Genomic DNA, 57,671 nt, shown 5'->3' with positions numbered 1-57,671 from the left:
CGCCATAAAATAGCGCAGGACTTAGAAGCTGAAATCAAGCAAGAATTGCAAGACCTTTACATGGAAAAAGCTGAATTTCAAGTTCGTTTTAGTCAAGGAAAATTCAGTCGTGAAGGTAATGAGAGTGTTGAATTTTACATTTCAACCAACCCTGGAGAAGATTTTAAACCATTAGTAAAAGTAGCTTCTGGAGGAGAATTGTCTCGTTTGATGTTAGCTATCAAGTCCGCTTTTTCTCGAAAGGAAGGCAAGACCAGTATCGTCTTTGATGAGGTGGATACGGGAGTTTCAGGTCGTGTAGCTCAAGCCATCGCGCAAAAAATTCATAAAATTGGGCAGCATGGTCAAGTATTAGCTATTTCTCACCTTCCTCAAGTCATTGCGATTGCAGATTATCAGTTCTTCATCGAAAAGATTAGCAATGAACATTCAACCGTTTCAACAGTTCGCTTGTTAACAGTTGAAGAAAGGATTGAAGAAGTCGCTAAGATGTTGGCTGGGGAGAATGTGACAGAAGCAGCATTGACTCAAGCGAGAGAATTATTACAAAGTAAGGAGAAATAAATGACAGACTATTATGTAATTGGTGATGTCCACGGAAAAGCTGGAATGTTAGAAGATTTACTTAAAACATGGGATGGCAAGACTCAATTACTTTTTCTTGGAGATCTGATTGATAGAGGAGAAGATAGCCGCCGTGTTCTTGAAATGGTCAAGGATTTGGTAGATAACCAAGGAGCTATCTGCTTATCAGGGAACCACGAGTATATGTTTTTAACTTGGTTAGATAATCCTGAAGAAAGTTATGACCACTATCGTCGTAATGGTGGGGATACAACCATTAATTCCATTTTAGGCCGTCCATTAGATGCACCAGTAGATGGAGTAGCAGATGCTAAGCGTGTTGAGACAGAAGCAGCCGACTTAGTGGAGTTTATCCGTCAGATGCCTTTTATCATTGAAACAGATAAGTATATTTTTGTTCATGCAGGTATTGATTTGACCTTGGAAGATTGGCATGATACCACAGATTATAAGAAAGTCTGGCTCAGAAAACCCTTCCATGAGGCAGAAAATCATACTGGGAAAACAATTGTCTTTGGGCATACTCCTGTTTATGGTTTGTTGGATCAAAAACCTGGCACATCTGAACTCTGGATAACAGAAGATGGTAAAGTTGGTATGGATGGGGGAGCTGTCTATGGCGGTGTTCTTCATGGTATTATCTTTACAGATCAAGGCATGACTGAACGTCATTATATTGAAAATGACGGTTTTATTGCTGAAGATTAGTACTCCTAACAGGGTATGGTCTTGTCAAAATGTTAAAAACAATTTATAATTAATAGATACCCTGAAAGGAAGAGAATGATGAACTTAGAAGAATTGAAAAAACGACAGGAGAAGATTCGTAACTTCTCTATCATTGCCCATATTGACCATGGAAAGTCAACACTAGCAGACCGTATTTTGGAGGCTACAGAGACGGTTTCTAGTCGTGAAATGCAAGCTCAGCTTCTTGATAGCATGGATTTGGAGCGTGAGCGTGGAATTACTATCAAACTCAATGCTATCGAGCTGAATTATACTGCTAAAGATGGTGAGACCTATATTTTCCACTTGATTGACACACCAGGGCACGTAGACTTTACTTATGAAGTATCGCGTTCGCTTGCTGCCTGTGAAGGAGCTATTTTAGTGGTCGATGCAGCCCAAGGGATTGAAGCTCAAACCCTGGCAAACGTCTACCTAGCTTTGGATAATGATTTGGAAATTATGCCAGTCATTAACAAGATTGACCTTCCAGCAGCAGATCCAGAGCGCGTGCGTACAGAAATAGAGGATGTTATCGGTTTGGATGCCAGCGAAGCAGTATTGGCTTCTGCCAAGGCGGGTATCGGTATCGAAGAAATTCTAGAGCAAATCGTTGAAAAAGTACCAGCCCCAACTGGTGATGTTACTGCACCACTTAAGGCTTTGATTTTTGACTCAGTTTACGATGCTTACCGTGGGGTTATACTCCAAGTTCGTGTCATGGATGGAGTTGTTAAGCCAGGTGATAAGATTCAGCTCATGAGCAATGGTAAAACCTTTGATGTGACTGAGGTCGGAATATTCACACCCAAAGCAGTAGGACGTGACTTCCTTGCGACAGGTGACGTTGGTTATATTGCAGCATCTATCAAGACAGTTCAAGACACTCGTGTCGGTGATACAGTTACCTTGGCGGCAAACCCTGCTTCAGAGCCACTAGATGGATACAAGCAGATGAATCCTATGGTTTTTGCTGGTCTTTATCCAATCGAGTCAAACAAGTACAACGATCTTCGTGAAGCCCTTGAAAAATTGCAGTTGAACGATGCTAGTCTTCAGTTTGAACCTGAAACATCGCAAGCTCTTGGATTCGGTTTCCGTTGTGGCTTCCTCGGCCTTCTTCATATGGATGTTATTCAGGAACGTTTGGAACGTGAGTTCAACATTGACTTGATCATGACTGCACCATCCGTTATATACAAGGTCAATCAGACTGATGGTGAGTCTATGGATGTGTCAAATCCATCAGAATTCCCAGACCCAACTAAGATTGCGACCATTGAAGAACCTTATGTCAAGGCTCAGATTATGGTACCACAGGAGTTTGTCGGAGCAGTAATGGAATTAGCTCAACGCAAGCGTGGGGACTTTGTGACTATGGATTATATTGATGACAATCGTGTTAACGTTATTTATCAAATTCCATTGGCTGAAATTGTCTTCGATTTCTTTGATAAGCTCAAATCTTCAACACGTGGCTATGCGAGCTTTGACTATGAGTTGTCAGAGTACCGCCCATCTAAGCTGGTGAAAATGGATATCCTTCTTAATGGTGATAAGGTGGATGCTCTTAGCTTTATTGTTCACAAAGACTTTGCTTATGAACGTGGGAAACTCATTGTTGATAAGCTCAAGAAAATCATTCCTCGTCAACAGTTTGAGGTACCGATTCAGGCAGCTATTGGACATAAGATTGTGGCTCGTACAGATATTAAAGCGCTTCGTAAGAATGTTCTTGCCAAGTGTTATGGTGGTGACGTTTCTCGTAAACGTAAACTTCTCGAAAAACAAAAAGCTGGTAAGAAACGTATGAAAGCCATCGGATCAGTAGAAGTCCCACAAGAAGCCTTCCTCAGCGTTTTGAGCATGGATGAAGAATAGTTGAGATCTCAAGAAAAAATAAGATAAATATAAAATAATGATTTTTTAAGAGGCTGGGTAAAAAGTCAATTTTCTCCGAAAATGAAAAAATATAACGCATAGTATCAAGGTTTTCAACATCTGATATTATGCGTTTTTCTGATTTTAAAGATTTTTTGCTCAGCCTCTTTTCTTAATGTTTGACAAACGCGCCAACCTCAAGTATAGCAGATTGAACTTAGAATAGTATACTACAGATTCTAAAATATTTTTAGAAATTGATTTGACTTTCCTAATCTCTTTGTTCATATCTTATTTCAATCAACTATACAAGTTTGGGAATCGACATTTCTGGGCGGAAGGTTATTATGTGAGTACAGTAGGGCTTAATGAAGCCACAATTAAGAAATATATTCAAGAGTGAATAAATTATCCAGTGGATGATTTCTAAACGAGTATGAAAATTTGAAAATAAGTAAAGCATGATCTATCACTAGATAAATTGAGTGTAAAAGAATATGAGGATCCCTTTAGGGGATAGTAGCAAGTAATACTCACGCCTTTTTAAGAGGTAAGTGACGAGTCAAGAGCGATGAGGCTTGAACAAGGTGAAAGCCAGCGTCTTTAGGCGCTGGCTGGTAATGTGGACTTATAGCCCTAGTGCAAACCACCCGTTAGATGGGTGGTTATGTTTTTTTGATTTTTTTCAACTTTTATTATACAATAAAACCAAATAAAAAGAAAGCGGTAACAATATGCTTAATGCGAAAATTTTTTATATATTTTTATGTTTGATCGTTGTCGAAACTACAGGCTTGTTGTTGTTGAAAAACGGTCTTGAAAGAGGTTATTTAGATACAGGAGCTATCATCCTTGCAGTTTTTTCATTTGCTTTCTACAACCTATGTTCATTCGGTTGGGTCTGCTCTACAATAAAAAACAATAAAAAATAAATAGACGTATTTTTAGTCAGAACTTCTCAAAAAACGCATTTTCTTGCACCTGCTCCGTAAATGTGTTATACGGATTCTGCGAAAAAGTGATAGTTTTCTAAGCCATGAGCAATGGAAAAGCACCAGCAGTGCGAATACTGAGGCTTTTTTTACGTGGTTGCAAATCACGTCCGGCCCAGTGGCACTTAATCATCGCCTTTCTTATCTAGCCAGACATAAGAAACTCAAATAGTAGGTTCAGATGATTATGGCTATGTGAAAATTCCTAAATCATGGGTTCGTTCCAAAGAAATTGAAGGTGGAGGTGACATTCAGTACTGTGATGGGACGGATGTCAATATTGTAACTCTCAATACCTTTAAACCTTAGCAGTTTGGTATTAGTGAAAGTGAGTACGCTGCACTTGAAACTGTTCAAATTTCAACTAGCATTTATGAATCTAAACAGAAAAGTCAAGAATTTTCCAAGGTATGGGGGTCAAAATCAACTATCGGTGGCTATGAGGCCTATGTAGTAAACTGTATTGCTAAGAATGGGAAATATTTAATTATCTGTTTTTTTAAATCCGATGATGGTAAGTTTAGATATGTTTCTCTTGAAGGTGTTCCATAGGTATTAAAAAATCTCCTTCCAATGGTGGAAGAAAGTTGGACCAATAAAAAGAGTTAATATCGTGAAAACAGGAGGCATTCCTGTTTTTTGTTTTACTTATTAAGAAATTTATAAAAAATATGTTTGAAATTAGCAAATGTTTAAAACGTAAACAAAAAAACAAAAACCAAACAAAATACAACAAAAAAACATTGACAACGGTTTCATATAGTGTTATACTTATACCATAAAAGTTAAATGTGAAGGGAGAAGGTCATGGGATTAGATCATTTCTTTGACAAAGACTTAGTCTTTTGCTTAGAAGCAGATAATCAAAAGCAACTATTCGATCAAGTTGCAACCCTATTGGAAGAAAAGAAAGTTGTTACAGAGACCTATCGATCGGCCTTGATTGAACGTGAAAAATCGTTCCCAACTGGTTTGGATATGGAGTTTTTAGGGAAGGATTTGCCTAACGTAGCTATTCCTCATACTGATACAATTCATAATCTAACTGAAAATGTTGTCGTGGTTCGTCTGGAAAAACCAGTAACGTTCCACAATATGATTGCCCCTGATAAGGAAGTAGAAGTATCATTACTCTTCTTTATCATCAACAATTCAAGCTCAAGTCAAACAAATATTCTTGCGCAGTTGATGGACTTCTTTACAGGCAATGGTCATCTTGAAGCGCTCTCTAAGATTACGGAACCTGAAGCTTTGTTCCAATACATCTCAGAAGCGACTGCTTAATTTGTTAATAATTTTTATATAAAAACGGAGGAAATCCAAATGATTAAAATTCTTGCTGCTTGTGGTGCAGGTGTTAACTCAAGCCACCAAATTAAAAGTGCTCTTGAAGAAGAACTTTCTAACCGTGGGTACGATGTTCAATGTGATGCTGTTATGGTAAAAGATGTCAATGAAGACTTGATTAAAGGTTATGATATCTTTACACCAATCGCTGCTACTGATTTAGGTTTTGAACCAGGTATCCCAGTTGTTGAAGCAGGACCAATCTTGTTCCGTATTCCAGCTATGAGCGCTCCAGTTTATGACAATATTGAAGCAGCTATCAAAGAACATGGTCTAAGCTAATTATTAATTTGTAAATATTCCATAAAAATAAAGGGAGGAAAATTATGGATATCATTATCGAACTAGCCAATAAGCTGTTCAAACCTATCTTGGAAATGGGTGGACCGATCATCATGCTGATCATTTTGACATTATTGGCTCTACTTTTTGGAGTGAAATTCTCCAAAGCGCTTGAAGGTGGTATCAAACTTGCCATCGCTCTTACTGGTATCGGTGCTATCATCGGTATGTTAAATGGTGCTTTCTCAGCGTCTCTTGCAAAATTCGTTGAAAACACTGGTATTCAATTGAATATTACCGACGTTGGTTGGGCACCACTTGCTACAATCACTTGGGGTTCAGCTTGGACACTTTACTTCTTGCTTGTGATGTTGATCGTCAACATTGTCATGCTTGCAATGAAGAAAACTGATACACTTGACGTCGATATCTTTGATATCTGGCACTTGTCTATCACAGGTCTTTTGATCAAATGGTATGCTGACAACAATGGAGTTAGCCAAGGAGTTTCACTCTTCATCGCGACTGCAGCAGTTGTTCTTGTTGGGGTTCTTAAAATCATCAACTCTGACTTGATGAAACCAACATTTGATGACCTTCTTAACGCACCAAGTTCATCACCAATGACTTCAACTCACATGAACTACATGATGAACCCAGTTATCATGGTTTTGGATAAGATTTTTGATAAACTCTTCCCAGGTCTTGATAAATACGACTTTGACGCTGCTAAATTGAATAAACGAATCGGTTTCTGGGGATCTAAATTCTTCATCGGTTTCATCCTTGGTATCGTTATCGGTTTGATGGGAACTCCACATCCAGTTCCTGGTGTTGAAGGTGCTGATAAATGGGAACTTGTTATTAAAGGTTGGTTGTCACTTGGTTTGACTGCCGGTGTCTGCTTGGAGCTCTTCTCATTGATCGGTTCATGGTTTATCGCAGCCGTAGAACCACTTTCACAAGGTATTACAAACGTTGCTACTAAACGTCTTCAAGGACGTAAATTCAACATTGGTCTTGACTGGCCATTTATCGCTGGTCGTGCTGAAATCTGGGCTTGTGCCAACGTACTTGCACCAATCATGTTGGTTGAAGCTGTGCTTCTTTCAAATGTCGGAAATGGTATCTTGCCACTTGCTGGTATCATCGCAATGGGTGTAACTCCAGCTCTCTTGGTAGTTACTCGTGGTAAATTGCTCCGTATGATTATCTTCGGAACACTCTTGTTGCCACTCTTCCTTCTTTCAGGTACACTTATCGCACCATTTGCAACAGAACTTGCTAAAGGTGTAGGTGCCTTCCCAGAAGGTGTAAGCCAAACTCAATTGATTACTCACTCAACTCTTGAAGGACCAATCGAAAAACTATTTGGTTGGGCAATTGGTAATGCTACAACTGGTGATATCAAAGCTATCCTTGGCGCATTAGTATTCCTAGTATTCTACGTTGGTATCTTTGCATGGTACAGAAAACAAATGATCAAACGTAATGAAGAATACGCAGCAAACGCAAAATAATTCGCTCCTAAAAATGTAAATTGTAAAAACTAGGTTGTCAGTTTCCAAATCTGGAGTCGACAGCCTAGTTTTTTTAGGCCTTAAATAAATGGAGGTAATTCTAATGATTGAATTAAAAACAGAACAGTTAAGTGTACAGTTTCAAACTTTTGGTGGTGCACTTTCTTCAATAAAAGACAAAGATGGAATTGAGTATTTGTGGCAGGGAGATCCAACTTACTGGAGTGGACAAGCACCTGTTTTATTTCCAATTTGTGGATCCGTTAGAAATGATACTGTCTTATATCATCAAGCAGATGGTAGTCAAGTAACAGGTAAAATTCCACGTCATGGATTGGTTCGAAAAAAAGAATTTGAATTAGTAGAACAAACAGAGAATGCTGTCACCTTTGCTATCGAAGATGACCAAGAAATGTATGAGAATTATCCCTATCATTTTCGTCTAGAAATAACTTATACTGTTACTGGAAAGACTATTCGAACACAGTATCAAGTTACCAATAAGGAAACAAATAAGAAAATGCCATATTTTATTGGTGGACATCCAGGCTTTAACTGTCCTTTATTTGATGATGAAGCCTATGAAGATTACTATCTTGAATTTGAAAAATCTGAAACTTGTACAGTTCCTAAAACATTTCCAGAAACAGGGATGTTAGATTTTCAAGATAGAAGTAGCTGGTTAAAAGACCAAAAAGAATTGGATCTAAATTATGATTTCTTTAGCTATGATGCAGTGACATTAGATGAATTAGCCTCTCGCTCTGTTTCCTTACGGTCACGCAAGCATGATAAGGGATTAAAACTAGATTTTAAAGAATTTCCAAACCTTATCGTCTGGTCAACTCTCAATAAAGGTCCTTTCCTTGCCTTGGAACCTTGGTCAGGTTTATCAACATCACTCGAAGAGGGCGATCATCTAGAAGATAAGAAAAATGTTCGAATCTTAAATCCAGGTCAAAGTGATCAAATTGGGTTTGATATCGAAATTTTATAAAAATAAACAAAAACAAACATAAAGTGTTGACTTTTTTAAACAATAGTAGTATATTATGTTTAGAAAGAACAATTTGTGTTTGTTTTAACAAGTTGTTCTTCCAATTTCTCTTAGGAGAAGTTTTTAAGAGTGATTAGATGAATCATTCTTAAACTAAAATAGTCAACAAAAACTACTAGTAACTACTTGGTGAATGAGATTTTCTAATCCAGATCCAAAATATTTTTACTGGTCTATTATAAAAAAGGAGTATACAATATGTCTATTGTTATTGGTGCAGATGCTGCAGGTTTGAGATTGAAAGAAGTCGTTAAAGATTTCTTGGAAAAAGAAAACTTCCACGTTGTGGATGTTACGGCTGAAGGTCAAGACTTCGTCGATGTAACTCTCGCAGTTGCTGAAGAAGTTAAAAAAGAAGAACAAAACCTTGGTATTGTCATTGATGCTTATGGTGCAGGTCCATTTATGGTTGCAACTAAAATCAAAGGAATGGTTGCTGCAGAAGTATCTGACGAACGTTCAGCCTATATGACTCGCGGTCATAACAACTCACGTATGATTACTATGGGTGCTCAACTTGTTGGTGATGAATTGGCTAAGAACATCGCTAAAGGCTTTGTAAATGGTAAGTATGATGGCGGTCGTCACCAAATCAGGGTCGACATGTTGAACAAAATGTGCTAATACTCTTCAAAAATCAAGATAATCTGTCGTTAGATCACTTTAGCTAACTTCAGTTATGCTCGTAGCTCGCTTCCTAATACTCTTTGAAAATCAAATTCAAACCACGTCAGCTTCGCCTTGCCGTACTCATGTACAGCCTGCGGCTCACTTCCTAGTTTGCTCTTTGATTTTGATTGAGTATAAGCTAATCTTGATTTTTATGGAGTAAGGATAAATGATATTAGATTTATATAATTAATCGGAGGGAATAACTAATGAGAATTGCAATTGGATGTGACCACATCGTAACAAATGAAAAAATGGCGGTTTCAGAATTTTTGAAATCAAAAGGACATGAAGTCATCGACTTTGGTACTTATGACCACGCTCGTACACACTACCCAATCTTTGGTAAAAAAGTTGGTGAAGCAGTAGTTAGTGGCCAAGCTGATCTTGGTGTATGTATTTGTGGTACTGGTGTAGGTATCAATAACGCTGTTAACAAGGTTCCAGGTGTTCGTTCTGCTTTGGTTCGTGATATGACAACAGCTCTTTATGCAAAAGAACAATTGAATGCCAACGTTATCGGATTTGGTGGTAAAATCACTGGTGAGTTGCTCATGTGTGATATCATTGAAGCTTTCATCAACGCTGAATACAAACCATCTGAAGAAAACAAAAAATTGATCGCTAAAATTCAACACGTTGAAACTCATAACGATCATCAAACGGATGCCAACTTCTTTACAGAGTTCCTTGAAAAATGGGATCGTGGTGAATACCACGACTAAGAGGTGACTTATGATTTTAACAGTCACAATGAACCCATCCATTGATATTTCCTATCCTTTGGATGAATTGAAAATTGACACTGTCAACCGTGTTGTAGATGTAACTAAAACGGCTGGTGGTAAAGGTCTTAACGTTACTCGTGTCCTATCAGAATTTGGTGACTCCGTAGTCGCAACAGGACTTGTCGGTGGTAAACTTGGTGATTTTTTAGTAGAAAATATTGATGATAAAGTAAGCAAACGTTTCTTCTCAATTCAAGGTGAAACCCGTAACTGTATCGCAATTCTACATGGAGAAAACCAAACAGAAATCCTAGAAAAAGGTCCTGAAGTTCAAGAAAAAGAAGGTCAAGATTTCTTGGCTCATTTCAAAGAACTTTTAGAGACTGTAGAGGTAGTGGCCATTTCAGGTAGTCTACCTGCAGGACTTCCAGTTGATTACTATGCTAGTTTAGTTGAACTTGCGAATCATGCTGGGAAACCTGTTGTATTGGACTGTTCAGGCGCTGCACTTCAGGCAGTTCTTGAGTCTCCACATAAACCAACAGTCATCAAACCAAATAATGAAGAATTATCTCAACTTTTAGGAAGAGAAATTTCTAAAGACTTGGATGAATTAAAAGAAGTTCTTCAAGAACCACTATTTGATGGAATCGAGTGGATTATCGTTTCCTTAGGTGCTAACGGAGCATTCGCTAAACACGGTAACACTTTCTACAAAGTAGATATTCCAAGAATTCAAGTAGTAAATCCAGTCGGTTCTGGCGATTCTACAGTGGCAGGTATTGCTTCAGGTCTTTTCCATAAAGAAACGGATCAAGAACTGTTGATCAAGGCAAATGTCCTTGGTATGCTTAATGCTCAAGAAAAAATGACCGGTCATGTCAATATGGCTAACTATCAAGGTCTATATGACCAATTAATTGTAAAAGAGGTATAAAATGGTTTTAACAGAAAATAAACGCGCTTGTATGCAAAAACTCTCTGATGAAAATGGTATCATCTCAGCTCTTGCTTTTGACCAACGTGGTGCTTTGAAACGCCTCATGGCTCAATACCAAACAGAAGAGCCAACAGTAGCTCAAATGGAAGAACTTAAAGTCTTGGTAGCGGATGAATTGACTAAATACGCTTCATCTATGCTTCTTGACCCTGAGTATGGACTTCCAGCTACAAAAGCTCTTGATCCAAAAGCTGGTCTTCTCCTTGCTTATGAGAAAACTGGATACGATACAACAAGCACAAAACGCTTGCCAGACTGCTTGGATGTTTGGTCTGCAAAACGTATCAAAGAACAAGGGGCAGATGCTGTTAAGTTCTTGCTTTACTATGATGTAGACAGCTCTGACGAACTCAACCAACAAAAACAAGCCTACATCGAACGTATCGGTTCTGAGTGTGTGGCTGAAGATATTCCATTCTTCCTTGAAATCTTGGCTTACGATGAAAAAATTGCTGACGCAGGTTCTGCCGAATACGCTAAAGTAAAACCACGCAAGGTTATCGGTGCTATGAAGGTCTTCTCAGACCCACGCTTTAACATTGATGTCTTAAAAGTGGAAGTTCCAGTTAACGTAAAATACGTTGAAGGATTTGGCGATGGCGAAATCGTTCATACACGCGAAGAAGCAGCTGCTTTCTTCAAAGCTCAAGACGAAGCTACTAACCTTCCTTACATCTATTTGAGTGCAGGTGTATCCGCTAAACTCTTCCAAGAAACTCTTGTCTTTGCCCATGAATCAGGCGCAAACTTCAACGGCGTTCTTTGTGGACGTGCAACATGGGCAGGCTCCGTTGAAGCTTACATCAAAGATGGTGAAGCAGCAGCTCGTGAGTGGTTGCGTACAACTGGATTTGAGAACATTGACGAACTCAACAAGGTTCTTAAAACAACAGCTACTTCATGGACCGAACGTGTCTAAATTTCCCCCCCTTTTATGTCCTAAAACCTAGCTAAAAAACTTTTAAAAAAAGTTGTATGTAAAGGTTTACAAAATAAAAATCTTGTGCTATACTTAAGTCACAAGTTAATACAAAGTGAGTGTTACTAAGTAATATTAGGCATGATCACAGATGACTCAGAGGTATATTTTCTGAATTCATTTGTGGTCATTTTTTATGCTCACAAAACTTAAATAATAGGGCAAGGAGGTTGCCATGTATCGGATATTAAATCCAATGAATAACAATGTTTCTCTCGTGCGGAATAGCAAAGGAGAGGAGTTGATCGTAATTGGTAAGGGTATTTCATTCGGTAAGAAGAAGGGAGATTTGATTTCTGAGGATCAGGTTGAAAAAGTTTTTCGGATGAAAACAGAAGAGTCGCGAGAAAATTTTATGGCTCTTCTCAAGGATGTACCACTTGATTTTATTACGGTCACTTATGAGATTATTGATAATCTTTCTAAAAAATATCAATATCCTGTCCAAGAGTATCTATACGTCACTCTGACAGACCATATCTATTGTTCTTATCAGGCTATTAGCCAAGGACGCTATAAGGATAGTAACTTGCCTGACATTTCAGCCAAATATCCTATCGCGTTTCAAATTGCACAAGAAGCTTTTGAAATTTATCGTCAAAAACTGACAGAAAATTTTCCTGAAGACGAAATCATTCGTATCGCTTATCATTTCATAAACGCCGAAGGTGAGAATGAAGTCGAAGTTGTTGAGTCAATTGATAAGAGAAAGGAAATTTTAAAGAGAATCGAAAGCGTTTTGAAGAGTTATAAAATCCAGCGAACACCTGAAAATAATAATTTCTACGACCGCTTTATGATTCATCTAAATTATTTTTTGGATTATCTGGATCGTAGTCGCGATGATAATCAATCCTTGCTCGATATGGAAGAACATATAAAGAATAGCTATCCAGAAGCATTCGAGATTGGTAGTAAAATTTATGAGGTCATTGCTCAGGAAACTGGTCTTGACCTCTACAAGAGTGAACGAGTTTATCTTGTTCTACACATCCAACGTTTATTGTCATAACGATTTACTAAAAAATATATAAGGAGAATTCTATCATGAATAGAGAAGAAGTAACATTGTTAGGTTTTGAAATCGTTGCCTATGCAGGTGATGCTCGTTCAAAATTATTGGAAGCTTTGAAGGCTGCTGAAACTGGTGATTTTGCGAAAGCGGATAGCTTAGTTGAGGAAGCTGGTAGCTGTATTGCTGAAGCCCACCACGCGCAAACTAGTCTTTTAACCAAGGAAGCTGCTGGTGATGATTTGGCTTATAGCGTGACCATGATGCATGGCCAAGATCACTTGATGACAACTATTTTGCTAAAAGATTTGATGCACCATTTAATCGAACTTTATAAAAGAGGAGCTAAATAATGAATAAATTAATTGCCTATATCGAGAAAGGGAAGCCTTTCTTTGAAAAACTATCTCGAAATATCTATCTTCGTGCTATTCGTGATGGATTTATCGCTGGAATGCCAGTCATTCTCTTCTCAAGTATTTTTATCTTGATTGCTTTTGTTCCAAACTCTTGGGGCTTTAAATGGTCTGATGAAGTAGTAGCACTTTTGATGAAACCTTACAGCTACTCTATGGGGATTCTAGCAGTCTTGGTAGCTGGTACCACTGCTAAATCTTTAACAGACTCCGTCAATCGTAGTATGGAGAAAACCAACCAGATCAACTATATGTCAACGCTCCTAGCAGCTATTGTTGGTTTGCTGATGTTGGCAGCTGACCCAATCGAGGGTGGCTTTGCAACTGGTTTCCTTGGAACAAAAGGGTTGCTTTCAGCCTTCCTGGCAGCTTTTGTAACTGTAGCTATCTATAAGGTTTGTGTGAAGAACAACGTTACTATTCGCATGCCTGACGAAGTTCCACCGAATATCTCACAAGTCTTTAAAGACGTTATTCCGTTTACGCTTTCAGTTGTTTCTCTTTATGCTCTTGACTTGCTCGCTCGTCAATTTGTTGGTGCAAGCGTTGCAGAATCAATCGGTAAGTTCTTTGCACCTCTTTTCTCAGCAGCAGACGGTTATCTTGGTATTACTATTATCTTTGGTGCTTTTGCCTTCTTCTGGTTTGTCGGTATTCATGGCCCATCTATCGTTGAACCTGCCATTGCAGCGATTACTTATGCAAATGCCGAAGTCAACTTGAACCTTCTTCAACAAGGTATGCACGCTGATAAGATCCTTACATCTGGTACACAAATGTTTATCGTCACTATGGGTGGTACAGGAGCAACTCTTGTAGTTCCATTCATGTTTATGTGGTTGTGTAAGTCTAAGCGTAACCGTGCCATCGGACGTGCTTCAGTAGTTCCAACCTTCTTCGGTGTAAACGAACCAATCTTGTTTGGTGCACCACTTGTTTTGAACCCAATCTTCTTTATCCCATTCATCTTTGCACCAATTGCAAACGTATGGATCTTTAAGTTCTTTATCGAAACTCTCGGCATGAACTCATTTACTGCCAACCTTCCATGGACTACACCAGGGCCTCTAGGTATTGTTCTTGGTACAAACTTCCAGTTCTTGTCATTTGCTCTTGCAGCATTGTTAATCGTAGTGGATATTGCAATCTACTATCCATTCCTTAAAGTTTATGACGAACAAATTCTTGAAGAAGAACGTTCTGGTAAAGCCAACGATGAATTAAAAGAAAAAGTAGCCGCAAACTTCAATACAGCTAAAGCTGATGCTATCCTTGAAAAAGCTGGAGTAGAATCAGCACAAAATACAATTACAGAAGAAACCAACGTACTCGTTCTTTGTGCGGGTGGAGGAACAAGTGGTCTTCTTGCCAACGCCTTGAACAAAGCAGCAGTAGAATACAATGTTCCTGTTAAGGCAGCCGCTGGTGGCTATGGAGCCCACCGTGAAATGTTGCCAGAATTTGACCTTGTTATCCTTGCTCCTCAAGTAGCTTCAAACTATGAGGACATGAAGGCTGAAACAGATAAACTTGGAATCAAATTGGCTAAGACTGAAGGAGCTCAATACATCAAGTTGACACGCGATGGACAAGGTGCTCTAGCCTTTGTTCAAGCTCAATTCGATTGATGATAGGGACTGTAAAACAGTCTCCTGATTATATATTTGTTTTCCCCCTTTATGTCACTATTTGGTGACTTGCTACAAGAAGTGAGATGGAGATGGATAGCTCACTAGCTCCTCTCCGCTCACTTTTCATTTTATCCAATCAAGAAATAGGTGAAAAAATGACAAAAACACTTCCTAAAGATTTTATTTTCGGTGGCGCAACAGCGGCTTATCAGGCAGAAGGTGCTACACATACGGATGGTAAAGGACCAGTCGCATGGGATAAATATTTAGCAGACAACTATTGGTATACTGCTGAACCAGCGAGTGATTTTTACCATAAATATCCAGTAGATTTGCAGTTGGCTGAGGAATATGGGGTAAACGGTATTCGTATTTCAATTGCTTGGTCACGTATTTTTCCAACAGGTTATGGTGAAGTAAATCCAAAAGGGGTAGAATTCTATCATAAGTTATTTGCAGAATGTCATAAACGTCATGTAGAACCGTTCGTAACTCTTCACCATTTTGATACACCTGAAGCTCTTCACTCAAACGGAGACTTCTTGAATCGTGAAAATATCGAACACTTTGTAGATTATGCTGCCTTCTGTTTTGAAGAATTCCCAGAAGTAAACTACTGGACAACCTTTAATGAAATTGGTCCAATCGGTGACGGTCAATACTTGGTCGGTAAATTCCCACCAGGTATTCAATATGACCTTGCGAAAGTCTTCCAATCCCACCACAATATGATGGTTTCTCATGCTCGTGCTGTGAAATTGTACAAAGACAAAGGCTATAAAGGTGAAATCGGGGTTGTTCACGCCCTTCCAACTAAGTATCCATTGGATCCTAAAAACCCTGCAGACGTTCGTGCAGCTGAGTTAGAAGATATCATTCACAATAAATTTATCTTGGATGCAACTTATCTTGGTCATTATTCTGAAAAAACCATGGAAGGGGTCAACCACATTTTATCAATAAATGGTGGTAGCTTGGATCTTCGTGACGAAGACTTTGCAGCGCTTGAAGCAGCTAAAGATTTGAACGACTTCCTTGGAATTAACTATTACATGAGTGACTGGATGGAAGCCTTTGATGGTGAAACTGAGATCATTCATAACGGTAAAGGTGAAAAAGGAAGCTCTAAGTACCAAATTAAAGGTGTTGGTCGTCGTGTGGCTCCGGACTATGTACCTCGTACTGACTGGGACTGGATCATCTACCCTCAAGGTTTGTATGATCAAATCATGCGTGTTAAGAAAGATTATCCAAACTACAAGAAGATCTACATTACTGAAAACGGACTGGGATACAAAGATGAATTTGTGGACAACACTGTTTACGATGATGGCCGTATTGATTATGTGAAACAACACTTGGAAGTATTGTCTGATGCGATTGCAGATGGTGCAAACGTCAAAGGCTACTTCATCTGGTCACTCATGGACGTCTTCTCTTGGTCAAATGGTTATGAAAAACGCTATGGCCTCTTTTATGTAGATTTCGAAACACAAGAACGCTATCCGAAGAAATCAGCTCACTGGTATAAAAAACTAGCTGAAACCCAAGTGATTGAATAGTACAACTAGTTATTAGGTATAGAATTTAAGCGAGGAAAGTTTATGCTGAAAGATTTTATCAAATCAATCTATGAAAAAGTTTATATTATTAACTTTGAACATTGCTCTCATGTACCATCCTTGACCAAGGAGCAACTTGCAAGTCTTGGAAAATGGTATGTCTCGACGGGTAAGGAGTGGATTTGTCATTCAGACTATGAATTTGAAGAATTTCAAAAGCTATTTTTAAATTTTGTCAATGCAGAAGATAAGGATAACATTTCCTTTGTTTCGGATTTTATGCCATTTCAACACTAAAATATTATAAAGAGGAATCTATCTCATACTAGAGGATATTCCTCTTTTTTATTTAGATTTTACCTGAAAGACAAAAAAATTCTTGACAGATTTATGTTATAGGAGTAAACTATTAACTAGTTAAATAACTGGTTAAGTACATAAAGAGGTAACTCACTCGCTCAAATCTTGTTTGATAAATAGAAAATAGAAGGAGGAGTTTTAAAAGTGAGTTATTTTTCTAAACAGATATTTAACCGGTTAAGGAAGTCCTTTAGGAAAAAGTGTAGTTCTTCTTTAACGAATAAATGAAATAGAAAGTGTATTAAGATGAAAATCAATAAAAAATATGTTCTTGGTTCCGTAGCTCTTTTAGCCTTAAGCCTTTCAAGTTATGAATTGGGGCGTTATCAAGCAGTACAGACTAGCAAAGAGTCTAATCGTGTGTCTTATATAGAGGGAAATCAGGCTAGTGCTAAGACTGAAAATCTGACGCCTGATGAGGTTAGTCAGCGAGAGGGGATCAATGCTGAGCAAATCGTCGTTAAGATTACCGATCAAGGCTACGTAACTTCACATGGAGACCATTATCATTACTTTAATGGCAAGGTTCCTTATGATGCTATTATCAGCGAAGAACTTTTGATGAAGGATTCGAATTATCAACTTCGAAATGAGGATATTGTCAACGAAGTCAAGGGTGGCTATGTCATTAAGGTTGATGGTCGTTATTATGTATACCTCAAAGATGCATCCCATGCAGAAAATATTCGTAGTAAGGATGAGATCAATCGTCAGAAGCAAGAACACAGTAGTAATCACGGAGGTGGTTCTAATGATAATGCGGTAGTTGTTGCAAGAGCTCAAGGTCGTTATACAACAGATGATGGTTATATCTTTAATGCATCTGACATCATAGAAGATACAGGTGATGCCTATATCGTTCCACATGGCAATCACTTTCATTATATTCCTAAGAGTGACTTGTCTGCCAGTGAATTAGCTGCAGCTCGAGCCTTCCTATCTGGAAAAGGTAATCAACCAAGCTCAGTTGGGTATCGTCCGTCAACAAATTCTTCTAGCAGCTCATCAGAGGCATCGAATAGTAGTTCATATGGACAAACAAATCATAGTAATGTTGAGACAAATATTAGAAGATGGGCTCCAACTGTTAGCCCACAAGTGGATAATAGTTATCAAGCAAGTCCAAGTGAAGACGTATCTAGTCTTTTGAAACAACTTTATGCCTTGCCACTCAGCCAACGACATGTGGAATCAGATGGGCTTGTCTTTGATCCAGCGCAAATTACAAAAAAAACTGCAAATGGTGTTGCAGTGCCACACGGAGATCATTACCACTTTATCCCTTATTCTCAAATGTCTGATTTAGAGCAGAAGATTGCGAGAATGATTTCTGAAAATTATCAAGGAAATCATACTACTGCAGGTGGTAAAGAATTAAAACCAATTCCGACTCCAGAGCTTACCCCAATACCAAGTCCACAACCTGTACCAAATCCTCAACTAGCTCCAAGCAATCCAATTGATGGAAAATTGGTAAAACAGGCGATTCGAAAGGTGGTTGATGGTTATGTCTTCGAAGAGAATGGAATTTCGCGTTATATTTCTGCCAAGGAACTTTCAGCAGAAACTGTTGCAGCCATTGATAATAAACTTACCAAACAAGAAAGTTTGTCTCATGAGTTAGGAGCTAAGAAAACCAATCTTGCATCTGGTGATCAAAAATTTTACAACAAAGTTTATGATTTACTAGCAACAGTTCATCAAGATTTGATTTCCAATAAAGGGCGCCAAGCTGATTTTGACGCTTTGGATAGACTATTGGAACGTCTCAACGATGAGTCAAGTGATAAAGTCAAGTTAGTTGATGATATCCTTGCTTTTCTAGCGCCTATTCGTCATCCAGAACGTTTAGGAAAACCAAATGCACAAATAACTTACACAGATAATGAGATTCAAGTAGCCAAGTTGGCAGGCAAGTATACAACAGAAGATGGCTATATCTTTGATCCCCGTGATATCACCAGTGATGAGGGAGATGCCTATGTAACTCCGCATATGAGCCACAGTCATTGGATTAAGAAAGATAGTTTGTCTGAAGCTGAAAGAGCAGCAGGTCAAGCTTATGCTAAAGAGAAAGGTTTGACACCTCCTTCAACAAATCATCAAAGTTCAGGAAATACTGAAGCTAAGGGAGCAGAAGCGATTTACAATCGAGTAAAAGCAGCTAAGAAGGTTCCACTTGATCATATTCCTTACAATCTACAACATACTGTTGAAGTTAAAAATGGTAGCTTAATTATACCTCATTACGACCATTACCATAACATCAAATTTGAGTGGTTTGACGAAGGACTTTATGAGGCACCTAAGGGGTATACTTTAGAAGAGCTATTTGAAACTGTGAAGTATTATGTCGAACATCCAAACGAACGTCCGCATTCAGATAGTGGTTGGGGCAATGCGAGCGACCATGTTCACAGAAACCAGAATAGTCAAACTGCTAACAATCAAACAGAGAAACCAACAGAGGAGAAACCTCAGACAGAAAAAATTGAGGAGGAAAAACCTCGCGAAGAAAAACCGAAAAATGAGAAAGCAGAATCTCCAAAACCAAAAGAACCAGAGGAATCAGAAGAAGAATCACCATCGGAACCAGAGGAACCTCAGGTTGAGACTGAAAAGGTAGAAGAAAAACTGAGAGAGGCGGAAGAGTTACTTAAAAAGATTCAGGATCCAATTCTCAAGTCCAATGCCAACGAAACTCTCATAGGATTAAAAAATAACCTGTCATTTGGTTCTCAGGACAACAATACTATTATGGCAGAATCTGAAAAGCTATTAGTTTTGCTAAAGGAGAGTAAGTAATTATACAACTATTATAGAAGATAAAAAGGGAGCAGAATATGGATTCTGTTCTCTTTTTCATGAAATTGTGAAAAAATTCTTGACATATTTTCTAAATAAAGTTAAACTATTTACTAGTTAATTAAATGGTTAAATACTAGTTAAGGAGTTGTTATGAAAAAAAGAAGTATCCTATGGCTTATGCTTGCCTTCGTTGTTCTTGTCTTAGGAGCTTGTGGACAAAAGACAGGTCAAGACAAGAGTGCTGAAACTAAGGGAATGAAGATTGTGACCAGTTTTTATCCTGTCTATTCCATGGTCAAAGAAATTTCTGGTGATTTGAATGACGTTCGGATGATTCAGTCTAGTTCTGGTATCCATTCCTTTGAACCTTCTGCAAATGATATTGCGGCCATCTATGATGCCGATGTTTTTGTTTATCATTCTCACACATTAGAGTCATGGGCGGGAAGTTTGGATCCAAGCCTACAAAAGTCCAAGGTAAAGGTGTTGGAAGCATCTGAAGGTATGACCTTGGAGCGCGTGCCTGGGTTAGAAGATATGCAGGCTGGAGATGGGATTGATGAGAAGACCTTGTACGATCCTCACACATGGTTAGATCCTGAAAAGGTTGCAGAAGAAGCACAGATAATTGCTGATAAGTTATCCGAACTAGACAGTGCTAACAAGGATACCTATCAGAAAAACGCACAAAGTTTTAGTGCTAAAGCTCATGATTTGACAAAGAAATACCAACCTATCTTTGAAAAAGCTAATCAAAAGACTTTTGTAACCCAACACACAGCCTTTTCATATTTAGCAAAACGATTTGGACTTAATCAACTTGGTATTGCAGGTATCTCTCCTGAACAAGAACCAAGTCCAAGACAATTGACTGAAATCCAGGAATTTGTAAAGACTTATAAGGTCAAAACCATCTTTACAGAGAGTAACGCTTCATCAAAGGTAGCTGATACACTTGTCAAATCAACAGGTGTGAGTCTGAAAACTCTCAATCCTTTAGAGGCAGACCCACAAAATGACAAGTCCTACTTAGAAAACCTAGAAGAAAATATGGCTATCTTAGCTGAAGAATTGAAATGAGGAGATTATGAAGATTAATAAAAAATATCTAGCAGGATCTGCAGTGGTCCTTGCTTTAAGTATCTGCGTTTATGCTTTGAATCAACATCAAGCACCTGAGAAAAAAGATGATAATCGTGTATCCTATGTTGACGGTAAAGGATCTGAAGCTAAGAAGAATGAATCTCTGACACCAGATCAAGTTAGCAAGAAGGAAGGAATAGAAGCTGAACAGATTGTTACCAAGATCACTGATCAAGGTTATGTGACGTCCCACGGCGACCATTTCCATTACTATAATGGTAAGGTGCCTTATGATGCTATCTTTAGCGAAGAACTGGTCATGAAAGATCCGAACTATCAGTTGCGTGATCAAGATATTGTCAATGAGATTAAAGGTGGCTATATCATCAAAGTGGACGGTAAATACTATGTCTATCTAAAAGATGTGAGTCACGCTGATAATATTCGCACCAAAGAACAAATCGAGCAGCAAAAACAAGAACACACATCAGATAGTGGTAGTGCAAGTGAGGAAGTTCTTGCTGCACGAGCTCAAGGCCGATATACAACGGATGATGGTTATGTCTTTAATGCTGCAGATATCATTGAAGATACAGGTGATGCCTATATCGTTCCTCACGGTGGACATTATCACTACGTTCCAAAGAGTGCACTTTCCTCAAGCGAGTTGGCTGCTGCACAAGCCTATCTGGCTGGCAGGAGAAGTCAACCGAGTGTGACGGACTATAAACCGAATCCAAGTGTTGAACCAAGTCCTCAAGCAGATAACTCAGCTACAAACAAACCAGTAGCTCAAGCGGACGACCTTCAAAGTCTTCTTGCTCAGTTATATGCTTTACCAGTTAGTCAACGCTATCGAGAATCTGATGGTTTGGTATTTGACCCAGCTAAAATTACCAGTCGTACACCATCAGGGGTGGCCATTCCACACGGTAATCACTACCATTTCATTCCCTATAGTAGTATGTCTGCTTTGGAACAAAAGATTGCTCGTTTGATGCCACTTTCAGGTCTTGTAACACCATCAAATCCTGTAGAAACTCCAAGTAAACCTAGTGAAGATCATGAGCACAACCATGACCATGAAGATGCTAATCATGACCATCATAATGATGGTGAAGACCACGATCACGGATTCGATGCTGACCGAGTGATAAGTGAAGATGAGGAAGGTTTTGTCGTTTCTCATGGAGATCACAATCACTATTTCTTTAAAAAGGATTTATCAACAGAGCAGATTAAGGCTGCTCAGGAGCACTTGACGGAACATCATCAGGTAGAACCTGTTAAACCACTTGCAAAAGATGTAGAGGCTTTCTCTCGAGATGCCAGCGATGAAGAAAAGATAGCTTATATCTCTAAAACCTATGGTGTTCCGCTTGAAGCAATCCGAATTTCAAATGGATTCTTTGTATTTGGTAATCCAGACCAAGCTTATGATCCAACTCACATTCACCCTTACGCCGTTCGTAAGGAACACGTTCGTATTCCGCTTCAAACAGGTGATGCAGAGCTTGATTTCCTAAACGAACTCTATACAACTGCTCTACGTGATGGTGTTTCTCCTTATAGCTTGCAGGTTGAAAATGGCAGCTTTGTTATCCCTCATGGTGACCATAACCACTACATCAAGGTTCAAACTAAAGGTTATGAAGTCGCTTTGAAAAACAAAATTCCTGCATTACAGTCAACTTACCAACCTGGTGCTTTTGATGAAAAAGCAGTCCAGTATAAGATTGATCAACTCTTGGCAGAGAGTCGTGAAGTCTATAAAGATAAACCAATTTTACAAAGACAAATTGAGCTTGCCTTGGGACAATTCTCTGAAAATATGAAGAAGCTCTCAACCAACTCAACAGCTGGTTATCTGGCTGCTTTAGATCTCTTTGACAAGCAGTATATCCACGTTGACTCTAGTGTAAAACCAACAGAAATCAGTCCTTTAGACAAGAAATATCAAGCTTTAGTAGATAAGATTAATACCTTGGATACGGATGCTTATGGACTTCCTAAAAAGGATCTCTTGGCTCAACTCCAAGAAAATAAATTGGCTCAAGATGAGGCTGGTTTAGATGCAGTTGAAGCTAAACTACAAGCTCTGCAAGATTTTAATGATCGAACTGGTGTTACGACAGTCGAATACATTAAGTATTTCTATCAACATCTGTCAGATGGTCGTTTAAATGACACTCTTAGAAATAAAGTTGCTAACTTAACTTGGACTCTTTATCAGTCACAATCTTTCCTTAAGGCAACTGACTTGAACAAACTCTTCCCTGAAATCTATCAAACAAAATTAGAGGTAGAAGAAGCAGTGAAGAATGAATCAGTTGCTCATAAACCTTCTGAAACGATCCTAGACACTGAAAAAGTTGATGGTCATAGTGCTAAAACTGCAGTTTATGAGTTCTTGAAAGGTTTGTTTGATGATATAAAACCTGAGGAACAAAGTAACCATGTCTTAAAAGGTCAGGTGGCAGGACTTTTAACAAAAGCTGAAGAATTAGTAGCTCAAGTCAAAGAAGAAGGTGTTAAAGCTTCACTTGTTGACGAAGTGAAGAATCTGAAAGCTGCCTTTGACAAAGAGGATGCTGACCTAGATGAATTGAACATGCAAGTCCAAGATCTTCTGAAACGTATTTCACTAACCATTCAGAATGAACGTGAGAATGTCAAACAAGACCCAGAGGTTTTAGTTCTCTACCAAAAACTTTATAATGGTGTTATTGCCCTTCATACTTATTTAGAAATGAATAATGGTTCTGATGCTGACTTTGAAAAAGTGGACGCTTTATTTGATAAGCTTAGTGCAGCAAGCAAAGACAAGCAAGCTCTTTTAGCTCTTGCTCAAGAAATCGTTTTGTTAAACCAAGAATTTCAATCCAAAGTCAAGCCAGCTGAAGCTAGCACAGAAACAGCCAATACAGAAACAAACGATAAACAAGCTGAGTCAACCTTAACTCCTGCAACTACATCTCCAGAAACTAGAGAAAAAGTAGCAGAATAATAAAAAACTTAGACAGCTACCGTGTCAAAAGTAGGCTGCTGATAAAAAAGAGGTCGGGAATTTTTTCCCGATCTCTTTAGTCTTTATAAGCTACAATCCCAATAATGGTGTCAACTGCACGTTCCATTGTTTGTAGACTAACGTATTCAAAACGACCGTGCATATTTTCGCCACCAGCAAAGATATTTGGCGTAGGAATTCCCATAAAGGAAATTTTAGAACCGTCTGTTCCTCCACGGATAGGCTCGATAATTGGTGTGATACCAAGGTCTTCCATAACTGCTTTGGCAATGGTTACTGGTGTCATATCCTTTTCAATGACTTCCTTCATGTTGTAATACTGATCTGTCAAAGTTAAAGTAACACGATCACTACCAAGTTCTTGGTTCATCTTATCAGCAATAGCTTGCATAGCAGCTTTACGCGCTTCAAAGGTTTCTTTTTCGAAGTCACGAATGATGTAGCTAGCACGCGCTTCCTCAACAGTTCCTGTTACATCCATGAGATGGTAGAAACCTTGGTACCCCTCAGTCAACTCAGGTCGGTCACCTGCTGGGAGTTGGTTGTGGAAGTCAATGGCTAATTGGAGAGCATTAACCATTTGCCCTTTGGCTGTTCCTGGGTGAACATTACGACCTTGGAAATGAAGTTCAGCACCTGCAGCAGAGAAGGTTTCATACTGAAGTTCACCAAGAGGTCCACCGTCAACTGTATAGGCAAAGTCGACATCGAAGTCTTCTGCATCAAACTTATTGGCACCAACACCGATTTCTTCATCAGGTCCAAAGCCAACACGGATTTCACAGTGTTTAATCTCAGGATGAGCAGTCAAGTATTCGATAGATGTCATGATTTCAGCGATACCAGATTTATCATCAGCCCCGAGAAGAGTAGTTCCATCAGTTGTAATCAAGGTTTGCCCTAGATATTTCTCTAAGCTCTTGAAATCCGCTGGATTTAGTTTGAAACCAGAGTTCCCAAGCTCGATAAGGCCACCGTCGTATTTTTCAACTACTTGTGGGTTAACACCTTCAGCATTAAAATCTGCTGTATCCATGTGGGAGATAAAGCCAATCTTACGAGTCAAACTAGGATCGTTAGCTGGAAGAGTACCGATAGCAAAACCGTTTGGCAAATAATAGACATTTTGCAAACCGACACGTTTCATCTCTGGGATGAGGACATTGGTTGCGAAGTCTACTTGACTTTGGGTACTTGGTGTAGTGGTTGAATGTTCGTCAGAACGTGTATTGACTTTGACATAAGTCAAAAAACGCTCCAACAAAGTTGGGTATTTCATAAAAACTCCTTTTTTACTTCTTTTAAAACCATTGTATCATAGAAGGAAGAGAAAAACAAAAGTCAGAAAGGAGATAAAATTCTTATGTTAGCGTTTACTTATGGCTTCTTTAGTGATACAATAAAAAAGATAAAAATATCACAAGGATGCAAATATGAAAAAAGCGATTTTAATGATGACATTTGGTTCACCAGAAGAGATTACCTTTGAAGGGGTAGCCGATTTTTTTACCAACATTCGTCGAGGAGTTCGACCTCAAGACCACGAGATTCAAACCCTTTATGATAATTATGTTCGAATTGGAGGAACTCCACTTCAAAGAATTACCCGTGAAGAAGTTGCCTTGGTAGAAGCTAGGTTAGGAAATGAATATAGTGTCTATTTTGCCAATAAATTTTCAACCCCTTTTATTCCAGATGTAATTCGGCAAATGGAAGCAGATGGAATTGAAAAGTGTATTTGCTTGATTTTGGAGCCACACTATTCCTTTTACTCTGTCATGGGGTACGAAAAGTTTCTGGAAAGCAAACAAATTCAGTTTTTAGTTATTAAGGACTGGTATCAAGAAGAAGCACTATTAAATTATTGGACAGCTGAAATTGATAAGATTTTAAAAGAAAAGGTGAAACAGGATAGCTTTAAAGTCATCTTTTCTGCCCACAGTGTGCCCATTTTTGCCTTGGATTTTGGTGATCCCTATATCGACCAGATTTTCGAGAATAGCAAGTTAATTGCTGAGAAATTAGGCTTGAAACCAGAGCAATATACCAACACTTGGCAGAGCGAAAGTGATATTGGTATTCCTTGGATTAAACCAGATGTATTGGAGTATCTTAGAGAACAGGAAGAGCATCCAGAACATTATATTTTTGTGCCTATTAGTTTTATCAGTGAGCATATTGAAGTCTTGTTTGACAACGATGTGGAATGTCAAGACTTGTGTCAGGAATTGGAGGTGAACTACCATCGTCCACCAATGCCAAATACAGATTCTCGTTTGATTGATGCCTTGGTCAATATTGTCCGAGCTAACGAATATAAAGAATTTAGAGAATTCCTCCCAGAAGAAGAAACCTTTGATGAATTAGTCCCTTCGGATGAAACTAAGAATATTTTAGATGAATCACAAGACTTACAAATGCCAGAATTTGTTAAAAAATTGATTGAGAAAAAAGGTCGTGAAAATGTCAAGATGCCTTATTTAATCAAAAAAATGCTTGAAAAAGCTGGCAAATTACCTAAAGACTAAGTGAAAATAGAAAAGAACTGGTAAGTTTTGTTTCAAATATTTGCTAAGGCAGGATATTGCTTAGAAGGTGAAAGAAAAGGCGGTGGGACAGAAATCGATAGACAAAGTCTTGATTTCGTAGTTCCAGCCCCGCGAGGATGATTAGGAGCTTTTTGGAGTCTAAAAGACGAACAAAAAGTTCAATCAGCTACCGCGTCAAATTATGATTGATAATAAAAAGTGAGGTCGGGATCTTTTTGTCCCAACCTCTTTTTAGGTGACTAGCATTTTTTTGACCTAGTTTTTTCTTATTTACCCAGACAAAATTGGCTGAACAACTGTGTAATGAGTTCATCTGGAGCAGCATCACCAGTGATTTCTCCGAGGATTTCCCAAGTACGTGTCAAATCAACTTGAAGCAAATCAACTGGCATTCCTAGTTCGAGGCCTTCGTTTACAGCTTGTAAGCTTTCGACTGCCTTTTCAATTAATGAAATATGACGGGCATTGGACAAGTAAGTAGCATCTTGTTCGACTAAGCCAGCATTTTCAAAGAAGAGGTTGTTAATCCGTTCTTCAATCTTATCAATGTTTTGATTTTTGAGGACCGAAATACGGATGACATCTTCAGGAAGTTCGGTAGTTTCAATAGCCTCAGGTAGGTCAGTTTTGTTAAGTAGGATGATACGGTTGGTATCTTGGCTGATTTCAAGAAGTTGTCGGTCTTGGGCAGTTAGAGGTTCGCTGGCGTTTAAGACGAGTAAAACCAAATCAGCTTCCTTGAGAGCTTTTTTGGAGCGCTCGACACCGATTTGTTCGACGATGTCATCTGTTTCACGGATACCCGCAGTATCAATCAACTTAAGTGGTACACCATTGATGTTGACGTATTCTTCGATGACGTCTCGAGTAGTACCAGCAATGTCAGTTACGATGGCCTTATCTTCACGCAATAGGTTGTTGAGGAGGCTGGATTTCCCAACGTTGGGACGACCAATGATAGCCGTTGAAATCCCTTCACGGAGAATCTTCCCACGACGTGCCGTTTTTAAGAGATTGGTTAAGAGTTGTTCAAACTCCATAGTTTTTTCGCGGACAACGGCAGTAGTGGCTTCTTCCACATCGTCGTATTCAGGATAGTCGATATTAACCTCAACTTGAGCCAAGGTATTGAGAATCTCTTGGCGAGTATTATTAATCAAGTCAGATAGAGAACCGTCTAGTTGCTTGACTGCAATATTCATGGCCTTGTCTGTCTTGGCACGTATAATATCCATCACAGCTTCAGCCTGAGTCAAGTCCACTCGACCGTTGAGGAAGGCACGCTTGGTAAATTCTCCAGGTTCTGCCATGCGTGCCCCTTCACGGATAGCCAATTGCAGGATTTCATTGGTTACGGCGATTCCACCGTGGGTGTTAATCTCGATAATGTCTTCACGAGTGAATGTTTTTGGAGATTTCATAGCCCCAACCATAACCTCGTCCATGACCTTACCAGTTTGAGGATCAACAATGTGGCCGTAGTTAAGAGTGTGGCTAGCAACCTTGCTCAAGTCCTTGCCTTTAAAGATTTTCTGCGCAATGGCAAAACTATCCGTTCCGCTTAGGCGGACTATCCCAATAGCCCCTTCACCAAGCGGTGTCGAGATGGCTGTAATGGTATCAAATTCCCGTGTAATCATTTCAATTCCTTATAGTTTATTTGTTTGTATAGACTAATATCTCTTCAAATTGTAACAAAATATAGTGTTTTATTCAACGAATGGCACTTATAAAGAAAAGCCTAAGCAGATTGCTTAAGCTTTACTTAGTGCGCATTTCGCCTTGTGGGAAATAGGTTCCTTCAGGCATATCGTTGATAATGACATGAACAGCAGATTGAGGTGCACCAGTGTTGCGAACAACAGCTTCCGTAACTTCCTTGGCTAGGGCTTTCTTTTGCTCTAACGTGCGTCCTTCAAATAAATCGATGCGTACAAATGGCATAATTGCGTCCTCCACTAGTTATTTGATTTCTTCTATTTTACCACAATTTGCCGTTTAAAGCTTTGAGAAAATATGGTATACTAGAATGTAGCAAAAATTTAGAAATGGACGTGAAATAGAAGCATGGCACAGTTGTATTATCGTTATGGGACCATGAACTCAGGAAAAACGATTGAGATTCTCAAAGTAGCCTATAACTATGAGGAGCAAGGAAAGGGAGTTGTGATTATGACTTCGGCTCTGGATACGCGTGACGGTGTTGGCTATGTTTCAAGTCGAATTGGGATGAAAAGGCCAGCAGTTGCTATTGAGGAAACAACGGATATCTTTGGATTTATCCGAGATTTACCTGAAATGCCTTACTGTGTACTTGTCGATGAGGCCCAGTTTTTGAAACGTCATCATGTTTACGACCTAGCGCGTGTTGTCGATGAGTTAGACATACCCGTTATGGCATTTGGTTTGAAAAATGACTTTCGTAATGAATTGTTCGAAGGTTCAAAATATCTTCTGCTCTTAGCAGATAAGATTGACGAAATCAAGACCATTTGCCAGTATTGCAAGAAAAAAGCGACCATGGTCTTGCGCACGCAGGACGGATTGCCAGTCTATGATGGTGAGCAGATCCAGATAGGTGGCAATGAAACCTATATCTCGGTTTGCCGTAAACATTATTTTGCACCACTGATAACATCTAAAAAGGAACAAGACTATGGCAATTGAACTAAGAGATGTTACCATGGAAAATTATTTTGATGTTCTGAATTTGGATGTCAAGGAATATCAAAAACAATTCATTGCAACCAACGCAATTAGTTTAGCTGAAGCATATGTCTACACAAAAAATGGAGATTTTGTAGCTCCATTGGCAGTTTACGATAATGATGCAATCATAGGTTTTGTGATGTTAGCATATGATAAAAAAATCGGAATTAGTAATGGAAATTATTTACTTTTTCGTTTCATGATTGATAAGCATTTTCAAGATCAAGGATATTTTAAACCAATTATGGATAAGGTGCTAGACTATGTTCGGACAGTGCCAGCAGGTTTAGCCAATAAACTTTGGTTGTCTTATGAACCAGAAAATGAACATGCAAGATCTTGTTACCTCAGTTATGGATTTAAAGAAACTGGGGAAATATTTGAGAACGAAGTAGTAGCCATATACGATTTAACAATTGAGAAATAAGGAGAAAAAATGAACATCTATGATCAACTACAAGCTGTAGAAGACCGTTATGAAGAGTTGGGAGAATTGCTGAGCGACCCTGATGTGGTCTCTGATACCAAGCGTTTCATGGAGCTTTCAAAAGAGGAAGCTTCTACTCGCGATACTGTAACTGCCTACCGCGAATACAAACAAGTCCTTCAAAATATCATTGATGCCGAAGAGATGATTAAAGAATCAGGTGGAGATGCGGACTTGGAAGAAATGGCCAAGCAAGAACTCAAAGATGCCAAGGCTGAAAAAGAAGAATACGAAGAAAAACTAAAAATCTTGCTTCTTCCTAAAGATCCAAACGATGATAAGAACATCATCCTTGAAATCCGTGGAGCTGCTGGTGGAGATGAGGCAGCCCTCTTTGCTGGTGACCTTCTAACAATGTACCAAAAGTATGCTGAAGCCCAAGGTTGGCGCTTTGAAGTCATGGAAGCCTCTATGAACGGTGTTGGTGGTTTCAAAGAAGTGGTTGCCATGGTTTCAGGTCAGTCAGTTTACTCTAAGCTTAAGTATGAGTCTGGTGCCCATCGTGTTCAACGTGTCCCTGTGACAGAAAGCCAAGGTCGTGTTCATACCTCGACAGCGACAGTTCTAGTCATGCCTGAAGTGGAGGAAGTAGAGTACGATATTGATCCGAAAGACCTACGTGTCGATATCTACCATGCATCAGGTGCTGGTGGACAGAACGTCAATAAGGTTGCGACTGCCGTTCGTATCGTTCACTTGCCAACCAATATCAAGGTTGAAATGCAGGAAGAACGTACCCAGCAGAAAAACCGTGAGAAGGCTATGAAGATTATTCGTGCGCGTGTTGCTGACCACTTTGCACAGATTGCCCAAGACGAGCAGGACGCTGAGCGTAAGTCAACAATCGGAACTGGTGACCGTTCAGAACGTATTCGTACCTATAACTTCCCACAAAACCGTGTCACTGACCACCGTATTGGCTTGACTCTTCAAAAACTAGATACTATTTTGTCTGGTAAACTAGATGAAGTTGTGGACGCCTTGGTTCTTTACGACCAAACTCAAAAATTGGAAGAATTAAACAAATAATGAAATTAGCTCAAATTTTTAAGGATTTTGAGGAAAAGTTGATAGCACAGGGAGAGGAAGCAGAAAGCCTCTCCTTTGTCTATCGTAGCCTGAAAAATCTATCTTTTACAGACTTCGTCTTTGCTCTTCAGCAAGAAATTTCAGAGGAAGAAAGACGATTTGTAGAGGATATTTACACGAAACTGGTAGCTCATATACCCGCCCAGTATATTATTGGTCATGCTGAATTCTTTGAGATGCAGTTAAAAGTAGATGAGCGGGTCTTGATTCCTCGACCAGAGACAGAAGAGTTGGTGGAACTCATTTTGGCTGAGAATCCAAAGGAAAACCTCAAAGTTCTGGATATCGGAACAGGGAGTGGTGCTATTGCTCTTGCCTTAGCTAAAAATAGACCTGATTGGACAATCACAGCTGCCGATATTTCTCAAGATGCTTTGGATCTGGCGATGGAAAACGCTAATAAACAAGGTCTAACATTATCCTTTATTAAATCTGACTGTTTTTCCGAAATTTCTTCAAAATATGATATAATTGTATCCAATCCACCTTACATATCTCGAGTAGATGAGGCAGAAGTAGGTTTGAATGTTCTCCATTCAGAGCCACATTTAGCCCTCTTTGCAGATGAGGATGGTCTAGCGATCTATCGCAGAATTGCGGAAGAATCAAAGGACTTCCTAAATGATGGTGGTAAGATTTATCTTGAAATTGGCTACAAACAAGGACAAAGTGTACCTGCTCTCTTTAAGGAAAATTTTCCCGAGAAGCGAGTTCGAACTCTGAAAGACCAATTTGGCCAAGATAGGATGGTTGTCATTGATGATGGAGAAAATTAAGCACGAGCTTGAAAATGGTGGAGCTGTTGTTTTGCCAACGGAAACAGTTTATGGACTTTTTGCAAAAGCATTGGATAAAAAGGCAGTTGACCATGTTTATCAGCTTAAACGTCGCCCAAGAGACAAGGCACTTAATCTCAATGTCGCAAGTTTAGACGATATCTTGAACTTTTCTAAGAATCAGCCACCTTATCTCAATAAACTGGTTGAAAGTTTTTTGCCAGGCCCTTTGACCATTATCTTAGAAGCTAATGACAAGGTTCCTTACTGGGTCAATTCAGATTTGCCGACTGTTGGATTTCGCATGCCGAGTCATCCAGTAACTCTGGAGTTGATTCGTGAATTTGGCCCCTTAATCGGACCTTCTGCCAATATCTCAGGTCAATCAAGTGGAGTTACTTTTCGAAAGATCCTTCATGATTTTGACCAAGAGGTCTTGGGACTTGAAGACGATGCATTTTTAACAGGTCAGGATTCGACTATTTTAGACTTATCTGGCGACAAGGTAAAGATTCTACGCCAAGGAGCGATTACTCGAGAAGATATCCTTGCCAAGATACCAGCCATTCTTTTTGAGGAGGTATGATATGCTACGTGATTTGAAAACAAGAGATGTTGCAGCTATTTGTGAGATTAACAAAGAAACTTTAGGCTATTCGTTTAGTTTAGAGGAAACGGCTAGTCAACTAGCTAAGTTATCTCAAGACTCACATCATTACCTACTGGGTTTCGAGGATTCGACCAGCCATGACTTAGTTGGTTATGTTCATGCCGAGGTTTATGAATCACTTTATTCTAAAGCAGGATTTAATATTTTAGCCTTAGCAGTTTCACCTCAAGCGCAAGGTCAAGGTATTGGTAAAAGCTTATTACAAGGGTTGGAAGAAGAAGCAAAAAGACGTGATTATGGGTTTATCCGCTTAAATTCTGCAGACCATCGTTTAGGTGCGCATGCTTTCTATGAAAAAGTTGGTTATACCTGTGATAAGACGCAGAAACGGTTTATTCGCATTTTTTAGTTTGGATTTTATATTCTTGTTGTAAAAACAAACTAAAGACCTGTCACACTATAAAGGAGAAGACCTATGATTTTTGACAAAGATGATTTTAAAGCTTATGATGCAGATCTTTGGAATGCTATTGCTAAGGAAGAAGAACGTCAACAAAACAACATCGAGTTGATTGCTTCTGAAAACGTCGTTTCTAAGGCTGTAATGGCAGCTCAAGGGTCTATCTTGACCAATAAATATGCCGAAGGTTACCCAGGACGCCGTTATTACGGTGGTACTGATGTAGTAGATATCGTTGAAAGTCTAGCTATTGAACGTGCAAAAGAAATCTTCGGTGCCAAGTTTGCCAATGTCCAACCCCACTCAGGAAGTCAAGCCAACTGTGCAGCTTACATGGCCTTGATTGAGCCTGGCGATACGGTTATGGGAATGGATTTGGCAGCAGGTGGGCACTTGACTCACGGAGCTCCTGTCAGCTTCTCTGGTCAAACCTACAACTTTGTTTCTTATAGCGTAGATCCAGAAACAGAGCTCTTGGACTTTGATGCTATCTTAAAACAAGCACAAGAAGTAAAACCAAAATTAATTGTAGCAGGAGCTTCAGCCTACTCTCAAATTATTGATTTTTCAAAATTCCGTGAAATTGCAGATGCTGTTGGTGCTAAACTCATGGTAGATATGGCTCATATTGCTGGCTTGGTTGCTGCTGGTCTTCATCCAAGTCCAGTGCCTTATGCACATATTACAACAACAACGACCCACAAAACCCTTCGTGGTCCACGTGGTGGTTTGATTTTGACCAACGACGAAGATCTTGCTAAGAAAATTAACTCAGCTATCTTCCCAGGTATCCAAGGTGGACCATTAGAGCACGTTGTTGCTGCTAAGGCTGTTGCCTTTAAAGAGGTATTGGACCCAGCCTTCAAGGAATATGCAGCAAATGTTATTAAGAACAGCAAGGCTATGGCAGAAGTCTTCTTGCAAGACCCTGATTTCCGAATTATCTCTGGTGGTACTGAAAATCACCTCTTCCTAGTAGATGTAACTAATGTTGTAGAAAACGGAAAAGTTGCTCAAAACTTGCTAGATGTGGTCAATATTACCCTAAATAAAAACTCAATTCCATACGAAACTTTGTCACCATTTAAGACAAGTGGTATTCGTATCGGTGCAGCAGCAACAACTGCACGTGGTTTTGGTGAAGAAGAAAGTCGTAAAGTGGCTGAGCTTATCATTAAAGCCCTTAAAAATGCAGAAAATGAAGCTATTTTAGATGAAGTAAGAAGCGAAGTCAAAGTCTTGACAGATGCCTTCCCATTATATGAGGACTAAAATTTTTATGGACATTTATATTAAGAAAGCCATTATCCATCAGTTCAGCCCTGATGACACAGAGTTGTTTCTAGCGGATAAATTTCTCAATATCACTCCAAAAATCGAAGAATACTTACGCAAGAAAATCGAACGTGTGTATTCAGATGAAGCCAAGACTGGGATTTTCGAAGAAGAAAATCCCTTCTTCAATCACATTACAGACGATTTGTTGGAGACATCGGTGACGCTGGCTAACCTCTGGAAAGAAGAATTCAGCATTTCTGAAAATCTTAAGACCAATGACTTGATTTTTGTTCAGTTTTCTAAAGAAGGAGTGGAGCATTTTGCCTTCCTACGAATTGCTCTGCGAGAAACCTTGACCCATCTAGGCGGAGAAGTTGACAATCCAATCAAGCTAACACAAAACAATCTACCAGGATTTGGTACAGGGGCTGACGAGGCCTTGGTGGTCAATCTTCAAAGCCGAAAATATCACCTGATTGAGAAACGAATCAAGTATAACGGGACTTTTTTGAACTATTTTTCTGAGAATCTGATACAGACTCAGCCCCAAATTTCACCTAAGAAGTCAATCAAGGAACTGGAAAAAACAGCTCAGAGAATTGCTGAAACATTTAATACAGATAATTTTCAATTTCAATCCAAGGTTAAGTCTGCTATTTTTAACAATCTTGAAGAAAGCAATGAATTGTCTCCAGAAAAATTGGCAAATGACCTTTTTGACAACAATCTCACTGCACGTCTTAGCTTTATTGACCAAGTCAAGGAAGCAGTGCCAGAGCCAGTTCAATTTGATGAAATCGATGCTAGTCGTCAATTAAAGAAATTTGAAAACCAAAAGCTTTCTCTGTCAAATGGGATTGAGTTAATCGTACCCAATAATATTTACCAAGATGCTGAGTCGGTCGAATTTATCCAAAATGACAATGGCACCTACTCTATCTTAATCAAAAACATCGAGGATATACAAAGCAAATAATGTTTAAATTTATAAGAAGGGTCTTGGTGCTTGTTCTTATCTTATTTACTGGTTATAAACTTTTTCTTATGTATCGGGATGTGAAGCAGGTCATGACTTATCAATCCTTGGTACGAGAGGTTTTAAGTGAGCAAGATACGCCAGCAAATGAAGAACTAGTCCTGGCCATGATTTATACCGAAACCAAAGGTAAAGAAAGTGACGTGATGCAGTCAAGTGAGTCTGCCAGCGGAACTACAAATACGATTTCTGACAATAGGAGTAGTATTCGTCAGGGAATTCAAACCTTGACAGAGAATCTTTATTTAGCACAAGAAAAGGGTGTAGATGTTTGGACTGCCGTACAGGCCTATAACTTTGGGCCTGCTTATATTGATTTTATCGCTCAAAATGGGAAAGAAAATACCCTTGCACTAGCCAAGAAATACTCAAGAGATACCGTTGCGCCGACATTAGGAAATACAACTGGAAGAACCTATCGCTATGTCAATCCAATTTCCATCTTTCAAGGTGGAGAACTCTATGTGGATGGTGGAAACTATTATTACTCTAGACAGGTTCAACTAAATCTCTACATTCTTAAATTTTTTAATCTATTTTAAGCACTTAGAAAATTCTAGGTGCTTTTATAAGCTTTCTTTAAGGCTAATCGACTATCCTAGATAGGAAAAGGAGGAGAGTCCAATGAGAAAGAAATTCTTTCTGATTAGTGCTGCAGTTCTTTTAGCAGTTGCAACTTTGCAAAGCGCTCAAGCAGCCACTGATGTTCAAAAAGTAATTGATGAAACTTATGTTCAACCTGAGTATGTCTTGGGTTCTTCGTTAACAGAAGATCAAAAAAATCAAACATTAAAAAAACTCGGCTATAACGCCTCTACAGATACCAAAGAACTGAAGACTATGACGCCAGATGTCTACTCAAAGATTATGAACGTCGCCAATGACTCTAGTCTCCAGCTCTATTCGTCTGCAAAAATTCAAAAATTAGGTGAAAAATCTCCACTTGAAGTGAAGATTGAAACCCCTGAAAATATCACTAAAGTGACCCAAGACATGTATCGTAATGCGGCCGTTACCTTGGGTGTGGAGCATGCTCGTATAACCGTAGCTGCACCAATCCCTGTAACAGGTGAAAGTGCTCTAGCAGGTATTTACTATTCACTAGAAGCTAATGGTGTTCAACTTCCTCAAGAAAATAAAGACCTAGCTCAGGAAGAACTAAAAGCCTTGTCAGACATCAACGATGAAAATAAGGACAAATCAGGCTATGATGCCAATAAACTCAATGTAGCCCTTGCCGATATCAAATCTGCTATCGCTAAAGCCAAAGAGTCTAAGGGCGAGCTTACTGAAGATGATGTTCGTAAGATTGTTGAAGATACGTTGAAAAATTATAAGCTGGATCAGGTTATAACAGGGAACCAAGTCAATATCATCATCAACTTTGCCTTCAATCTTTCCAAGAGCGATATTCTCAATAACGAAGATTTCACAAAGACTTTAAAGGATTTGAAACAAAGTATCGTTGCGCAAGCAGGAGATAGTTTTAGCAATATTGACCTTAACTTTGATGCTAATAAAGCTATTCAAGACGGTGGCAATATCCTCAGTGCTATTTGGCAAGCAATTGTAAACTTTTTCAAGAGTTTTGGTGCTTAGGCTAATTCATGGTATAATAGATGGTAACAGAACAGTTGCCGTCTTTTTTTGTCGGCTGATAGAAAGTGAAAAATATGTTAAAGAAAAATGATATTGTAGAAGTAGAGATTGTCGATCTGACCCATGAAGGAGCAGGAGTTGCCAAGGTAGATGGCTTGGTCTTTTTTGTAGAGAATGCTCTACCGACTGAGAAGATCCTTATGCGTGTCCTTAAAGTCAACAAGAAGATTGGCTTTGGTAAGGTTGAGGAATACCTTACACAATCTCCTCACCGTAATCAAGACTTAGATTTGGCTTACCTGCGTTCAGGGATTGCTGACTTGGGACATCTAGCTTATCCAGAGCAACTCAAGTTTAAAACCAAGCAAGTAAAAGATAGTCTATATAAGATTGCTGGAATCACGGATGTAGAGGTCGCAGATACTCTTGGTATGGAAGATCCTATCAAGTATCGTAACAAGGCTCAGGTTCCTGTTCGTCGTGTCAATGGTGTTCTGGAAACTGGTTTCTTCCGTAAGAATTCTCATGACCTTATGCCATTGGAAGATTTTTACATTCAGGATCCAGTCATTGACCAAGTTATCCTTGTTTTACGAGATTTGCTTCGTCGTTATGACTTAAAACCATATGATGAGAAGGAACAGTCTGGCTTGATTCGTAACCTTGTTGTTCGTCGTGGACACCATTCAGGACAAATCATGGTTATCATAGTGTGTACACGTCCTAAAGTTTTCCGAGTAGAACAATTGATTGAACAACTAATCAAGCAATTTCCAGAGATTGTGTCTGTCATGCAAAATATCAATGACCAGAATACCAATGCCATTTTCGGGAAAGAATGGCGTAGGCTTTATGGTCAAGATTACATTACGGACCAAATGTTAGGGAATAGCTTCCAAATCTCTGGACCAGCCTTTTACCAGGTCAATACCGAAATGGCAGAGAAGCTTTATCAGACAGCTATTGATTTTGCGGAGTTAAGTGAAGATGATGTGGTCATTGACGCCTACTCAGGAATCGGAACTATTGGATTATCTGTCGCTAAGCATGTTAAGGAAGTTTATGGAGTAGAAGTCATCCCAGAAGCAGTAGAAAATAGCCAGAAGAATGCTAGTATAAATGGCATTACCAATGCTCACTATGTCTGTGACACAGCTGAAAATGCTATGAAGAATTGGCTCAAGGAAGGCATTCAACCAACCGCTATCCTGGTTGACCCACCACGCAAGGGCTTGACCGAAAGCTTTATCAAAGCAAGCGCCCAAACAGGAGCTGACCGCATCGCCTATATCTCCTGTAACGTCGCGACCATGGCGCGTGATATTAAACTCTACCAAGAGTTGGGCTATGAATTGAAGAAAGTCCAGCCGGTTGATCTTTTCCCGCAAACGCACCACGTCGAGTGTGTAAGCTTGTTAGTGAAACGCAGTTAATCCTCAAAAGGTTCACCCAAACCTTTTGAGTCCCGCAAACGCATCATGTTGAGGCAGTATCACTGCTTGTACGAGCTGAGGCATCAGCGAAGTAGAAACAGATGATCTGCCCATGGGATAGGTGTCGTAGAGTGAAGAGATTATGTCGAAGTAATACGGTGATTCCGAACCGCCGAGTGTGTAGGATTACTTGTAAAAGAGTAAAAACTTTGGAACGAAAGGCTTTTTGAAACCACTGGTAACAGTGGTTTTGCGTTTTATCAAAAGAAAATATTGTTTTCAACTAAAAATCTTTTTTATGTACTTTAAGAAAAGACAACTAACTAAAAGCCGTTTAAATTGTAGTGCATCCGCTTTATTTGTGATATAATATCTAAAGATTTATTTACTGGAGGAGTAATTAATGAAATGTCATCTTTCCACTTTGATGGGGAAATCAAGATTATGCATACAAGATGTTCATAAACAAACTAAGTTAGCTAGAAGTACTATTACTCAACTTTATCATGATAGAGCTACTAGGATAGATTTTGAAACTATTGAAAAATTGTGTAAGTTATTTGATTGTGAGATTGGAGACTTACTTACCCTAGAAGGAACAAAAGAAGAATTGGAGCTGGATAGAATGAATTTTCGAGGTATTTCATTATTTGCGAGTGCTGGAATAGCAGAAACTTATTTTGAAAAGCATGGTATTCATGTGAAGGTTGCTGCTGAGCTATTACCTGAGCGAGTGAGGATATACAAACATCTTTATCCTAATGTAAATGTTTTTCAAGGAGACTTAACTGATAAAGAAGTTTATGATAAAGTGATCAAAGCAGCTATAGACGAAAAATGTGATTTTTTAATAGCAACACCTCCTTGTCAGGGAATGAGTACTGCTGGTAAGAAACTTAAAGATGATCCTAGAAATAGGTTAATCATGGTTGTAGTTAAAGCAATCAAACAACTTAAACCTAAATTCGTAATTATTGAAAATGTCCCAGAGATGCTAAATACAATGATTGAAATCAATGGTGAGTGGGTTTTAATTAATGATTATCTTGTAGCGGAATTGGGAGAGGAATATAGATTTAATGAGAATAAAGTTGTCAGTGCTAAAAATTACGGAGTTGCTCAATCAAGAGAACGTTGTGTGTACCTCCTGTCAAGAATTGATACTAACATTCAGTGGGAATTTCCAGAACCATCAACTAAAATTGTGACTATGCGTGATGCCATTGGTGACTTACCATCATTAGATCCTGATGTCACAGATATTAGTGAGGAAGAAAGAGTTAAACTGTTCCCAGATTACTATATAAAAAAAGAAAGAGGACTTGCTGTATCGAAATGGCATTTTCCACCAAAGCATAAGTATAGACATGTTATTGCAATGATGCACACACCAGAGGGATGTTCAGCTTGGGAAAATGAAAAGTACTATCCTACTTTGGCAGATGGGACAAAATCTAAAGGATATAAAAATACTTATAAAAGACAGTGGTGGGATAAACCAGCATATACTGTAACTAAATACACAAGTAGGATTGGCTCTCAAGAAAATGGACATCCTGGATTTGTGATTGTTGATTCTGTTAATGAAGAAGAACGAATTTGGTCCGATGCTAGGGTTTTATCGATTTTCGAATTAATGAGAGTGTCTTCGTTACCTGATGATTGGAATATTCCTGATAATGCTAGTAGTAATCTAATACGTGAAATTCTTGGTGAGGGAGTTCCACCGAAGCTAATTGAGCAAGCAATAATAAGATTGGAGCAATTGTTAAGTGAGTGATATAAAATTTAAAAAAAGAGTCAAAGCACTTTCCCTATTTTCAAATGTTGGTATAGCAGAGACTTATTTATCGGATGTAGGTGTGGATGTATGTGTTGCTAATGAACTTTTAGAGGAAAGATGTAAATTTTATTCACATTTATATCCAGATGTTAGTATTATCCAAGGTGATATTACAGATAGGGATGTTTTCGATAAAGTGATGTTGACCGCAAAAGAAGCTGGTGTTGAAATGGTTATTGCTACTCCCCCTTGTCAAGGGATGTCAAATGCGGGTAGAAAAGATCCTAAAGATTCTAGGAATTTTCTTGTCCACTATGCAGTAGAAGCAATAAAAGAATTGAAGCCTAGATTTGTCATTATTGAAAATGTCACAATGCAGCAACATACGCAGATATTATATAATGATGAGTATATTTTTATTCCTGACTATATAGAGCGAGAATTAGGTGCAATTTACAATATCAATACAGATCGTATTGTTAATACAATGGATTATGGAATCCCACAATCAAGACAGCGGTATATCTATCTAATGACCTTAAAATCCGAAGGAGTTAAATGGGAATTTCCTCCAAAAGAAGAAAAAATTATAACGTTGCAAGATGCTATAGGTTCACTCCCTTCGTTGGACCCACATATAAGAGAAAAGGATGAGCAGTGGCGATTTCCTGACTATGAAAAAAAGAAATTAGAAGGTTTGAAAGTGTCAAAATGGCATTATCCTCCCACTCATAGCTGGAGACAAGTTGAGTGGATGATTCACACTCCTAGCGGAACTTCAGCATTCAAAAATGATAAATTCTTCCCTATGACAAAGGGTCGAAGAATTAAGGGAGCACCTAGAACATACATGAGAATGTTTTGGGAAAAGCCAGCAACAACAATAATGCAAAATAGTGGTGTAATATCAGCATTTTCTACTGTACACCCAGGAAGATGTATTGTAGATAGTGTTAATGACGAACTTCGTGAATATTCAGATCCACGAGCACTATCTATATATGAATTAATCATTCTTTCTTCATTACCACTAGATTGGAATATTCCTAAATGGGCAAAAGAAGTTCTTATTCGCAAAGTTATTGGAGAAGGTATACCTCCATTACTTATTAAAAAAGCAGTCATTTCTCTTATAAAGGAGGGACATTATGATAGGTAGACTTACCATAGATAAAGCGAGTATGAATTTAAGTTACTTTTTGTATACAATCAGAATTATTTCATCTAATAACGGTAGTATAAGTCGCACAGATTTTAGTATGCAGATGGGGAAGTTTATAGGTCAACCTTATGATATAGAAAATCGAACTCCATTTAATAAGAGTAAATTTCCTAGATATTTTGGATTTGTGGATGTAAAAATTGATTCTAATAATAAACCATTACTAGTATTAACTCATAGAGGAGAAATTCTCAATAACTATATTGAAGATTCTGGTGTTGACATTGAATCTAAAAATAGGTTTAAGATTAAGGAAGAGAACCGTTCTGATTTTATTAACTTAATCTTTGAAAGTGTAATTTTTGATACCTTTGGAAAAAATAACTGTGGTGCTGAACAGTCAAATACAGATATTGAACCAGCTAAAATTGTTTTTAAGACTATATATGAGCTAGGCTCGGCTACTGCAGAGGAGATTTGCTTTGTAATTTACGGTTTGAATAGAGGGACAGATGGTAAGACTGATAGTCCTGTTTCATCTTTCGAGGAGGCGATCGAAACAATAAAAGCAAATAGAGCAAAAAGTATTGATGACTATAGTGAGTTCATTGAACAGTGGAAAATTAAAAACATTGTCAATGACTGTAAAATAATTAATATTTTTACTGATCCAAGTATAGGTTTATTAACAAGTGTAAGAGATGAGAATAGTAAAAAAATATACTATTCTTTGAGTGATAACGTGGAAACCGTTCATAAAAAACAAATTGAAGCTATATCAGCTACTTTCCAACCTTTACAGATTTTTGCTTACTCAAATGACAATCTTAAATCTATAAAGCATTGGATTAATGATACAGTATTAGGGAGAATAAGTGATGAGACATTTGTGTACAGGTATCAGTCGGACAATCAGGAGAGACTGTTATTTGCTTATGATTCAGATGAAGAATTTCAGCCATTCCTATTTGAAAAAGCACTATTAAAATCCTTTAATAATAGCAAAAACAACATTTATCTTATTATTGAGGGGATTGATGAGGATACACTTTATAAAACATTTGGTAAATATGCTCAATTGATGAATAGGGTTAATAATTTCCTCGATAATGATAATGGTTATTCAAGAACACCTGTTAAAGATGAGACTTTATACCAGTATTTAGTTAAGAAATCAAAAGAAGCTGAATCTATATTGTCACCGAATGAAATAATTATTCCACCTAATTTAAATATTATAGGAGCTATTATTATGGATGAAAAAAAAACTGATATGAATTTTGATTTTGAATTCAAGAGAGTCTTGATTAAAAATGACTCAGACATAAACGAAAATATTAATGATGTAAATTTAGAATATGAAACAACTCATAAAAGTGCTTTTTCACTGAACCGTGTTCTTTTTGGTGCACCTGGTACTGGTAAGAGTCATAAGTTAGGTAATGATATGGTCGACTTACTTGAAAATGCTGAAAAAGACTATGAGAGGGTAACTTTCCATCCAGATTATACCTTCTCTCAATTTGTCGGTACTTATAAACCAGTCCCAATTATAAATAAGGATGGAAAAGAAGAAATCTCTTATCAATATGTCCCTGGGCCATTCATCCGTTCTTATGTAAAAGCACTAAAGAGTGCTCAAACAGATAATCCTAAACCTTATCTTTTGCTAATCGAGGAGATTAACCGAGCTAAGGTTGCAGCAGTCTTTGGTGACATTTTCCAATTATTGGACCGAAAAAATGGTGTCAGTGAGTATCCAATTCGTACTTCTGAGGATTTGAGACATTATCTTGCAAACGAACTGAAAGTTTCAGAAGATAAAGTAGCTACATTGACTTTGCCAGACAACCTATATATTTGGGCTACAATGAATAGTGCTGACCAAGGTGTTTTCCCTATGGATACTGCCTTTAAAAGACGCTGGGATTTTGAGTATCTAGAACTAGATGGCGGAGAAGCTGATATTGAAGGATATAAATTTAATGTTGCGAGTCAAACTTATGAGTGGAATGCACTTCGTAAGGCACTCAATGAAGTTTTATCTGAAGATTACAATGTCAATGAAGATAAGTTGATGGGTCCATTCTTCATTAAACTTGATTCATATAAGATTGAGGTTAAATCAGATGCTAGTAATCCAGCAGGGTCAGATAAGAAATCTTATGAGCCTATACTAAGTGACATGTTCCTTGATGTCTTCAAGAACAAGGTCTTGATGTATCTCTTTGATGATGCCGCTAAGCAGAAGAGGAAAGATTTCTTCCAAGGAATAGAGAATTCAAACAGATACTCAGTTATCTGTAAGGAGTTTGAAGTTAAAGGATTGCAGATTTTTACTCATAGTGTCTCAAAAAAATATGATGAATTTGCTTCAAGCGATAAGGACTAGATTATATGAAGTCAGTGTTTATTCGTGAACAAAAGAGATACTTTTTTCATAATCTTCAGGTTCTCTTTGATTTAGAGAAAGAATCGCTTCAAAGATTACTCCAACGCTTGAAAGCCTTTGGTATCTTAAAAACTGTAAAAAATACAAAGGAGCAACAGGAATTATCAGACTTGTTTGAAGAAGATGCTGAACTGGAGGAACTTTCTTCTGGTGGGAGTGAGTCGCTCTATGTCTTTACCTATGTCGGGCTTGTGATGATTCATAACTTCGTTCTTAAGTGTTATCCTAAGTATATCGATAAGGAAGAATATCTCGATATCAAGCTCAAAAAGGTTATTCAAGTTATTGAGAAAGCTGATCAAAAGGAACAAGAAATACTGATTTATTCAGAGTATGATTCAGGCAGCTCTTTCAATGAACTAGCTCTAATTATGTATCTCTTTAATGATTATTTTGAGTATGGTTTGTATAATGTTGAGGATACAATTCTAGAAATCAATGGCTATGGGGATATTAACTGGGATAGAACTATTAATGACACCTTTACCATTATTTCGAATAATCGACCTTATTATCCAGAGTTGGTTACTCAACGGAAGATTGATGATGAAATGCACTTTATCAAACGAATTCATGAAATTATTTTGACTCTAGCGACTAAGACTTTGCAGCATGCTGAGTTGCATAACTTACTAGGCTTACCAGAACTTCTTTTGACAGAGGATGAGCTGGATGATTTAGCTGAAAAAGACTATATTCTTTATCGAATCGAGCAGCAACTTTCAGTAGAGTTTAATACTAGAAACCAATTGTTACTGAAAGCTCTTTATATCTATGTTGATAAGAAGGATACATCATCAGTAAAAAGTGATATCAGTTTCTTTGGAACGAACTCATTCCACGTAGTTTGGGAGAAAGCTTGTGCAGTAGCTTTTGAAAACCATCTTGATCATTCACTCGAGTCTCTTGGACTGGGTGATAGCACACAATCCTTGAAAGAATTTTTAGAAAAACCCAAATGGACATCTAAAGGAATATCTCAGTATAGTTCTAAGACTCTTGAACCCGATACAATATCTATACAAGATTCATTATTTATGATTATTGATGCCAAGTATTATCTCTTAAAAGTTGAAGCAAATGGACTATACAATAATCCAGGGATTGGGGATGTCACGAAGCAATTCTTGTATCAATTAGCTTATAAAGATTTGGTTTCTGCCAAAGAAAAAGATCTAGTTGTGAAAAATTTCTTTGTGATGCCAACTGAGTCAGAAACAGACCTCGACTTTGGTTCAGTGACCATGGAGATGTTTACAGGTAAACCTTTGGAATTAAGTCCTATTTATATTATTAAGTTGAATGTAGCTGAAGTTTATCGTGCATATTTAAAGGAAAGCCCACTTAAGGAGGTAATTGAAACATTAAAAGGTAGCAGTAGTATTATTGGGGTAAATGATTAACTATTTTAGTAGTAAATAATTTTACATATTTATTTTAAATATGCATTTGGAATAAGTCAGTATATACTTTCGTTCAAAAAGTGTTATTTAAATGTTGATTCTATCACTTTAGTTCTATAATATAGAAGTTTGCAAGCACCACATGTTGAGGCCGTATCACTGCTTGTACGAGCTGATTCATCAGTGAAATAAAAGCAGATGTTCCGCCCATGGGATAGGACTCGTAGAATGAGGAGGGAAACTGACGAAATGATACGGTAAGTCCGAACCGCCGAGTGTGTAAGTTTGTTAGTGAAATGTGGATAATCGTTCAAAAATCAGAAGAACTAGAGATGTATATGTTGGAATTATATCAAAATCCTTCTTATAAAGATCTAGTCGTATTTGGGTCCTTAAAAGAAGGAAAAGAATTTGTATCCAAAATAACTGGATATACTCTAGAAAATGAAGATGATTTTGTTCAAGGTAATAAAGAAGAAATAACGAAGATTTATATGAAAGGTTTAGAGTAAACATGAGTCTCTTATTTGAAGAATTTAAAACCATTTGTTTCCATTTAAATCGAGTCGGAATTACACCGACACTGATGGGTTCTTTGGGATTGGAGTTTAGAACGAAAGAAAATTGGGGGCCGTCTGATATTGACATTCATGTACCTGGTGACCCTAGAGGTTGGGAAGCACCTGACCATCTCAGAATTTATGACTGGGACAAGATAATGAAAGTGATGAAAGACTTAGGCTACGTCTTAATAGATATTCATGAGCATGAATTCAAAAAGGATCGAGTGAGTGTTGAATTTGGAAGTATCGATTCCTTACCTGATTTTGCAGGTGTTTCGGAATCGGATATAGAGCTTATTCACATTGAATGCATCACTTTTCGTCTTCCAAGTCTGGAGCAGTATCTAAGTATTTACAAAGCTTCTTCTCAAGACTCCTATCGAAATGATCACAATAACAATAAGGATTTTAAAAAGATCGAGTGGCTGGAAAGACATTTGTAAATTATCATATGAAAAGTAGTAAGTTGTAAGACTGGCTGCTATGTTATTTTTATTATCATTTTTATTGGTTATTTAATTTATACTATATTTGCGAGTACTAGAATTAGTAATGAAAAGCAGGTGGAAAAATTGTAAAAGAGCCACAGGGACTTTTCTGGAGTAGACATCACGCATATTTTTCGGATTTAGATGGATATTATTGGGAAGTTTCTTGGGGGACCCAATTTTCAATTTGATGAAAATGGACTATTGAAATTTTAGTAATTAAGGGAGATAGCAAAAATGGCTTCAAGTAAAGAATATTTAGATTTCATTTTAGAACAATTGTCCGAGTTGGAAGAAATATCATATAGAGCAATGATGGGTGAATATATAATTTATTATCGAGGGAAAATCATGGGTGGAATTTATGATGATAGATTTTTAGTGAAGCCTGTCAAATCTGCAATAGTGTATATGCCGAATGTAGAATACGAATTGCCGTATGAAGGTGCAAAGGAAATGCTATTGGTAGATGATGTTGACAACAAAGAATATTTAACCGGCTTATTTAATTCAATGTATGATGAGTTACCTGCACCAAAACCAAAGAAAAAGAAATAATAAAATCTCAGTTTATCTAGGTAATACTATTTAACGATAACCTTATGCTATCGTTAAAAAGTTTATAGAACAGACAAGACTACCTGGCATAATTAGTGTTCACTCGTTTCATGTTGAGGCGGTATCACTGCTTGTACGAGCTGAGGCATCAGCGAAGTAGAAGTAGATGCTCCGCCCATGGGATAGTACTCGTAGAATGAGGAGGGAAACCGACGAAATGATACGGTAAGTCCGAACCGCCGAGTGCGTGGCTCTGCTTTTCCTATCTGAGACAGTCGAAAAGTAGAAGGGGATGGTATTAGTATCAATCAATGAGTAACAAAGTAACAGCATGATTCGAAACATTTGCTTGTAATTTGCGGAGGAACATCAATATGGATGGAATAACAAAAGAATCTATAAAAACGGCTAAACTAATGAAACAATTATGGCCCCAATTGACCGATAAAGAAGCTATTGATGAAGTAAAAAGATATACGAATGGCAAAAATACTGCAATCTTTACTGAAGTTGAAGGTGACACAATTGTAGGTCTAGCACTATGTTCACTCAGATTTGATTATGTTGAAGGTTGTAAATATAGTCCTGTTGGATTCTTAGAAGGGATTATTGTCGACGAGGAATATCGTTTAAAGGATATTGCTAAAAATCTCTGTACAAAATGTGAGGAATGGGCGAAAAATAAAGGATGTAAGGAATTTGCAAGTGACTGTACTTTAACGAATACGGATTCTATAAGATTTCATCTCAATATTGGATTTCAGGAGGCAAATAGAATTATTCATTTTAAGAAGAAACTATAATTTCAGAACGTGGTCAAAATTTATGTATCTTTAGGAAGTGTGAAAGATTGGACGAACAAATTTTTTTGATAGGTGGAAATCCGCCGATCAAGAACCATACGATTGTTAATAAAATTGTGTCATCAAGGAAGATCGAAAGAATTGTCATTTTTACAGTTTATCGAGAAAATTGGGAACCGTATATGAAAAAGTACACGGAAGTTTTCCGCAGCCATTTTTCTAACCTAGACACTGATTACTTACTCTTGGACACTGAGCAGATTGATTTTGATAGCTATTTAGATGCTGATCTAATTATTATCGGTGGTGGAAATACGGAAAAGTATTTAGCTACTTACGTCAATCCGCAGTTCAAAAATTATATCGATCGTATGCTGAATAAAGGGGCGAAAGTTATGGGATTTTCTGCAGGAGCCCTATTATTAGGAGAAAAAGTCTATGTTTCACCTAATGATAATTCAGATCATCAGATAAAGATAAAAAATGGATTAGGACTCTTTAGTCAGTTTTTAATTAGTGTCCATTATGATTCATGGAATGATAAAGCTAATAAGGATAGAGCTGAAGAACTCGTTAATGTTCCCATAATTCCACTAAATGATCATTCATGTCTTGTATTGGATAAACTTGGAAATATCATAGAGAAAATTGACTAGTTTTCATTATCTAAATCTTGATCTAGGTAACTAAAGTGTAGACGAACTGGATAGGTTACTAGTGAAAACTGCAAAAAGTGTTGTGAAATGAATCGGAGAGTGCTTGATGGATTTTAGTAGTAAGATAGCTATAAATAAAGGCTGGTCAGATGATAAAAAATATTGTGTGACAGATCAATATCAGCAAAAATATTTCTTGCGTGTTTCTGATAAGGAGAAGTTAGATTCTAAAAAATTTGAATTTGATATGATGGAGAAAGTAGCTTCTCTTGGAGTTCCTATGTGTAAACCGATTAGCATAGAACTCTGCGATGACGAGGTACACTCTTTACACGAATGGATAGACGGGAAAGAAGCAAGAGAAACCATTTTAACTGTTTCGAAAGAACAACAATACACTTACGGAGTAGAAGCAGGAAGAATCCTTCAAAAAATTCATTCACTCCCTATTACAGAAGTTCGTGAAGATTGGGAAGTCTTTTATAATCGAAAAATTGATGACAAAATCTCCAAATACAAAGAATGTCCAGTTCAATATGAAAATGGTCAGATTTTTATTGATTTTTTAAATGCAAATAGAGAATTATTAAAAGATAGACCTCAGGTTTTCCAACATGGAGATTATCATATCGGGAATTTCATGATTGGTGAAGATCGTAAAATTTATGTCATTGACTTTGATCGATTTGATCTTGGAGATCCTTGGGAGGAATTCAATCGTATTGTATGGTCTGCTCAAGTCTCTCCTTCTTTTGCGTCAGGTATGATAGATGGATATTTTGATCATAAGGTTCCGGATTTATTTTGGAAACTTCTTGCTATCTATATTATAAATAACATAGTTGGTGCTCTGCCATGGTCTGTTCCTTACGGAATCGAAGAAATAGCAGTAATGCAAAATCAAGCTAAGGAAATTTTAGAATGGTATGATGATATGAAGCAAATCATTCCTAGTTGGTATTTGATTGAGAATAGGTTGAATAATAAAAGGGTTTAAATATCAATTTGAAAAAATGTCAAGATTATTTGCTCATATTATAATGAATTCAATTCTTTATTAATACCTATCGAGAAATATCTTGAAAATTGGGATGTTGTTTCGGGTTCAAGTTACATGAAAGAATATATTTTAAATTTAGAAAAAGAATTCTCTTTAATAGAAAATGGATTTAAAGAAGAAGAGCAAAGAGCTCTTGCTGACTATCTCTCGAACGATAATGCGTATACCAAAGAATTAGCATTTTTAGCCTTTAAATCCAATGTATATCAAGTTAGAATGTACAGTGTATTTCTCTTTGGATATTTGTCATCGTATGAAGAAATTTTGGTCTTCATGAGGGATGAGGTTTCAAAGGATGACAATTGGAGAGTTCAAGAAGTATTAGCAAAAGCATTTGATGAATTTTGTAAGCAAACAGGTTATGAAAAATCTCTTCCGGTTATTGACGACTGGCTTCAAAATAATAATCCAAATGTCAGAAGAGCTGTTACAGAAGGTTTGAGAATATGGACGAGTAGACCATATTTCAAGGATAATCCAGATGAAGCTATTAAACGAATCGCAACATTAAAAGAAGATTCTAGTGAGTATGTTAGAAAATCAGTTGGAAATGCTTTAAGGGATATTAGTAAGAAATTTCCAGAGTTAATTAAAGAAGAACTTGATAGTTGGGATGTTAAGAGTAAAGAGACTCAACAAGTTTACAAGTTAGCAAGTAAATTTATTAAGTGACAATTATCAGCTATAAAGTTGGAAAAATGGTAACTATAAAATAGTTTCATTCTAAAGTTTAATTTTAAACAACAACTCAGTCACTTTCATTCTATAATATAGAAGTTTGCTAACACCACATGTTGAGGCCGGTATCATTGCTTGTACGAGCTGAGGTATCAGAGAAGTAGAAGCAGATGTTCGGCCCATGCGATAGGACTCGTAGAATGAGGAGGGGCACCGACGAAATGATAGGGTAAGTCCGAACCGCTGAGAGTGTTTTTCTGCTCTAAAAAGTGAACGAAAGGAATAATGAAAAGCGTGAAGGTAGCTTCTCTAATCGAATAGAGGGTAAGAATCAGAGTAATAGTTCAAGTTGGGCTTCTGGATACTATAGTCTGACATGCTATCAATCTATTTCAGAAGCTGGACAAATTGTAGTAACTTTCCTTGAATGAACTAAGGTAGATTTATAGGAGACTGTGACTGTGAAGTTGCAGTCTTTTTAGGGGTTTAATGGTATAATGAGATTATAAATGTGTATAATATTTAAATTCTCTGGAGGACGCATAATGTTGAATTTAGTAAAAGGTCATCGAGTTAGCTTGGTAGAAAACCTGTTTGAGTCATTTACAAAGTTAACTGAACATCATTTGACGGCGAATGTACACGCAGAAAAAATATTAGAGGTTTTTCAACACTTTATTGCGATTCATGACGAGCCCTTGTTTTTTATTTTGGAATTGCCTGTCAGTATTGATAGAGAAAAAGTGATAGCAAAGAATATTATCAAGGAATCCCATAAGGATGTTTATTATATTGATGGTTGTTCAAGAGAGGAATGCCTAGCACTGTTGATTAGATACGGTGATTTGCTTATTAATGATGGACTTAGTCAGTTTGGATTTGGTGGGCATAAAAGTCATGATGAGATCATGCTTGATAGCTATAATGTTGTGACAATTTATAGTAAAGAACTATCGAAATTTAATGACTTTTTTGAACCTCATAATATTCAATTTGTAGAAGAACTAGTGACTGCTTGGAAAACTTTTTCTAAGACCTCACCAGGAATCTCTGAAATCTATGAAAGTAATGGAAAAACTGTTTATGATTTGCCTTTAGAATTAGCTGAATGGGGAATATATTTAGCTGAAACTCGAACAGAATAGGTATAGTTATAGATTAGAAATAGAATATTTCAATTCCTCTAATACCCGAAATTTAACTTGAGTCAATTTATAGAAGGAAAAGCTAGATGTAAGCACACGTTGAGGCTGTATCACTCTTTGTACAATCTAAAAAAAGTAGAGTAGATTTTTAGTATATTTATAGATGTGACATTGGACATTAGGAGGTATTTTATGTTAGGAGCAATAGTTGGAGACATTGTTGGTTCTGTTTACGAATGGGACAATATTAAAACGAAAGACTTTCCATTATTTCGTGAGGATTGTTTTTTCACTGATGATACGGTTATGACCTGTGCTGTTGCAGAAGCCATTATGAATGGCGGTCAGAAGGATAACTTTATTGACGCCATGAAGAAATATGCTAGGATGTATCCCGATGCAGGTTACGGTGCGAGATTTAGTAATTGGGTTGATGGCGACGATCGTGAACCATATAATAGCTTTGGCAATGGCTCAGCAATGCGTGTTTCTCCTTGTGCTTGGGTCATGGATTGTAGTTTCTGTGCCAGAACAGGAGCCTGGCCGTCCAGAAGAGCTCTTGCACGACTTTCTGCAGAGGTGACTCATAACCATCAAGAAGGGGTCAAGGGAGCTATGGCGACGTCTGATGCTATCTTTATGTGTCGCTATTACTTTGGAGGCTATAGTGGCGACTATGAGCAACCAATCAACGATAATCCTACAGAATGTAAGAGACTTATCAAGGAGCACATAGAGGAAGAGTATGGCTATGACCTATCGAAAACTCTGGATGAAATTCGTCCTACTTATCGTTTCAATGAAACTTGCCAGGATACGGTACCTCAATCTATCATTGCCTTTCTTGAAAGTACAGACTTCGAAGATGCTATCAGAAATGCTATTTCTCTCGGCGGTGATAGTGACACTCTCGCTGCGATAACAGGAAGTATAGCCGAAGCTGCTTATGGTATACCTGATTGGATTAAAGACAAAGCCTATACCTATCTAGATGAGCCTTTAAAAGATGTGCTCAGACGATGGGAAGAAACGATTGTAATAAAATAATAGTGTACTATTATAGTACGTAATTACTAATGTTAGAGTTGCAGTGATTAGATTTGAAGGAAGGCGGGTTATCGATGGTTATATTGGAATTGTACCAAAATGATTTTTCTAAAGATTTAGTCGTGTTTGATTCTTTAGAGGAGGGTAAAGCCTTTGTAGCTCAAATCCCTGGGTATACATTAGAAAACGAAGATGGTTTTGAAGTGGAGTATGTAAATCCTAAACACTTGCCGGATTATATGGAAATTGTGTTCAATGGAAATATTGTCCCTTTATCTAGGTTTTCGTTTAATTCTGAGGAAAATGTGGACATTATTTGGAAAGAGATTTCGAATCTATCGGTTAAAAACGATAAAGTGATTGAAGGAGCTACAAAAGTCGATGCCTATGTCGTTAATAACGATGAAGTCAAAGCTTATATCGAAGCAAGAGAAGGAAACTTTCGAAAGGCAAAAGACTTTTTAGAAGGCAATGGATTTGAAGTTGACAGAAGCTTTTTTGGAAGTGAAGACGGTGAGGCGATTGTCTACAGAAAAAAAGATACCGAAGATTGGCATTTCCTATGTCACTTAGACCCATCGTTTGTAGAGATTGAAGATGTAGAAGGATATGTGAAAGAAGCGATGGAGGAGCTACAATAGTCAACCAAAGTTCGTTTTAAGTTTGTAGGATTGCCAGTTAAAGCGATTTTATATAGTTTTTAAATAATCAATAAAAAAATGTAGTATTTTAGCAAATATAATCTGGAGGTTTAAGATGCCAACTACAATAGAAGTTAATAAGCAGAGTGTTGAGGCACTACTTGGTAGTGGAAGAACAAAACCATTTGTTATTCCAGAATATCAGCGTCCTTATGCTTGGACGGATGAACAGGTTGAAACACTGTTTGAAGATTTATGGGAATTTACCGTCAGTAATGGTGGTACTGAACGCGAAGGTTCGTATTTTCTTGGAAGTATCGTTTCGTATGAAAATGATAATGGTGAACAGGAAATTATTGATGGTCAGCAACGTATTACCTCTCTGTTTTTATTGTTAAGAGCGATTTACACAAAGCTATTTAATTCTCCATTATCAGAACGAACTCCAGAAGCGAACAATTTTATTGGTAAGATTGAACCTTCAATCTGGCGCACTAATAAACTGACTGGAACAGTTGATTATAAGACTACTCTTCTAACATCACGTGTTGTTAATAATGAAGGTAATGAAATTCTTCGTAAAATTCTCGAAACTGGAAGAGCAAATAAAGATTCTAAAGATAATTATTCTAGAAATTATATTCATTTTCAGGAGTTACTTGATAAACATTCAAGTGATAATCCCTTGATGATTTATCAGTTCATTTATTCCCTATTAAATCAAGCTATTCTTTTACCAATAACTGCTGATACCCAAGATACAGCATTGACTATTTTCTCTACTTTAAATGACAGAGGTTTACCGCTATCTGATGCTGATATATTTAAAGCTAAGATTTATAACCATCTTGAGGGAAAAGATAAGGAAATATTTATTGAACGCTGGAAAGAGCTTGATGAACAAGCTACAGCAGCTAATGAAAGTATCCAACAATTATTTTATTACTATATGTTCTATCTTAGAGCTTTGGAAAAAGATACTAAAAGTACTACACCTGGTGTCAGAAAATACTATTCGAGTAACAAATTTGAACGCCTTTATCAATCTGAATTATTAGATAATTTATTCGTAATGATCGAATTATGGAAAGTAATTAATAAAGGTGAAGTGCTGGAAGATGAGAGTTGGTCATCAAATATAAAGATAAAACAAACATTAGATACACTTACTTCATATCCTAATGAGTTCTGGAAATATCCGGTGATTATATATTATATTTGTTATCGTAAGGATAAAAACTTTGAGGATAAATTTGCAAGATTCTTAAACAAATTACTCGCTGAACTAATGACAAAATACATTCTTATTCCAACTATCAATGCTGTTAAAGGTGATATTTTGAAATTAAATTCAGCAATTGTTGTATCAGATATTCCTAAATTTGATTTCAAAGAACTAGACCAAGCTCAACTTGAAGCAGGAATCCAAAATCCTCACCGTAATGTGGTGAGAATGTTGCTTAAAACACTTGCTTATAAACATCAGGATTCATTATTACCAAGTAAATGGGAAATCGAGCATATCTTCCCTCAAAAATGGCAAACTAACTATTTTATCGATGAATCAGATGATAAAATCCGAGAGAAAATCGAGCATATAGGCAATAAATTACCATTTGAAAAGAAGTTAAATATTATAGCAGGAAATGGTTACTTTGCTAAAAAGAAAAAAGAATATGCAGCTTCTAAAATCGAAATCACAAAAGTTATGGGACTTTCTGAAATTCAAGAGTGGAATTTAGAGTCAATTTCGAAAAGAGATATCAGGATTTCAGATTCTATTATTGCAATTCTTAAAAAATGGAACAAAGAGTATTCGGTTATTACAAAAGAAATTGTTTCCAATAAACCTTCAGATGAGGATTTAGCTCGTATTGCTGAATTTAAGGAAAAAGGCTGGATTTAACGGTAAATCAATAATAAGTAGCTGTGCGCTTGTTTAAACTACTTTAGATTTTTATAGAGAAAGCGTGTGAGATGAGAAAATAGTGGAGAGAGATTTAATGCTAGAGTGGAAATCTATTATTCCAGAAGATGAATATGAAGCTAGTGCGGCTTTTAGTGAAAATAGTCATTACGAAATTTCTACGATGACTTTGAAGGGAAAGAAACATCTGATTCGATTGAAATTTCCCTTCTGTCATTTTTACCAAATCACAGATAGAGACTTATTTGATGCTCTTCATCAGATTCCTAGTTTGCCGGAGCTTGAATCCCCGATTTGTAAGCTAGAGACCAGTAGCCTGATTACAGAAGTGATTCATAGGGCGGGTGGAGTTTTGGCTGAAGAAGATTTGGTTCATTTTCGTATTTGTGCAAAGAATCTAGTCTTTGACTTAGTTATCTATAAAAATGAAGAGAGTGATCTAAGGATAGAAGAGGTTGAACAAAAATGAAGTGGGTTCATATTGGTGAGGAAATAGAGTATGATTGGTATGAATTACGGTGTCAACTTTCTCAAGAAAATAACCTGCAAATTTTTCTTGAGGCTTTAAAGAATCAAAAGCTCAAATACTGTATTGATTTTGGTAAGATTCTTTTTTGCAGATCCATCGATGAGGGGTGGGACCTGAATTTACTAGAAGAAGATTTACTCAGCGGACCAGAAATTCCCTGTTTATCAGATGGGATTTTACTTGAAATGAAAGACACTCACCTTAAAAACAGAGTTCAAAAGTTTTATCCTGCCCCCATCTATCACTACCAAGTACAGGGAATTAATTTTGGGATAGACGTCCTTACAGAGGCATTTCCGATTATAAAAAAACTAGACTGAAGCCTAGATAAACGTAAACCTTTTCAACAATAAAATAGACTCCATAATATCTATAGGGAATTTATCCACTAGAAATATTATAGAGCTTAAATCCTTACAGCTTTATCTACAGATTTTGGTAAGTTCTTTATAAAATATCCACCCTGAGGGAATCGAACCCCCATCTCAAGAACCGGAATCTTACGTGATATCCATTACACTAAGGGTGGAAACTTTAATTATTATATCAAAAAAGAGAGCTGAACTCAAGTTTTTTCTAAACTCAGCAAAAGGAGAATAAAAAAAGGATTCAGTATTGAAACGAATCCTCTATATGATTATTTTTTCTCAAGAAGAGCTTTGATTTCTTGAAGAACTTCCAATTCAGTTGGACCAGCAGGTGCTTCTTCAACAACCTCTTCTTTTTTAGTAAGGCTTTGAGCTTTTTCCATAGCTTTAATCACAAAGAATAGAACAGTACCAACTACAAGGAAGTTGATAATAGCACTCAAGAATTTACCGTAAGTAACACCATTCCATGCAAGCTCAGCTATGTTTTGTACTTTCGCAGCTTCCAAGGCTGGGTTCAATAGGAGTGGAGTGATGATATCATTAACAAATGAAGTAACGATAGCACCAAAAGCAGAAGCGATGATCACACCGACAGCAAGGTCTACAACGTTACCGCGGAGCAAAAATTCTTTAAGATCTTTTAACATTTTCTTCTTCCTTTCGAAATTTTTACAATCTAAATTATAACTTAATCATCTGTTGAATGCAAGAAATATGCTTAGTGTTTTTTAAAAACAAAAAATTTACTGAAGATATAGTTGAGGATTATGATTGTAACTTGTGCAAAAATAGTCTCAATTGTATTGATAGTATTGAGATTATCACCTACAAACTGACCGATAATATGGGGGAAACTCGTCACAAAAATAAAGGTCAGAAGAAGGTCTAAGAGGAAGGTAATGAATCTTGCGGTCGTAAATTTTATCAGACGATTGAACCAATTTTTTCGTTTCTGTTTAAAAACAATGGTATCATTGGTGAAAAAAGCAAACAAAATTCCAGTTATATTTCCCAGAGCAGTCGCCCATAATTCTTGTTGGAAAAAGTAAAAAATAGTGATACGAACAATGATAGAAACAAGTGTAGTTGCAACTCCAAAAAATAAGTAGGAGAGGATTTCATTGTCGAAAAATCTTTTTATGGATATTTTCATAAAAACAGTATAGCATAAAGGACATAAATGTGCTATACTTGAAAGGTTGACTTGTTCAACCCTTGGTGCTTAGCTTCTTTCACCAAGCATATTTTACGCGGGTTACTCGCTAAAGGAGAAAACATGAAAAAACTAACTATTCGTGATATGGCAGATATTGCCATTGTCGCAGCAATTTATGTGGTTTTGACAATCACACCACCCCTTAATGCTATCAGTTACGGTGCTTATCAGTTCCGTATTTCTGAAATGATGAATTTCCTTGCCTTTTACAATCCTAAGTACATTATCGGTGTTACTCTTGGCTGTATGATTGCTAATTTCTTCAGTTTTGGAATCATCGATGTCGCAGTTGGTGGAGGCTCTACGCTTGTCTTCCTAAGTTTAGGCGTATGGTTGTTTAGCAAATATAAAAAAGACTATCTTTTTAATGGATTGATTCGTAAAGATCATTTCTTCTTTTCAATTCTTTTTTCGATTTCAATGATCACCATTGCTGCTGAATTGAACATCGTAGCAGAAGCACCTTTCTTCTTAACTTGGTTTACAACTGCTATCGGAGAATTCGCTTCTTTGATTGTTGGTGCTATTCTTATCGGAAAAATCGGTAAACGTCTTGATTTGACCAGATAAAGAAATCACATGAAATATTATTGAAAATGGCTGAACTTTGTTCAGTTTTTTTCTTTATCCATGAACCTAGAAGCTCAACAAAAGTGGTATAATAAAGAAAAAAGGGATTATTTTAATATGTATGGTTATCGTATTTCAGTTTTTGAAGTCCTTTGGAAAAATCAGGTCATTAGATTTTTGTTTATTTTTTTAGCACTATTTTATTTCTATCTTTTTTTCCAAAGAGTTAAGACATCTTTAAAAAGTGGTGGGAGTATGTTGGATCCTTTTCATATTGCAAAGGGAAGATTATATATCCATAATGCTTATGTTTTTAGAAAGCGAATTATACCACTGAATAATATTAAAAAGATTGAGGTCTATTTTAATCAAAGTGTTAAATTGAATGGAGCTAGCTATTTTTTGAGTATCCAACAAAAGAACGGAAAAGCTCTAGCCTTTTTCTTTGGACAATCAAAAGAGAATGATAAGCTTGTCAGAAATCTAAAAAATGAAACGAAAAAGTATCATATCAAAGTCATCATTCACCGACAATTCCAAATATTGGAGAGGAATAAAGATGGAAAGGCTACAAATAATCAGAAATAATCAGCATTTAAAAAGATTACTTTTAGATGAGTGTGATATTTACTTTTATGATCAAATCAGAGAGGTGCAGTTTTCTAACAACAATGAGGAATATTCTCTAGCTTGTCAGGCCTTTGCTCAGGACGGCAGCGGGGGAGAATATGTAATTCTTGAGGATGAGAGTATTGGCTTTATAGGGAGTGAAGGCCAAGTTGGTCGGGTAGCAGAAAGCCTTGATGACTTGCTTACTTTCTTAATTCATGCTGGTTCTATCTCAGACTTTTCTTGTCGGTTACTCTACCAAAACATACTAAGATTAGTAGTGAGGAAATCTCCGACGGGAGAAAGTACTCACTA

The 57,671-nt window shown here is 37.4% G+C and carries 56 protein-coding genes, 1 tRNA gene, 4 pseudogenes and 1 riboswitch (1 of these 62 running past the window's edge); of the genes and pseudogenes, 55 read left to right on the top strand and 6 right to left on the bottom strand.

Going from position 1 to position 57,671, the window contains the following annotated elements; all coding sequences use genetic code 11:
* The 22 genes and pseudogenes from recN to RQ973_RS03205 all read left to right on the top strand — a co-directional run.
* Positions 1–564, top strand: partial view of a DNA repair protein RecN gene (gene recN, locus RQ973_RS03310; protein ID WP_311522733.1) — the 3' end only. Its footprint begins 1,104 nt before the window's first position; only the last 564 of its 1,668 coding nucleotides appear in the window; its start codon lies beyond the left edge, outside the window; its stop codon occupies positions 562–564.
* On the top strand, positions 565–1,293 hold the full coding sequence (locus tag RQ973_RS03305; RefSeq protein ID WP_311522732.1) for a metallophosphoesterase family protein: 729 nt from the start codon (positions 565–567) through the stop codon (positions 1,291–1,293).
* 78 nt (positions 1,294–1,371) lie between these two features.
* On the top strand, positions 1,372–3,195 hold the full coding sequence (lepA, locus tag RQ973_RS03300) for a translation elongation factor 4 (RefSeq protein ID WP_311522731.1): 1,824 nt from the start codon (positions 1,372–1,374) through the stop codon (positions 3,193–3,195).
* Between the two features lie 298 nt (positions 3,196–3,493).
* Positions 3,494–3,715: pseudogene (locus tag RQ973_RS03295) on the top strand (transposase); the annotation flags it as partial.
* 214 nt (positions 3,716–3,929) lie between these two features.
* Positions 3,930–4,127 carry a hypothetical protein gene (locus RQ973_RS03290; protein WP_075230276.1) on the top strand — a complete coding sequence of 66 codons (198 nt, stop codon included), beginning with the start codon at positions 3,930–3,932 and terminating at the stop codon, positions 4,125–4,127.
* A 219-nt stretch (positions 4,128–4,346) separates the two neighbouring features.
* Positions 4,347–4,739, top strand: a pseudogene (locus RQ973_RS03285) (hypothetical protein); the annotation flags it as partial.
* Between the two features lie 255 nt (positions 4,740–4,994).
* A complete protein-coding gene (locus tag RQ973_RS03280) occupies positions 4,995–5,471 on the top strand; it encodes a PTS sugar transporter subunit IIA (RefSeq protein WP_311522730.1) in 477 nt (158 codons plus the stop codon).
* A 39-nt stretch (positions 5,472–5,510) separates the two neighbouring features.
* On the top strand, positions 5,511–5,816 hold the full coding sequence (locus RQ973_RS03275; protein ID WP_000590576.1) for a PTS sugar transporter subunit IIB: 306 nt from the start codon (positions 5,511–5,513) through the stop codon (positions 5,814–5,816).
* Between the two features lie 44 nt (positions 5,817–5,860).
* Entirely contained in the window at positions 5,861–7,336 is a 1,476-nt protein-coding gene (locus RQ973_RS03270; protein WP_045763399.1) for a PTS galactitol transporter subunit IIC, read from the top strand.
* 103 nt (positions 7,337–7,439) lie between these two features.
* A complete protein-coding gene (locus RQ973_RS03265; RefSeq protein WP_311522729.1) occupies positions 7,440–8,333 on the top strand; it encodes an aldose 1-epimerase family protein in 894 nt (297 codons plus the stop codon).
* A 258-nt stretch (positions 8,334–8,591) separates the two neighbouring features.
* Positions 8,592–9,017, top strand: coding sequence for a galactose-6-phosphate isomerase subunit LacA (gene lacA, locus RQ973_RS03260; protein WP_000029280.1), 426 nt, complete (start codon positions 8,592–8,594; stop codon positions 9,015–9,017).
* 254 nt (positions 9,018–9,271) lie between these two features.
* Entirely contained in the window at positions 9,272–9,787 is a 516-nt protein-coding gene (lacB, locus tag RQ973_RS03255; protein WP_001216925.1) for a galactose-6-phosphate isomerase subunit LacB, read from the top strand.
* Between the two features lie 10 nt (positions 9,788–9,797).
* Positions 9,798–10,727 (top strand): tagatose-6-phosphate kinase, encoded by a 930-nt coding sequence (locus RQ973_RS03250; RefSeq protein WP_223339540.1) that lies wholly within the window; start codon positions 9,798–9,800, stop codon positions 10,725–10,727.
* Position 10,728: 1 nt separating this feature from the next.
* Complete coding sequence (lacD, locus tag RQ973_RS03245; RefSeq protein WP_311522728.1) at positions 10,729–11,709, top strand: tagatose-bisphosphate aldolase; 981 nt, start codon at positions 10,729–10,731, stop codon at positions 11,707–11,709.
* A gap of 235 nt (positions 11,710–11,944) precedes the next feature.
* Positions 11,945–12,781 (top strand): transcription antiterminator, encoded by an 837-nt coding sequence (locus RQ973_RS03240; RefSeq protein ID WP_311522727.1) that lies wholly within the window; start codon positions 11,945–11,947, stop codon positions 12,779–12,781.
* Positions 12,782–12,816: 35 nt separating this feature from the next.
* Positions 12,817–13,134 (top strand): PTS lactose/cellobiose transporter subunit IIA, encoded by a 318-nt coding sequence (locus RQ973_RS03235; RefSeq protein ID WP_049496380.1) that lies wholly within the window; start codon positions 12,817–12,819, stop codon positions 13,132–13,134.
* On the top strand, positions 13,134–14,825 hold the full coding sequence (locus tag RQ973_RS03230) for a lactose-specific PTS transporter subunit EIIC (protein WP_311522726.1): 1,692 nt from the start codon (positions 13,134–13,136) through the stop codon (positions 14,823–14,825). The genes RQ973_RS03235 and RQ973_RS03230 overlap by 1 nt, the downstream gene beginning before the upstream one ends.
* A gap of 158 nt (positions 14,826–14,983) precedes the next feature.
* The gene (lacG, locus tag RQ973_RS03225) at positions 14,984–16,390 is read left to right on the top strand and encodes a 6-phospho-beta-galactosidase (RefSeq protein WP_311522725.1); all 1,407 of its coding nucleotides are present in this window, start codon (positions 14,984–14,986) and stop codon (positions 16,388–16,390) included.
* 42 nt (positions 16,391–16,432) lie between these two features.
* Positions 16,433–16,687, top strand: a complete 255-nt coding sequence (locus RQ973_RS03220) for a DUF3884 family protein (protein WP_075231579.1) — start codon at positions 16,433–16,435, stop codon at positions 16,685–16,687.
* Positions 16,688–16,996: 309 nt separating this feature from the next.
* Entirely contained in the window at positions 16,997–19,555 is a 2,559-nt protein-coding gene (locus RQ973_RS03215; protein ID WP_311522724.1) for a pneumococcal-type histidine triad protein, read from the top strand.
* 153 nt (positions 19,556–19,708) lie between these two features.
* Positions 19,709–20,638 carry a metal ABC transporter solute-binding protein, Zn/Mn family gene (locus tag RQ973_RS03210; protein ID WP_311522723.1) on the top strand — a complete coding sequence of 310 codons (930 nt, stop codon included), beginning with the start codon at positions 19,709–19,711 and terminating at the stop codon, positions 20,636–20,638.
* 7 nt (positions 20,639–20,645) lie between these two features.
* Positions 20,646–23,648 carry a pneumococcal-type histidine triad protein gene (locus RQ973_RS03205; RefSeq protein WP_311522722.1) on the top strand — a complete coding sequence of 1,001 codons (3,003 nt, stop codon included), beginning with the start codon at positions 20,646–20,648 and terminating at the stop codon, positions 23,646–23,648.
* Positions 23,649–23,724: 76 nt separating this feature from the next.
* Here the strand turns inward: RQ973_RS03205 and pepT are convergent, their stop codons facing one another.
* Positions 23,725–24,948, bottom strand: a complete 1,224-nt coding sequence (gene pepT, locus RQ973_RS03200) for a peptidase T (protein WP_311522721.1) — start codon at positions 24,946–24,948, stop codon at positions 23,725–23,727.
* A 154-nt stretch (positions 24,949–25,102) separates the two neighbouring features.
* On the opposite strand from pepT, the gene hemH reads away from it, so the two are divergent.
* Positions 25,103–26,197 (top strand): ferrochelatase, encoded by a 1,095-nt coding sequence (hemH, locus tag RQ973_RS03195; RefSeq protein WP_311522720.1) that lies wholly within the window; start codon positions 25,103–25,105, stop codon positions 26,195–26,197.
* A gap of 287 nt (positions 26,198–26,484) precedes the next feature.
* On the opposite strand, the gene mnmE is transcribed toward hemH, so the two are convergent.
* A complete protein-coding gene (mnmE, locus tag RQ973_RS03190; protein ID WP_311522719.1) occupies positions 26,485–27,858 on the bottom strand; it encodes a tRNA uridine-5-carboxymethylaminomethyl(34) synthesis GTPase MnmE in 1,374 nt (457 codons plus the stop codon).
* Between the two features lie 121 nt (positions 27,859–27,979).
* On the bottom strand, positions 27,980–28,162 hold the full coding sequence (locus tag RQ973_RS03185) for a 4-oxalocrotonate tautomerase (RefSeq protein ID WP_001117401.1): 183 nt from the start codon (positions 28,160–28,162) through the stop codon (positions 27,980–27,982).
* A gap of 123 nt (positions 28,163–28,285) precedes the next feature.
* On the opposite strand from RQ973_RS03185, the gene RQ973_RS03180 reads away from it, so the two are divergent.
* The 29 genes and pseudogenes from RQ973_RS03180 to RQ973_RS03040 all read left to right on the top strand — a co-directional run bounded on the left by RQ973_RS03180 (position 28,286) and on the right by RQ973_RS03040 (position 54,910).
* Positions 28,286–28,885 carry a thymidine kinase gene (locus tag RQ973_RS03180; protein WP_311522718.1) on the top strand — a complete coding sequence of 200 codons (600 nt, stop codon included), beginning with the start codon at positions 28,286–28,288 and terminating at the stop codon, positions 28,883–28,885.
* On the top strand, positions 28,875–29,354 hold the full coding sequence (locus RQ973_RS03175; protein WP_311522717.1) for a GNAT family N-acetyltransferase: 480 nt from the start codon (positions 28,875–28,877) through the stop codon (positions 29,352–29,354). The genes RQ973_RS03180 and RQ973_RS03175 overlap by 11 nt, the downstream gene beginning before the upstream one ends.
* A 9-nt stretch (positions 29,355–29,363) precedes the next feature.
* Entirely contained in the window at positions 29,364–30,443 is a 1,080-nt protein-coding gene (gene prfA, locus RQ973_RS03170) for a peptide chain release factor 1 (protein WP_001028810.1), read from the top strand.
* Positions 30,443–31,279, top strand: coding sequence for a peptide chain release factor N(5)-glutamine methyltransferase (gene prmC, locus RQ973_RS03165; protein WP_311522716.1), 837 nt, complete (start codon positions 30,443–30,445; stop codon positions 31,277–31,279). Before prfA ends, prmC begins: the two co-directional genes overlap by 1 nt.
* Complete coding sequence (locus tag RQ973_RS03160; RefSeq protein ID WP_311522715.1) at positions 31,263–31,865, top strand: L-threonylcarbamoyladenylate synthase; 603 nt, start codon at positions 31,263–31,265, stop codon at positions 31,863–31,865. The genes prmC and RQ973_RS03160 overlap by 17 nt, the downstream gene beginning before the upstream one ends.
* A 1-nt stretch (position 31,866) precedes the next feature.
* Entirely contained in the window at positions 31,867–32,298 is a 432-nt protein-coding gene (locus RQ973_RS03155) for a GNAT family N-acetyltransferase (protein ID WP_311522714.1), read from the top strand.
* 66 nt (positions 32,299–32,364) lie between these two features.
* On the top strand, positions 32,365–33,621 hold the full coding sequence (glyA, locus tag RQ973_RS03150) for a serine hydroxymethyltransferase (RefSeq protein WP_311520141.1): 1,257 nt from the start codon (positions 32,365–32,367) through the stop codon (positions 33,619–33,621).
* A gap of 7 nt (positions 33,622–33,628) precedes the next feature.
* Positions 33,629–34,603: a nucleoid-associated protein gene (locus RQ973_RS03145; protein WP_311522713.1), complete on the top strand. Its 975-nt coding sequence runs from the start codon at positions 33,629–33,631 to the stop codon at positions 34,601–34,603.
* Complete coding sequence (locus tag RQ973_RS03140; protein WP_311522712.1) at positions 34,603–35,205, top strand: lysozyme family protein; 603 nt, start codon at positions 34,603–34,605, stop codon at positions 35,203–35,205. The genes RQ973_RS03145 and RQ973_RS03140 overlap by 1 nt, the downstream gene beginning before the upstream one ends.
* An 82-nt stretch (positions 35,206–35,287) precedes the next feature.
* Complete coding sequence (locus tag RQ973_RS03135) at positions 35,288–36,262, top strand: DUF1002 domain-containing protein (protein ID WP_311522711.1); 975 nt, start codon at positions 35,288–35,290, stop codon at positions 36,260–36,262.
* 74 nt (positions 36,263–36,336) lie between these two features.
* The gene (gene rlmD / locus RQ973_RS03130; protein ID WP_311522710.1) at positions 36,337–37,695 is read left to right on the top strand and encodes a 23S rRNA (uracil(1939)-C(5))-methyltransferase RlmD; all 1,359 of its coding nucleotides are present in this window, start codon (positions 36,337–36,339) and stop codon (positions 37,693–37,695) included.
* Between the two features lie 403 nt (positions 37,696–38,098).
* Positions 38,099–39,475, top strand: a complete 1,377-nt coding sequence (locus RQ973_RS03125; RefSeq protein WP_083301288.1) for a DNA cytosine methyltransferase — start codon at positions 38,099–38,101, stop codon at positions 39,473–39,475.
* The gene (locus RQ973_RS03120; protein ID WP_075231766.1) at positions 39,468–40,637 is read left to right on the top strand and encodes a DNA cytosine methyltransferase; all 1,170 of its coding nucleotides are present in this window, start codon (positions 39,468–39,470) and stop codon (positions 40,635–40,637) included. Before RQ973_RS03125 ends, RQ973_RS03120 begins: the two co-directional genes overlap by 8 nt.
* Complete coding sequence (locus RQ973_RS03115) at positions 40,627–43,032, top strand: AAA family ATPase (RefSeq protein WP_075231765.1); 2,406 nt, start codon at positions 40,627–40,629, stop codon at positions 43,030–43,032. The genes RQ973_RS03120 and RQ973_RS03115 overlap by 11 nt, the downstream gene beginning before the upstream one ends.
* Positions 43,033–43,037: 5 nt before the next feature.
* Complete coding sequence (locus RQ973_RS03110) at positions 43,038–44,495, top strand: LlaJI family restriction endonuclease (RefSeq protein WP_075231764.1); 1,458 nt, start codon at positions 43,038–43,040, stop codon at positions 44,493–44,495.
* Positions 44,496–44,833: 338 nt separating this feature from the next.
* Positions 44,834–45,007, top strand: a complete 174-nt coding sequence (locus RQ973_RS03105; protein WP_261676325.1) for a hypothetical protein — start codon at positions 44,834–44,836, stop codon at positions 45,005–45,007.
* Positions 45,008–45,009: 2 nt separating this feature from the next.
* Positions 45,010–45,501 carry a phosphoribosylanthranilate isomerase gene (locus tag RQ973_RS03100; RefSeq protein WP_075231762.1) on the top strand — a complete coding sequence of 164 codons (492 nt, stop codon included), beginning with the start codon at positions 45,010–45,012 and terminating at the stop codon, positions 45,499–45,501.
* Positions 45,502–45,620: 119 nt separating this feature from the next.
* Positions 45,621–45,762: pseudogene (locus RQ973_RS03095) on the top strand (VOC family protein); the annotation flags it as partial.
* A gap of 21 nt (positions 45,763–45,783) precedes the next feature.
* Positions 45,784–46,104, top strand: coding sequence for a TfoX/Sxy family protein (locus RQ973_RS03090; protein ID WP_075231761.1), 321 nt, complete (start codon positions 45,784–45,786; stop codon positions 46,102–46,104).
* Positions 46,105–46,478: 374 nt separating this feature from the next.
* Positions 46,479–46,907: an aminoglycoside 6'-N-acetyltransferase gene (gene aac(6'), locus RQ973_RS03085; RefSeq protein ID WP_075231760.1), complete on the top strand. Its 429-nt coding sequence runs from the start codon at positions 46,479–46,481 to the stop codon at positions 46,905–46,907.
* A gap of 47 nt (positions 46,908–46,954) precedes the next feature.
* Positions 46,955–47,563 carry a Type 1 glutamine amidotransferase-like domain-containing protein gene (locus RQ973_RS03080; protein WP_075231759.1) on the top strand — a complete coding sequence of 203 codons (609 nt, stop codon included), beginning with the start codon at positions 46,955–46,957 and terminating at the stop codon, positions 47,561–47,563.
* Between the two features lie 106 nt (positions 47,564–47,669).
* Positions 47,670–48,560, top strand: coding sequence for an aminoglycoside phosphotransferase family protein (locus tag RQ973_RS03075; protein ID WP_075231758.1), 891 nt, complete (start codon positions 47,670–47,672; stop codon positions 48,558–48,560).
* A gap of 117 nt (positions 48,561–48,677) precedes the next feature.
* On the top strand, positions 48,678–49,295 hold the full coding sequence (locus RQ973_RS03070) for a DNA alkylation repair protein (RefSeq protein WP_075231757.1): 618 nt from the start codon (positions 48,678–48,680) through the stop codon (positions 49,293–49,295).
* A 551-nt stretch (positions 49,296–49,846) separates the two neighbouring features.
* Positions 49,847–50,446, top strand: coding sequence for a hypothetical protein (locus RQ973_RS03065; RefSeq protein WP_075231756.1), 600 nt, complete (start codon positions 49,847–49,849; stop codon positions 50,444–50,446).
* 192 nt (positions 50,447–50,638) lie between these two features.
* Entirely contained in the window at positions 50,639–51,493 is an 855-nt protein-coding gene (locus RQ973_RS03060) for an ADP-ribosylglycohydrolase family protein (RefSeq protein WP_075231755.1), read from the top strand.
* A gap of 74 nt (positions 51,494–51,567) precedes the next feature.
* The gene (locus RQ973_RS03055) at positions 51,568–52,134 is read left to right on the top strand and encodes a hypothetical protein (RefSeq protein ID WP_075231754.1); all 567 of its coding nucleotides are present in this window, start codon (positions 51,568–51,570) and stop codon (positions 52,132–52,134) included.
* Positions 52,135–52,249: 115 nt separating this feature from the next.
* A complete protein-coding gene (locus RQ973_RS03050) occupies positions 52,250–54,040 on the top strand; it encodes a DUF262 domain-containing protein (RefSeq protein WP_075231753.1) in 1,791 nt (596 codons plus the stop codon).
* 97 nt (positions 54,041–54,137) lie between these two features.
* Positions 54,138–54,530 carry a hypothetical protein gene (locus tag RQ973_RS03045; protein ID WP_075231752.1) on the top strand — a complete coding sequence of 131 codons (393 nt, stop codon included), beginning with the start codon at positions 54,138–54,140 and terminating at the stop codon, positions 54,528–54,530.
* Positions 54,527–54,910, top strand: a complete 384-nt coding sequence (locus tag RQ973_RS03040) for a hypothetical protein (RefSeq protein WP_075231751.1) — start codon at positions 54,527–54,529, stop codon at positions 54,908–54,910. The genes RQ973_RS03045 and RQ973_RS03040 overlap by 4 nt, the downstream gene beginning before the upstream one ends.
* A gap of 137 nt (positions 54,911–55,047) precedes the next feature.
* On the opposite strand, the gene RQ973_RS03035 is transcribed toward RQ973_RS03040, so the two are convergent.
* The 3 genes from RQ973_RS03035 to RQ973_RS03025 form a co-directional block, all read right to left on the bottom strand.
* Positions 55,048–55,119 (bottom strand) — tRNA-Arg (locus RQ973_RS03035).
* A gap of 108 nt (positions 55,120–55,227) precedes the next feature.
* The gene (gene mscL / locus RQ973_RS03030; protein ID WP_075231750.1) at positions 55,228–55,608 is read right to left on the bottom strand and encodes a large conductance mechanosensitive channel protein MscL; all 381 of its coding nucleotides are present in this window, start codon (positions 55,606–55,608) and stop codon (positions 55,228–55,230) included.
* Positions 55,609–55,679: 71 nt separating this feature from the next.
* Positions 55,680–56,114: a GtrA family protein gene (locus RQ973_RS03025; RefSeq protein ID WP_075231749.1), complete on the bottom strand. Its 435-nt coding sequence runs from the start codon at positions 56,112–56,114 to the stop codon at positions 55,680–55,682.
* A 28-nt stretch (positions 56,115–56,142) separates the two neighbouring features.
* Positions 56,143–56,240, top strand: a riboswitch (PreQ1 riboswitch).
* Between RQ973_RS03025 and RQ973_RS03020 the strand changes: the two genes are divergently transcribed.
* The 3 genes and pseudogenes from RQ973_RS03020 to RQ973_RS03010 all read left to right on the top strand — a co-directional run.
* The gene (locus RQ973_RS03020) at positions 56,238–56,747 is read left to right on the top strand and encodes a QueT transporter family protein (protein ID WP_060955655.1); all 510 of its coding nucleotides are present in this window, start codon (positions 56,238–56,240) and stop codon (positions 56,745–56,747) included. (Overlaps the previous riboswitch by 3 nt.)
* A gap of 60 nt (positions 56,748–56,807) precedes the next feature.
* Positions 56,808–57,335 carry a hypothetical protein gene (locus tag RQ973_RS03015; protein WP_311522709.1) on the top strand — a complete coding sequence of 176 codons (528 nt, stop codon included), beginning with the start codon at positions 56,808–56,810 and terminating at the stop codon, positions 57,333–57,335.
* Positions 57,307–57,671, top strand: a pseudogene (locus RQ973_RS03010) (hypothetical protein); the annotation flags it as partial. The gene RQ973_RS03015 and the pseudogene RQ973_RS03010, both read left to right, overlap by 29 nt.

Origin of the sequence: uncultured Streptococcus sp. (assembly GCF_963511325.1) — a bacterium.
GTDB lineage: Bacteria > Bacillota > Bacilli > Lactobacillales > Streptococcaceae > Streptococcus.
This window is presented reverse-complemented; position numbering and strand designations above follow the sequence as displayed.

Excerpts from the sequence above, each read along its gene's own strand:
- RQ973_RS03305 (WP_311522732.1), top strand. The coding sequence starts at position 565 with ATGACAGACTATTATGTAATTGGTGATGTCCACGGAAAAGCTGGAATG.
- lepA (WP_311522731.1), top strand. The coding sequence starts at position 1,372 with ATGAACTTAGAAGAATTGAAAAAACGACAGGAGAAGATTCGTAACTTC.
- RQ973_RS03290 (WP_075230276.1), top strand. The coding sequence starts at position 3,930 with ATGCTTAATGCGAAAATTTTTTATATATTTTTATGTTTGATCGTTGTC.
- RQ973_RS03280 (WP_311522730.1), top strand. The coding sequence starts at position 4,995 with ATGGGATTAGATCATTTCTTTGACAAAGACTTAGTCTTTTGCTTAGAA.
- RQ973_RS03275 (WP_000590576.1), top strand. The coding sequence starts at position 5,511 with ATGATTAAAATTCTTGCTGCTTGTGGTGCAGGTGTTAACTCAAGCCAC.
- RQ973_RS03270 (WP_045763399.1), top strand. The coding sequence starts at position 5,861 with ATGGATATCATTATCGAACTAGCCAATAAGCTGTTCAAACCTATCTTG.
- RQ973_RS03265 (WP_311522729.1), top strand. The coding sequence starts at position 7,440 with ATGATTGAATTAAAAACAGAACAGTTAAGTGTACAGTTTCAAACTTTT.
- lacA (WP_000029280.1), top strand. The coding sequence starts at position 8,592 with ATGTCTATTGTTATTGGTGCAGATGCTGCAGGTTTGAGATTGAAAGAA.
- lacB (WP_001216925.1), top strand. The coding sequence starts at position 9,272 with ATGAGAATTGCAATTGGATGTGACCACATCGTAACAAATGAAAAAATG.
- RQ973_RS03250 (WP_223339540.1), top strand. The coding sequence starts at position 9,798 with ATGATTTTAACAGTCACAATGAACCCATCCATTGATATTTCCTATCCT.
- lacD (WP_311522728.1), top strand. The coding sequence starts at position 10,729 with ATGGTTTTAACAGAAAATAAACGCGCTTGTATGCAAAAACTCTCTGAT.
- RQ973_RS03240 (WP_311522727.1), top strand. The coding sequence starts at position 11,945 with ATGTATCGGATATTAAATCCAATGAATAACAATGTTTCTCTCGTGCGG.
- RQ973_RS03235 (WP_049496380.1), top strand. The coding sequence starts at position 12,817 with ATGAATAGAGAAGAAGTAACATTGTTAGGTTTTGAAATCGTTGCCTAT.
- RQ973_RS03230 (WP_311522726.1), top strand. The coding sequence starts at position 13,134 with ATGAATAAATTAATTGCCTATATCGAGAAAGGGAAGCCTTTCTTTGAA.
- lacG (WP_311522725.1), top strand. The coding sequence starts at position 14,984 with ATGACAAAAACACTTCCTAAAGATTTTATTTTCGGTGGCGCAACAGCG.
- RQ973_RS03220 (WP_075231579.1), top strand. The coding sequence starts at position 16,433 with ATGCTGAAAGATTTTATCAAATCAATCTATGAAAAAGTTTATATTATT.
- RQ973_RS03215 (WP_311522724.1), top strand. The coding sequence starts at position 16,997 with ATGAAAATCAATAAAAAATATGTTCTTGGTTCCGTAGCTCTTTTAGCC.
- RQ973_RS03210 (WP_311522723.1), top strand. The coding sequence starts at position 19,709 with ATGAAAAAAAGAAGTATCCTATGGCTTATGCTTGCCTTCGTTGTTCTT.
- RQ973_RS03205 (WP_311522722.1), top strand. The coding sequence starts at position 20,646 with ATGAAGATTAATAAAAAATATCTAGCAGGATCTGCAGTGGTCCTTGCT.
- pepT (WP_311522721.1), bottom strand. The coding sequence starts at position 24,948 with ATGAAATACCCAACTTTGTTGGAGCGTTTTTTGACTTATGTCAAAGTC.
- hemH (WP_311522720.1), top strand. The coding sequence starts at position 25,103 with ATGAAAAAAGCGATTTTAATGATGACATTTGGTTCACCAGAAGAGATT.
- mnmE (WP_311522719.1), bottom strand. The coding sequence starts at position 27,858 with ATGATTACACGGGAATTTGATACCATTACAGCCATCTCGACACCGCTT.
- RQ973_RS03185 (WP_001117401.1), bottom strand. The coding sequence starts at position 28,162 with ATGCCATTTGTACGCATCGATTTATTTGAAGGACGCACGTTAGAGCAA.
- RQ973_RS03180 (WP_311522718.1), top strand. The coding sequence starts at position 28,286 with ATGGCACAGTTGTATTATCGTTATGGGACCATGAACTCAGGAAAAACG.
- RQ973_RS03175 (WP_311522717.1), top strand. The coding sequence starts at position 28,875 with ATGGCAATTGAACTAAGAGATGTTACCATGGAAAATTATTTTGATGTT.
- prfA (WP_001028810.1), top strand. The coding sequence starts at position 29,364 with ATGAACATCTATGATCAACTACAAGCTGTAGAAGACCGTTATGAAGAG.
- prmC (WP_311522716.1), top strand. The coding sequence starts at position 30,443 with ATGAAATTAGCTCAAATTTTTAAGGATTTTGAGGAAAAGTTGATAGCA.
- RQ973_RS03160 (WP_311522715.1), top strand. The coding sequence starts at position 31,263 with ATGATGGAGAAAATTAAGCACGAGCTTGAAAATGGTGGAGCTGTTGTT.
- RQ973_RS03155 (WP_311522714.1), top strand. The coding sequence starts at position 31,867 with ATGCTACGTGATTTGAAAACAAGAGATGTTGCAGCTATTTGTGAGATT.
- glyA (WP_311520141.1), top strand. The coding sequence starts at position 32,365 with ATGATTTTTGACAAAGATGATTTTAAAGCTTATGATGCAGATCTTTGG.
- RQ973_RS03145 (WP_311522713.1), top strand. The coding sequence starts at position 33,629 with ATGGACATTTATATTAAGAAAGCCATTATCCATCAGTTCAGCCCTGAT.
- RQ973_RS03140 (WP_311522712.1), top strand. The coding sequence starts at position 34,603 with ATGTTTAAATTTATAAGAAGGGTCTTGGTGCTTGTTCTTATCTTATTT.
- RQ973_RS03135 (WP_311522711.1), top strand. The coding sequence starts at position 35,288 with ATGAGAAAGAAATTCTTTCTGATTAGTGCTGCAGTTCTTTTAGCAGTT.
- rlmD (WP_311522710.1), top strand. The coding sequence starts at position 36,337 with ATGTTAAAGAAAAATGATATTGTAGAAGTAGAGATTGTCGATCTGACC.
- RQ973_RS03125 (WP_083301288.1), top strand. The coding sequence starts at position 38,099 with ATGAAATGTCATCTTTCCACTTTGATGGGGAAATCAAGATTATGCATA.
- RQ973_RS03115 (WP_075231765.1), top strand. The coding sequence starts at position 40,627 with ATGATAGGTAGACTTACCATAGATAAAGCGAGTATGAATTTAAGTTAC.
- RQ973_RS03110 (WP_075231764.1), top strand. The coding sequence starts at position 43,038 with ATGAAGTCAGTGTTTATTCGTGAACAAAAGAGATACTTTTTTCATAAT.
- RQ973_RS03105 (WP_261676325.1), top strand. The coding sequence starts at position 44,834 with ATGTTGGAATTATATCAAAATCCTTCTTATAAAGATCTAGTCGTATTT.
- RQ973_RS03100 (WP_075231762.1), top strand. The coding sequence starts at position 45,010 with ATGAGTCTCTTATTTGAAGAATTTAAAACCATTTGTTTCCATTTAAAT.
- RQ973_RS03090 (WP_075231761.1), top strand. The coding sequence starts at position 45,784 with ATGGCTTCAAGTAAAGAATATTTAGATTTCATTTTAGAACAATTGTCC.
- RQ973_RS03075 (WP_075231758.1), top strand. The coding sequence starts at position 47,670 with ATGGATTTTAGTAGTAAGATAGCTATAAATAAAGGCTGGTCAGATGAT.
- RQ973_RS03070 (WP_075231757.1), top strand. The coding sequence starts at position 48,678 with ATGAAAGAATATATTTTAAATTTAGAAAAAGAATTCTCTTTAATAGAA.
- RQ973_RS03065 (WP_075231756.1), top strand. The coding sequence starts at position 49,847 with ATGTTGAATTTAGTAAAAGGTCATCGAGTTAGCTTGGTAGAAAACCTG.
- RQ973_RS03060 (WP_075231755.1), top strand. The coding sequence starts at position 50,639 with ATGTTAGGAGCAATAGTTGGAGACATTGTTGGTTCTGTTTACGAATGG.
- RQ973_RS03055 (WP_075231754.1), top strand. The coding sequence starts at position 51,568 with ATGGTTATATTGGAATTGTACCAAAATGATTTTTCTAAAGATTTAGTC.
- RQ973_RS03050 (WP_075231753.1), top strand. The coding sequence starts at position 52,250 with ATGCCAACTACAATAGAAGTTAATAAGCAGAGTGTTGAGGCACTACTT.
- RQ973_RS03045 (WP_075231752.1), top strand. The coding sequence starts at position 54,138 with ATGCTAGAGTGGAAATCTATTATTCCAGAAGATGAATATGAAGCTAGT.
- RQ973_RS03040 (WP_075231751.1), top strand. The coding sequence starts at position 54,527 with ATGAAGTGGGTTCATATTGGTGAGGAAATAGAGTATGATTGGTATGAA.
- mscL (WP_075231750.1), bottom strand. The coding sequence starts at position 55,608 with ATGTTAAAAGATCTTAAAGAATTTTTGCTCCGCGGTAACGTTGTAGAC.
- RQ973_RS03025 (WP_075231749.1), bottom strand. The coding sequence starts at position 56,114 with ATGAAAATATCCATAAAAAGATTTTTCGACAATGAAATCCTCTCCTAC.
- RQ973_RS03020 (WP_060955655.1), top strand. The coding sequence starts at position 56,238 with ATGAAAAAACTAACTATTCGTGATATGGCAGATATTGCCATTGTCGCA.
- RQ973_RS03015 (WP_311522709.1), top strand. The coding sequence starts at position 56,808 with ATGAACCTAGAAGCTCAACAAAAGTGGTATAATAAAGAAAAAAGGGAT.